The organism is Pseudomonas sp. YeP6b (genome assembly GCF_025642995.1).
GTDB lineage: Bacteria > Pseudomonadota > Gammaproteobacteria > Pseudomonadales > Pseudomonadaceae > Aquipseudomonas.
Map to the genome: position 1 here is coordinate 5,139,440 of NZ_CP080090.1, position 57,120 is coordinate 5,196,559.

At 59.2% G+C, this 57,120-nt stretch carries 54 protein-coding genes and 2 pseudogenes (2 of these 56 only partly in view); 31 read left to right on the top strand and 25 right to left on the bottom strand.

From position 1 onward, the window contains the following. Together KZH41_RS23075 and sctC are read right to left on the bottom strand one after the other, a co-directional pair. A protein-coding gene (locus tag KZH41_RS23075; RefSeq protein ID WP_094949569.1) for a winged helix-turn-helix domain-containing protein crosses the window boundary here: on the bottom strand, window positions 1-194 show its start. Its footprint begins 208 nt before the window's first position; 194 of the gene's 402 nt are visible here — the first part of the coding sequence; its start codon is at window positions 192-194; its stop codon lies beyond the left edge, outside the window. Window positions 195-408: 214 nt separating this feature from the next. Continuing rightward, complete coding sequence (sctC, locus tag KZH41_RS23080) at window positions 409-1,887, bottom strand: type III secretion system outer membrane ring subunit SctC (RefSeq protein ID WP_263273792.1); 1,479 nt, start codon at window positions 1,885-1,887, stop codon at window positions 409-411. A 261-nt stretch (window positions 1,888-2,148) separates the two neighbouring features. Between sctC and KZH41_RS23085 the strand changes: the two are divergent. The 3 genes and pseudogenes from KZH41_RS23085 to KZH41_RS23100 all read left to right on the top strand — a co-directional run bounded on the left by KZH41_RS23085 (window position 2,149) and on the right by KZH41_RS23100 (window position 4,937). Beyond that, window positions 2,149-3,371 (top strand): annotated as a pseudogene (locus tag KZH41_RS23085) (CmpA/NrtA family ABC transporter substrate-binding protein). A gap of 13 nt (window positions 3,372-3,384) precedes the next feature. Beyond that, window positions 3,385-3,960, top strand: a complete 576-nt coding sequence (locus tag KZH41_RS23090; protein WP_263273793.1) for an ANTAR domain-containing response regulator — start codon at window positions 3,385-3,387, stop codon at window positions 3,958-3,960. 284 nt (window positions 3,961-4,244) lie between these two features. Continuing rightward, window positions 4,245-4,937 carry an SAM-dependent methyltransferase gene (locus tag KZH41_RS23100; RefSeq protein WP_412548782.1) on the top strand — a complete coding sequence of 231 codons (693 nt, stop codon included), beginning with the start codon at window positions 4,245-4,247 and terminating at the stop codon, window positions 4,935-4,937. A gap of 60 nt (window positions 4,938-4,997) precedes the next feature. On the opposite strand, the gene KZH41_RS23105 is transcribed toward KZH41_RS23100, so the two are convergent. The 8 genes from KZH41_RS23105 to ppsA form a co-directional block, all read right to left on the bottom strand. Then, a complete protein-coding gene (locus KZH41_RS23105) occupies window positions 4,998-5,978 on the bottom strand; it encodes an OmpA family protein (protein WP_263273794.1) in 981 nt (326 codons plus the stop codon). Between the two features lie 107 nt (window positions 5,979-6,085). Continuing rightward, complete coding sequence (gene sigX, locus KZH41_RS23110; RefSeq protein WP_083357325.1) at window positions 6,086-6,676, bottom strand: RNA polymerase sigma factor SigX; 591 nt, start codon at window positions 6,674-6,676, stop codon at window positions 6,086-6,088. A gap of 87 nt (window positions 6,677-6,763) precedes the next feature. Continuing rightward, a complete protein-coding gene (locus KZH41_RS23115) occupies window positions 6,764-7,588 on the bottom strand; it encodes a mechanosensitive ion channel family protein (protein ID WP_003175519.1) in 825 nt (274 codons plus the stop codon). A gap of 2 nt (window positions 7,589-7,590) precedes the next feature. Continuing rightward, window positions 7,591-7,836 (bottom strand): hypothetical protein, encoded by a 246-nt coding sequence (locus KZH41_RS23120; protein ID WP_005790375.1) that lies wholly within the window; start codon window positions 7,834-7,836, stop codon window positions 7,591-7,593. Between the two features lie 86 nt (window positions 7,837-7,922). Next, complete coding sequence (locus tag KZH41_RS23125) at window positions 7,923-8,918, bottom strand: zinc transporter ZntB (protein ID WP_263273795.1); 996 nt, start codon at window positions 8,916-8,918, stop codon at window positions 7,923-7,925. A 25-nt stretch (window positions 8,919-8,943) separates the two neighbouring features. Continuing rightward, entirely contained in the window at window positions 8,944-9,435 is a 492-nt protein-coding gene (gene rraA / locus KZH41_RS23130; protein ID WP_263273796.1) for a ribonuclease E activity regulator RraA, read from the bottom strand. Window positions 9,436-9,665: 230 nt separating this feature from the next. Then, window positions 9,666-10,655 (bottom strand): lysophospholipase, encoded by a 990-nt coding sequence (locus KZH41_RS23135; protein WP_263273797.1) that lies wholly within the window; start codon window positions 10,653-10,655, stop codon window positions 9,666-9,668. A gap of 106 nt (window positions 10,656-10,761) precedes the next feature. Then, window positions 10,762-13,137 carry a phosphoenolpyruvate synthase gene (gene ppsA / locus KZH41_RS23140; RefSeq protein WP_094949562.1) on the bottom strand — a complete coding sequence of 792 codons (2,376 nt, stop codon included), beginning with the start codon at window positions 13,135-13,137 and terminating at the stop codon, window positions 10,762-10,764. 178 nt (window positions 13,138-13,315) lie between these two features. On the opposite strand from ppsA, the gene KZH41_RS23145 reads away from it, so the two are divergent. Beyond that, window positions 13,316-14,134, top strand: coding sequence for a pyruvate, water dikinase regulatory protein (locus tag KZH41_RS23145; protein WP_094949561.1), 819 nt, complete (start codon window positions 13,316-13,318; stop codon window positions 14,132-14,134). Window positions 14,135-14,233: 99 nt separating this feature from the next. On the opposite strand, the gene KZH41_RS23150 is transcribed toward KZH41_RS23145, so the two are convergent. Beyond that, entirely contained in the window at window positions 14,234-15,658 is a 1,425-nt protein-coding gene (locus KZH41_RS23150) for a PLP-dependent aminotransferase family protein (protein ID WP_094949634.1), read from the bottom strand. A gap of 160 nt (window positions 15,659-15,818) precedes the next feature. Here KZH41_RS23150 and KZH41_RS23155 point away from each other — a divergent pair, with 160 nt between their 5' ends. From KZH41_RS23155 to KZH41_RS23175, 5 genes are read left to right on the top strand one after another with little or no spacing between them, the layout of a single operon-like run. Next, window positions 15,819-16,712 (top strand): DMT family transporter, encoded by an 894-nt coding sequence (locus KZH41_RS23155; protein WP_176462902.1) that lies wholly within the window; start codon window positions 15,819-15,821, stop codon window positions 16,710-16,712. Between the two features lie 35 nt (window positions 16,713-16,747). Then, entirely contained in the window at window positions 16,748-18,646 is a 1,899-nt protein-coding gene (moeB, locus tag KZH41_RS23160; RefSeq protein ID WP_094949559.1) for a molybdopterin-synthase adenylyltransferase MoeB, read from the top strand. Window positions 18,647-18,661: 15 nt separating this feature from the next. After that, entirely contained in the window at window positions 18,662-19,576 is a 915-nt protein-coding gene (locus KZH41_RS23165; RefSeq protein ID WP_094949558.1) for a PLP-dependent cysteine synthase family protein, read from the top strand. A gap of 37 nt (window positions 19,577-19,613) precedes the next feature. Further along, on the top strand, window positions 19,614-20,606 hold the full coding sequence (locus KZH41_RS23170; RefSeq protein WP_263273798.1) for a serine O-acetyltransferase: 993 nt from the start codon (window positions 19,614-19,616) through the stop codon (window positions 20,604-20,606). 2 nt (window positions 20,607-20,608) lie between these two features. After that, window positions 20,609-21,337 carry an alanyl-tRNA editing protein gene (locus KZH41_RS23175; RefSeq protein WP_094949556.1) on the top strand — a complete coding sequence of 243 codons (729 nt, stop codon included), beginning with the start codon at window positions 20,609-20,611 and terminating at the stop codon, window positions 21,335-21,337. Between the two features lie 69 nt (window positions 21,338-21,406). On the opposite strand, the gene KZH41_RS23180 is transcribed toward KZH41_RS23175, so the two are convergent. Beyond that, the gene (locus KZH41_RS23180; protein WP_263273799.1) at window positions 21,407-22,381 is read right to left on the bottom strand and encodes a hypothetical protein; all 975 of its coding nucleotides are present in this window, start codon (window positions 22,379-22,381) and stop codon (window positions 21,407-21,409) included. A 405-nt stretch (window positions 22,382-22,786) separates the two neighbouring features. Here KZH41_RS23180 and KZH41_RS23185 point away from each other — a divergent pair, with 405 nt between their 5' ends. Both KZH41_RS23185 and KZH41_RS23190 read left to right on the top strand, forming a co-directional pair. After that, on the top strand, window positions 22,787-24,532 hold the full coding sequence (locus KZH41_RS23185) for an ABC transporter permease (RefSeq protein WP_094949554.1): 1,746 nt from the start codon (window positions 22,787-22,789) through the stop codon (window positions 24,530-24,532). 14 nt (window positions 24,533-24,546) lie between these two features. Then, entirely contained in the window at window positions 24,547-25,866 is a 1,320-nt protein-coding gene (locus KZH41_RS23190; protein ID WP_094949553.1) for an AAA-associated domain-containing protein, read from the top strand. 149 nt (window positions 25,867-26,015) lie between these two features. Here the strand turns inward: KZH41_RS23190 and prpD are convergent, their stop codons facing one another. From prpD to KZH41_RS23220, 6 genes are all read right to left on the bottom strand, one after another. Then, complete coding sequence (gene prpD, locus KZH41_RS23195) at window positions 26,016-27,500, bottom strand: 2-methylcitrate dehydratase (RefSeq protein WP_263273800.1); 1,485 nt, start codon at window positions 27,498-27,500, stop codon at window positions 26,016-26,018. Between the two features lie 213 nt (window positions 27,501-27,713). Next, the gene (gene prpF, locus KZH41_RS23200) at window positions 27,714-28,904 is read right to left on the bottom strand and encodes a 2-methylaconitate cis-trans isomerase PrpF (protein ID WP_094950303.1); all 1,191 of its coding nucleotides are present in this window, start codon (window positions 28,902-28,904) and stop codon (window positions 27,714-27,716) included. A 10-nt stretch (window positions 28,905-28,914) separates the two neighbouring features. Next, entirely contained in the window at window positions 28,915-31,509 is a 2,595-nt protein-coding gene (gene acnD / locus KZH41_RS23205; protein ID WP_263273801.1) for a Fe/S-dependent 2-methylisocitrate dehydratase AcnD, read from the bottom strand. A 183-nt stretch (window positions 31,510-31,692) separates the two neighbouring features. Continuing rightward, complete coding sequence (gene prpC, locus KZH41_RS23210; protein ID WP_094950305.1) at window positions 31,693-32,820, bottom strand: 2-methylcitrate synthase; 1,128 nt, start codon at window positions 32,818-32,820, stop codon at window positions 31,693-31,695. 41 nt (window positions 32,821-32,861) lie between these two features. Beyond that, window positions 32,862-33,755 carry a methylisocitrate lyase gene (gene prpB, locus KZH41_RS23215; RefSeq protein WP_021491517.1) on the bottom strand — a complete coding sequence of 298 codons (894 nt, stop codon included), beginning with the start codon at window positions 33,753-33,755 and terminating at the stop codon, window positions 32,862-32,864. Next, window positions 33,752-34,474 carry a GntR family transcriptional regulator gene (locus tag KZH41_RS23220; RefSeq protein ID WP_064453641.1) on the bottom strand — a complete coding sequence of 241 codons (723 nt, stop codon included), beginning with the start codon at window positions 34,472-34,474 and terminating at the stop codon, window positions 33,752-33,754. Before KZH41_RS23220 ends, prpB begins: the two co-directional genes overlap by 4 nt. A 271-nt stretch (window positions 34,475-34,745) precedes the next feature. Here KZH41_RS23220 and KZH41_RS23225 point away from each other — a divergent pair, with 271 nt between their 5' ends. From KZH41_RS23225 to KZH41_RS23250, 6 genes are all read left to right on the top strand, one after another. After that, a complete protein-coding gene (locus tag KZH41_RS23225; RefSeq protein WP_094950306.1) occupies window positions 34,746-35,282 on the top strand; it encodes an ATP-dependent zinc protease in 537 nt (178 codons plus the stop codon). Window positions 35,283-35,287: 5 nt separating this feature from the next. Beyond that, entirely contained in the window at window positions 35,288-36,820 is a 1,533-nt protein-coding gene (locus KZH41_RS23230; protein ID WP_263273802.1) for an inactive transglutaminase family protein, read from the top strand. Further along, window positions 36,820-37,806, top strand: a complete 987-nt coding sequence (locus KZH41_RS23235) for an alpha-L-glutamate ligase-like protein (RefSeq protein ID WP_094950308.1) — start codon at window positions 36,820-36,822, stop codon at window positions 37,804-37,806. The genes KZH41_RS23230 and KZH41_RS23235 overlap by 1 nt, the downstream gene beginning before the upstream one ends. A 201-nt stretch (window positions 37,807-38,007) precedes the next feature. Next, complete coding sequence (pabB, locus tag KZH41_RS23240; protein WP_242151889.1) at window positions 38,008-39,351, top strand: aminodeoxychorismate synthase component I; 1,344 nt, start codon at window positions 38,008-38,010, stop codon at window positions 39,349-39,351. A 226-nt stretch (window positions 39,352-39,577) separates the two neighbouring features. After that, entirely contained in the window at window positions 39,578-39,880 is a 303-nt protein-coding gene (locus KZH41_RS23245; protein WP_094950310.1) for a type II toxin-antitoxin system HigB family toxin, read from the top strand. Further along, entirely contained in the window at window positions 39,880-40,236 is a 357-nt protein-coding gene (locus KZH41_RS23250; RefSeq protein ID WP_094950311.1) for a helix-turn-helix domain-containing protein, read from the top strand. Before KZH41_RS23245 ends, KZH41_RS23250 begins: the two co-directional genes overlap by 1 nt. 119 nt (window positions 40,237-40,355) lie before the next feature. On the opposite strand, the gene thrH is transcribed toward KZH41_RS23250, so the two are convergent. Further along, a complete protein-coding gene (gene thrH, locus KZH41_RS23255) occupies window positions 40,356-40,973 on the bottom strand; it encodes a bifunctional phosphoserine phosphatase/homoserine phosphotransferase ThrH (RefSeq protein ID WP_094950312.1) in 618 nt (205 codons plus the stop codon). Between the two features lie 151 nt (window positions 40,974-41,124). On the opposite strand from thrH, the gene KZH41_RS23260 reads away from it, so the two are divergent. The 3 genes from KZH41_RS23260 (at window position 41,125) to KZH41_RS23270 (ending at window position 44,599) form a co-directional block, all read left to right on the top strand. After that, entirely contained in the window at window positions 41,125-41,859 is a 735-nt protein-coding gene (locus KZH41_RS23260) for a phosphoadenylyl-sulfate reductase (RefSeq protein WP_003214958.1), read from the top strand. A 468-nt stretch (window positions 41,860-42,327) separates the two neighbouring features. Next, the gene (locus KZH41_RS23265; protein ID WP_094950313.1) at window positions 42,328-43,857 is read left to right on the top strand and encodes an NCS1 family nucleobase:cation symporter-1; all 1,530 of its coding nucleotides are present in this window, start codon (window positions 42,328-42,330) and stop codon (window positions 43,855-43,857) included. Between the two features lie 13 nt (window positions 43,858-43,870). Then, the gene (locus KZH41_RS23270) at window positions 43,871-44,599 is read left to right on the top strand and encodes an aspartate/glutamate racemase family protein (protein WP_094950314.1); all 729 of its coding nucleotides are present in this window, start codon (window positions 43,871-43,873) and stop codon (window positions 44,597-44,599) included. 323 nt (window positions 44,600-44,922) lie between these two features. Here KZH41_RS23270 and KZH41_RS23275 read toward each other — a convergent pair whose 3' ends face one another. Beyond that, a complete protein-coding gene (locus KZH41_RS23275; RefSeq protein WP_094950315.1) occupies window positions 44,923-45,846 on the bottom strand; it encodes a LysR family transcriptional regulator in 924 nt (307 codons plus the stop codon). Window positions 45,847-45,952: 106 nt separating this feature from the next. On the opposite strand from KZH41_RS23275, the gene KZH41_RS23280 reads away from it, so the two are divergent. Next, on the top strand, window positions 45,953-46,699 hold the full coding sequence (locus tag KZH41_RS23280) for a 3-oxoacyl-ACP reductase family protein (protein ID WP_094950316.1): 747 nt from the start codon (window positions 45,953-45,955) through the stop codon (window positions 46,697-46,699). 75 nt (window positions 46,700-46,774) lie between these two features. Here the strand turns inward: KZH41_RS23280 and KZH41_RS23285 are convergent, their stop codons facing one another. Further along, window positions 46,775-47,464, bottom strand: a complete 690-nt coding sequence (locus KZH41_RS23285; protein WP_263273803.1) for an HAD-IA family hydrolase — start codon at window positions 47,462-47,464, stop codon at window positions 46,775-46,777. 325 nt (window positions 47,465-47,789) lie between these two features. Here KZH41_RS23285 and KZH41_RS23290 point away from each other — a divergent pair, with 325 nt between their 5' ends. Together KZH41_RS23290 and KZH41_RS23295 are read left to right on the top strand one after the other, a co-directional pair. Continuing rightward, on the top strand, window positions 47,790-48,116 hold the full coding sequence (locus KZH41_RS23290; RefSeq protein ID WP_094950318.1) for a helix-turn-helix domain-containing protein: 327 nt from the start codon (window positions 47,790-47,792) through the stop codon (window positions 48,114-48,116). A gap of 105 nt (window positions 48,117-48,221) precedes the next feature. Continuing rightward, window positions 48,222-48,578, top strand: a complete 357-nt coding sequence (locus tag KZH41_RS23295; RefSeq protein WP_094950319.1) for a DUF2784 domain-containing protein — start codon at window positions 48,222-48,224, stop codon at window positions 48,576-48,578. Here KZH41_RS23295 and KZH41_RS23300 read toward each other — a convergent pair. Further along, window positions 48,565-49,533 carry an NAD(P)H-binding protein gene (locus tag KZH41_RS23300; protein WP_094950320.1) on the bottom strand — a complete coding sequence of 323 codons (969 nt, stop codon included), beginning with the start codon at window positions 49,531-49,533 and terminating at the stop codon, window positions 48,565-48,567. The two genes, KZH41_RS23295 and KZH41_RS23300, sit on opposite strands and share 14 nt — an antisense overlap. Window positions 49,534-49,625: 92 nt before the next feature. Between KZH41_RS23300 and KZH41_RS23305 the strand changes: the two genes are divergently transcribed. The 5 genes from KZH41_RS23305 to KZH41_RS23325 all read left to right on the top strand — a co-directional run bounded on the left by KZH41_RS23305 (window position 49,626) and on the right by KZH41_RS23325 (window position 53,215). Then, window positions 49,626-50,510, top strand: coding sequence for a LysR family transcriptional regulator (locus KZH41_RS23305; RefSeq protein ID WP_094950321.1), 885 nt, complete (start codon window positions 49,626-49,628; stop codon window positions 50,508-50,510). 54 nt (window positions 50,511-50,564) lie between these two features. Next, window positions 50,565-51,143: a DUF4337 domain-containing protein gene (locus tag KZH41_RS23310; protein WP_094950322.1), complete on the top strand. Its 579-nt coding sequence runs from the start codon at window positions 50,565-50,567 to the stop codon at window positions 51,141-51,143. Between the two features lie 172 nt (window positions 51,144-51,315). Beyond that, window positions 51,316-51,669: a gamma-glutamylcyclotransferase family protein gene (locus KZH41_RS23315; protein ID WP_094950323.1), complete on the top strand. Its 354-nt coding sequence runs from the start codon at window positions 51,316-51,318 to the stop codon at window positions 51,667-51,669. Between the two features lie 101 nt (window positions 51,670-51,770). Continuing rightward, entirely contained in the window at window positions 51,771-52,106 is a 336-nt protein-coding gene (locus KZH41_RS23320; protein ID WP_263273804.1) for a hypothetical protein, read from the top strand. Window positions 52,107-52,174: 68 nt separating this feature from the next. After that, complete coding sequence (locus KZH41_RS23325) at window positions 52,175-53,215, top strand: DMT family transporter (protein WP_263273805.1); 1,041 nt, start codon at window positions 52,175-52,177, stop codon at window positions 53,213-53,215. 36 nt (window positions 53,216-53,251) lie between these two features. Here KZH41_RS23325 and KZH41_RS23330 read toward each other — a convergent pair whose 3' ends face one another. Both KZH41_RS23330 and KZH41_RS23335 read right to left on the bottom strand, forming a co-directional pair. After that, entirely contained in the window at window positions 53,252-53,611 is a 360-nt protein-coding gene (locus KZH41_RS23330; protein ID WP_263273806.1) for a hypothetical protein, read from the bottom strand. Next, complete coding sequence (locus tag KZH41_RS23335; protein ID WP_263273807.1) at window positions 53,612-54,586, bottom strand: hypothetical protein; 975 nt, start codon at window positions 54,584-54,586, stop codon at window positions 53,612-53,614. It abuts the gene before it with no gap. 195 nt (window positions 54,587-54,781) lie between these two features. Between KZH41_RS23335 and KZH41_RS23340 the strand changes: the two are divergent. Continuing rightward, window positions 54,782-54,943: pseudogene (locus KZH41_RS23340) on the top strand (short-chain dehydrogenase); the annotation flags it as partial. A gap of 199 nt (window positions 54,944-55,142) precedes the next feature. After that, window positions 55,143-55,520 (top strand): c-type cytochrome, encoded by a 378-nt coding sequence (locus tag KZH41_RS23345; protein ID WP_094950328.1) that lies wholly within the window; start codon window positions 55,143-55,145, stop codon window positions 55,518-55,520. A 151-nt stretch (window positions 55,521-55,671) separates the two neighbouring features. Here KZH41_RS23345 and KZH41_RS23350 read toward each other — a convergent pair whose 3' ends face one another. Beyond that, the gene (locus tag KZH41_RS23350) at window positions 55,672-56,451 is read right to left on the bottom strand and encodes a hypothetical protein (protein WP_263273808.1); all 780 of its coding nucleotides are present in this window, start codon (window positions 56,449-56,451) and stop codon (window positions 55,672-55,674) included. Window positions 56,452-56,945: 494 nt separating this feature from the next. Between KZH41_RS23350 and tnpB the strand changes: the two genes are divergently transcribed. Further along, window positions 56,946-57,120, top strand: partial view of an IS66 family insertion sequence element accessory protein TnpB gene (tnpB, locus tag KZH41_RS23355; RefSeq protein WP_242151908.1) — the start only. It continues 185 nt past the right edge of the window; 175 of the gene's 360 nt are visible here — the first part of the coding sequence; it begins with the start codon at window positions 56,946-56,948; its stop codon lies off the right edge, out of view.

Below are 57,120 nucleotides of genomic sequence, written 5' to 3' on the forward strand. Positions count from 1 at the left end.
CGAGGCCAGCCCAACTCAAGCAAACGATCCTTGGTCATCAGTACGCCATCGGACGCCAACAGCAGCCGCAACACATGCCACTCCTTGGGCGGCAACTGAGTATCCACGCCTTCACCGGTCAACCGGCCATCGCCATACAAGGTCCATCCGGCAAAAACCCGCGAGGCCGTCGGCCCATCATTCACGAGGGTCATACACACCTCTGCATCCGACTACTGACATTGAATTCCCTGTTTCCAGAAACGGCCGATACGGCAACCTCACGACTATAAAAACCAGAGCCGCAAACGGCGGTAGGAAAAGGCCGATGTAATCGAGGCTTTCGGCACGCACCGCGTAGGATTTTTCATCACCAGAAACAACAAAGGCTCAGGAAATCGTTCAGAAGCGAGCTCAAAAAGGGCTAGTTCACTCAGGCTCCTCACGGTTTTCACGCACAAACGCACGTTGCACACGCTCGTACTGGCTCTGCGTCAATGGCGGCGGCCCGACGGCGCCGGCGAGCATCTTCAATTCGCTCCCAATCGCCCGTGCCTGGATCACAAACAGCCGCACCTCAGCGCGTCGACTGCCGCTGGCCACCTCGTCCCCTCGTCGAAAACCACCCAGCCAAAGACGCCTGCCCGGAGGCACACGAACCACCGTGCTGATTCCCACTCGCCCCACCGCCCCTGCTGAGCCGGGCTTGAGCTTGCGGTCCAACTGACGGTCATCCTTGATGGTCAGCTGCATTTCGATCTGATTCGCTTCGGCAAAACGCGGTAGCACACTGGCTTCGGTGCCATAACGTAAAGGCTGCCATTCAGCGCTTTTTTCTCCAGGCCCAGGCAGGTAAAACGTATGGTTATCCTGGAAAACCGCCGGGACATTCTCTTGGGTAAGGGTCACGGGAAACGCCGTAACCCTGGCTTTGCGCCGGCGCTCCAGCACACCGAGCTGTGCCATCAAGCGGTTATCGTCCAACGGTTCCATAACGCGCGTTACCGAAGCACCGGTGTTGGTTTCCTGAGCCCAGGCCGCGCCCATCTTCTCGAATTCGCTACGGTCAACATCGACCTGCCATAACGACACCTCAATCGGGCGCTTCGGCTTGTCGAGCTCCGCCACCAGCTCCTCAATGACCTTCACCTGGTCAGGTTTTCCCTTGATCAACAGGCTGTTTGAGTCTGGGTAAGCCATCACCACCAAGCTTTTGTCGGCCAGCAGGCTTGGCGGGCGTTGTTTGTCATTTTTCTGCTCACTGGCTAACACGGTTTCGATCATCGAGGCCATGCCCGGTACATTGACCTTGTCGCCGCCCATGGCGTACTGACGATCTGCCACATGGGTGTTGAATACCTGCACCACGCCGAAGGTTTGTTTGCCGACGCGCATCTGCGCGCGCTGCTTGTCCATCAGTTGAGCCAGGTGCAGTACTTGGTCCACATAGTTCGGTGGCCCGGACACATAGAACGTCCGCGCCCCGCTCTCCCTGAGCGGGTAGCGTGATTCATCAAGGCCCGAACGGCGCATGAACCCACGCAACCTGTCGACCGAGATATGCCGCAGCGCCACCGCCGTGCTTTTTGCCTCGCCGGCGCCATAGAGGTAAAGCACCTGCCCGTCGCTGTACCAAATCAGGCCTTGCTGCTCGGCGACCGCCTCCAGGGTCTGCTGCGCCGCCCCCAGGTCGAATGACCCGGAGAGGGTTCTACGCGCCACCTCGCGACTGACCACGATGGGTACGCCCAAAGGCACCGACAGCGCAGTGAAAAAGGTGTGCAAGCTCTCATCCCGCGCCTGGTAGTTCTCCCCCAACGCGGGCGTGATTGCCAACAACAGTGCCAAACACAGCAACCAGCGATGCAACCCGTGGTAGCTGATCATGGCTGTAGAATCGATAGACACCGCGGGTGTTCCTGACAGTCTGGCGCAAATAGGCGGCCATACTGGGAGGCAGCCGAGTTTCAATCTTGATGGAAAGTTGACGGCAGCCCGCGCCAGCCTGCCCGTGGCATGTGCTTTGCTACGGACTCAGTATCAAAGCCTGCACCAACCTCGAAGCAGGCCTACAGACAAAGGCGTCGTACCCTGCAATGGCCTGCATCGCTAACCCAGCGCAGCCCATCAACGGTAACGACGCTTTTTTTTGAGAAACGGTAGGTGTTGATGAACGATTCGGTCGGCAACAGCCCGGTGAATAATCCGCTGGCCTGGGTAAACGGCAGTGACGCCCCGGAAAAGAGCAGCCTCGACCTGGGTTTCATGGCGCTGACCGACTGCGCCTCACTGGTGGTTGCCGCCACCCAAGGCTTCGCGCAACCCTACGGGCTGACACTGAACCTCAAGCGCCAATCCTCCTGGGCCAACCTGCGCGACAAACTGGTCAGCGGTGAGCTGGACGCCGCCCACAGCCTGTATGGCTTGGTTTATGCCGTGCACCTGGGCATCGGCGGCGTTGCGCCGACCGACATGGCCGTGCTGATGGGGCTCAACCAGAACGGCCAGAGCATCACCTGTCCCACGGCCTGCAGCAGCAAGGCGTGACCACTCCTGAGGCATTGGACCGCCACGCGCACCAAAGCCGAACAAAACTGACGTTCGCCCAGACATTTCCCACAGGCACCCACGCCATGTGGCTGTATTACTGGCTGGCGAGCCAAGGCATTCACCCCTTGCAGGACGTCGACAGCGTGGTGGTGCCGCCACCGCAGATGGTCGCGCACCTGTAAGCCGGACGCATCGACGGGTTTTGTGTCGGCGAGCCTTGGTGTGCCAGCGCGGTCAAGCAAAACCAAGGGTTCACGCTGGCGACCATCCAGGCGATCTGGCCGAACCATCCGGAAAAGGTTCTAGGCTGCACCCAGGCCTTCGTCGATCAATACCCAAGCACCGCGCGCGTGTTGGTAATGGCGATTCTCGAAGCCAGCCGTTTTATCGAAGAAAGCCAGGAGAACCGGCGCTCCACCGCGCAATTACTCAGCGCCCGCGACTACCTCGATGCGCCGCTCGACTGCATCGAGCCACGCCTGTTGGGCGCCTATGACGACGGCCTCGGCAACCAGTGGCAAGACCCGCACGCGCTGAGGTTTTTCGGTGATGGCGAGGTGAACCTGCCTTACCTCTGCGACGGCATGTGGTTCATGACCCAGTTTCGACGTTGGGGCTTGCTGCGCGAAGACCCGGACTACCTGGGCGTCGCGCGTCAGGTGCAGCAACTGGACCTGTATCGCCAAGCCGCCGCCGTCGGGGTTGCAGCAAACGCCCAGGACATGCGCAGCAGCCAGTTGATCGACGGCAAAATTTGGGACGGCTCCAACCCTGCCGCCTACGCCCGCAGCTTCCGCCTGCACGCCATGGCGGACCACGCCAGCCGCCAGGCGCTGCGCTGACAGGAAGAATGATATGTTGCGAATCCTGTTGATCAACGATACCCCGCGCAAAGTCGGGCGCCTCAAAGCCGCGCTGACCGAGGCCGGGTTCGAGGTCATCGATGAATCCGGCCTGACCATCGACCTGCCCGCGCGCGTCGAAACGGTGCGTCCGGACGTGATCCTGATCGATACCGAGTCACCCGGGCGCGACGTCATGGAGCAAGTGGTGCTGGTCAGCCGCGATCAACCACGGCCGATCGTGATGTTTACCGACGAGCACGACCCGAACGTAAAGCGCCGGGCGATCAAGTCCGGCGTCAGTGCCTACATCCTCGAAGGCATCCAGGCCCAGCGTCTGCAGCCGATCCTGGACGTGGCCATGCCCCGCTTTGAAAGCGATCAGGCTCTGCGCGCCCAGTTCCAGGCCCGTGATCAGCTACTCGCCGAGCGCAAACGCATCGAGCTGGCCAAAGGCATGCTGATGAAAATGAAGCACTGCAATGAAGAAGAAACCTACACGCTGATGCGCCGCCAGGCCATGAGCCGCCAACAGAAACTGATCCAGGTGGCGGAGCAGATTATCGCCATGAGTGAGTTGCTAGGCTGATCTGGCGCAGCACCAAGGATCGTTCCCACGCTCCCGCGTGGGAATGCCACCAGGGATGCTCCGCGTCCCGCCATCCGCCGTACGTTTTGCATAGGTGACGCAGAGTGTCACCGGATACGTTCCCACGTAGAGCGTGGGAATGATCAGTGCGTTTTGGCGCAGCTCTTGCTGAGCATTCACCACAGGTAACCAACGACGGTTGCCCCTTCTACGACAAAGACGTCGCCCATCCGGTTTGCCCCCGCAAACCCGGTGGCGGCGTTTTTTCGTTTTGGCCCCAGCGCATGGGGCCGGTGGGGCGGCCTGAACCGGCTGTTCCATCACCCGGCTTTCTTACAAGACTCCCAACCGTTGAGGTGCGTGATGAAATCAAGCTTCTGGGAATCCGGGCACACCCCGACCCTGTTTGCCGCGTTCCTGTATTTCGACCTGAGCTTCATGGTCTGGTACCTGTTGGGCCCACTGGCGGTGCAGATTGCCGCCGAACTGCACTTGACCACTCAGCAGCGCGGCCTGGTGGTGGCGAAGAGGCCATGTGGCTGCGCGAACGCGGTGTGTCGGTGGAGTGGGTCAACGGGATTACGGCGGGCCTGGCGGGGGCCACAAATTGCGACATTCCACTGACGTTGCGCGGTATCAGCCGAGGCGTAACGCTGGTCACGGCACATACCCAAGACGACAGCAGCCTGAACTGGCGTGCACTGGCCGAGGGCGGAACGAAGGTGGTGGTGTATATGGGCGTGGCGAAGCTTGAGGAGATTCGTCAGCAACTGCTCGATGGCGCAATGGCAGCGGATATGCCGGTGCCGATGATCGAAAATGCATCGCTGCCCCAGCAGCGCGAATACCGCAGCACACTGGCACACATGCATACGGATGCTCAGGCGTTGGCCTTGAAGAGCCCGGCTATCCTGGTGATCGGCCGTGTGGCCGCCACTGATCAGGCGGCCCGGGTTGCGGTGTCAGCCAGCGCTTGAGACAAATTGCAGACGAAAAAAAGCCCGGCCTAAGCCGGGCTTTTTTCTACCACTCAGTAATTACTGAGCTTGAGCTTCAACCGACGCTTCTACGCGACGGTTAACAGCGCGGCCAGCTTCAGTTGCGTTATCAGCAACTGGGCGGGATTCGCCGTAACCTACCGCAGTAACACGGCTAGGAGCTACGCCGTCTTTAACCAGGACTTGCTTAACAGCGTCAGCACGACGCTGGGACAGCTTCTGGTTGTAGGCGTCTGGACCGATGGAGTCAGTGTGACCAGCAACTTCTACCATGGTAGTTGGGTACTGAGCCATGAAGTCGGCCAGGTTTTTCACGTCGCCGTAGCTGTTAGGCTTAACAACCGACTTGTCGAAGTCGAACTTAACGTCCAGCTCAACACGAACAACCTGAGCAACCGGAGCTTCTGGCTCTGGAACTGGCTCTGGTGCTGGTGCTGGGGTAGGAGCTGGAGCAACTGCGCCAGCGTTACCGCCGAAGTTTACGCCCAGGCCGACCAGTGCGGAGTAATCCCACTTGCCGTTGTCCAGGTTGTAGTCAGACTCAACGCCAGCCCGTGCGAACAGGTTGTTGGTGAAGTAGTACTTCACACCAGCGCCAGCGATAGCCAGGGTCGACTGATCGCGACCGCTGTGGCCGTCGACCTTAACGTTGGTACGGCTCTGGTGACCGAAACCGCCTTCTACGTATGGACGCAGGGAGTCAACACCGGCCTGACCGAAGTGGTACTGAGCAGTCACGCTGCCAGTGTCACCTTTGATCTTCTGGTTACCAGTACCGTCGTTCGAACGGGTGTGGTTGGTGGTGTCGTAGTTCAGGTTAACCGACACGTCGTCGGTAATGAAGTAACCGATGCTGGCGCCAGGGTTGTAGCCGTCTTCGATGTGCTTGACGCTATCGTTGAACTGCTTTTTGTAGAACAGCTGGCCTTCAACTGCGCCTTGGCCTTGTGCCAGTGCGCCGAAAGAAGTAGCGGCAATAAGAGTACCAATGGCCAAGCCCAAGGTGTTTTTCAGTTTCATCCGTTAAATCCCCATCTGGTGATTGTAAAACAGTCCCACAAACCGGGGGACAACTCGGCGACAAGTCTAACAGAACTTGCCTACACGTAAGAGATATTTGCCACGCACTAAGTTTCAGTCTCGCCCGCAAATTTCTCACGTAATTTATCAAGAGCACGTTTGTAACGCATTTTTGTAGCACTCAAACCCATGTGCATGATGTCAGCAATTTCCTGAAACTCCAGCTCTGCGACGAATCGTAGCACTAGAATTTCACGGTCAATCGGATTCACATGCACCAACCAGCGATCAAGTCCGCCCTTTTCCTCGGGTGTCGGCGCCTTTTCTTCAGACGCTTCCTCAAGGGGGTCCAGACTCAAAGCGTCCATCAAGCGACGCTTTCGCCGTTCCTTACGATACTGCGTGATGCACTCGTTGTACGTGATGCTATAGAGCCATGTTTTGAACTTCGATTTGCCCTCGAAGTTCTTCAGGCCGTACAGCACCTTGAGCATCACTTCCTGACAGACATCATCCGCATCTCTATCGTTCCCTAAATACCTTGAACAAACGTTGAACAGAGTGCGTTGATATCTGCGCATCAATTCTTCGTACGCGCGTGTTACGTGAAACAGCTCCGTGTGTGCGCGCGCGACCAACTCCTCATCAGAGAGCTCACGGGGGTCATAGCGCGTGGACAGCGTTTGGGCTTTATTCAAAACAAGTCGTGCCGACAGTCAGGTCAATGTCCGCTACAGCCCGGTCACCCGGGTTTGCGGCGGCGTACATTAGCAGGATTTTCCGGGTTAGCGGCTACTGACCTGCTGCTCGAGGAGAATCCGGTTGGACAGTGACACCAGGTCACCGTCATCGGTCAGCACCGTTGTCTTCACGGTACCGATCTCTTCGATTTGCCCTTCGACCTCGCCCACACGCACCTGTTGCCCAACCTGATACAGCTCACGCACATAGATTCCCGCAAGAATCTGACCGGCAATTTCCCGGCTTCCCAACCCCATGGCCAACGCAACGGCCAGACCAACGGTAATCAAAACAATCACAATCACGTGGTTGAGCAGGTCAGTTTTGACCTCCAACTGGCTGATCGCGACGGAAATACTGATGATGATCACCAGCCCCTGGGCGATTCGCCCCAGGCCCGCAGCATAGTCCAGACCCACGCCTTCAGCCGCCCCGCGCACCAGCCCATTGGCTAATTGCGCCAGTAAAACGCCTACCAGCAACACCAGCGCGCCGCCGAACACTTTCGGCAAATACAGCGCCAGCATATCGAGCGTAGCTGAAACTCGCTCAAGTCCAAGGGACTGAGCCGCAGAAACCAGAAAAATAAGTAGAACGAACCAGTAGACGATCTTCCCGATCAGGGTCGAGATCGGCACTTGCAACCCGGCACGGCCCAACAACTTGGTAAGGCCGGTGCCTGCCATCAAGCGGTCCAGACCGAGTTTGGCGAGTAATTTGGACAGCAGGGTGTCGAGCAACTTGGCCACGACAAAGCCCAGCAATACCAAGACTAGAGCACCAAACAGGTTTGGAATGAAATTCGCCACCTTGGTCCACAATGCGGTCATCGCAGTGACCAGGCTCTGGGTCCAGAGATCAAGTTCCATATTCAATCAGCCTTATCAGCAGTGCGAGCAAGAGGTTTACGACGGGAAACCGGCGAGACGTGGGCCGAACCATTGTTCAGGGCCATCATCAACGCCGGCAACCAACGACCGAGCAGACCGAACAGGTCTCCCGCCCCTACCTGACGGTTGGCGGTTTTCAACACGCGGCCCAGGCAGGCATCGTCGTCCCGGTTGGACGGCGAAGCATTCAGCATGTCACGCAAAGACTGTTCGAACGGATCGTGCATAAAGACCTCTCGCAAGTGATTTAAAAGACGAGGGTTAAATTCTTGGGGTCACATGGGCCCCTTGGTACGTTCAGCTCACATTCAGGTCAAAACCAGCGCAATCGTCGAAATAACCACCACTGCCCCAACGCAACGGCCACCATCATCAGGCACGCAATCACGAAGCCATACGGGCTGGCGGAGAACGGAATACCGCCCACATTTATACCCAGCAAACCGGTGAGAAAACTCATCGGCAGGAAGATCCCAGTGATGATCCCGAAGCGGTACATGGTGCGATTCATGCGCACGCTCAAGCGCCGGTCTTCGGCCTCAAGTACAAGCCCCACGCGCTCCCGAGCCAATTCGAGCTCTTCCAGGTAGCGGGTCAGGCTGTTGTGTAATTCATTCCAATAGTCGGCATCGTCGTCACAGAACCACGGCAATTTGATCCGCGTCAGTTGGGCAAAAATATCCCGCTGTGGGGCCAGGAAACGCTTGAGGCCCGCCGCTCGCCGACGGATCTGCAAAACGCTGCCATGCTCCGGAGTATACCGTTCGTCGGTATCAATTTTTTCTTCCTCAAAATCGACGATTTCGGATAAATCAGTGACCAGATCCTGCACTTTGTTGGTCAGGTACTGCGCCATATAAAGGATGAGTTCCGACGCGGTTTTTGGCCCCTTGCCGTCTGCCAGTTGCACCAGCAGCTCATCAGTGGCGCGCAGCGGGCGCAAGCGCAGAGAAATCACGCGACTGGCCGCAGCAAAGATACGCACCGAAACCATGTCTTCGGGCTCGGCGCCCGGGTTGAGGTTGACCCCACGCAAAAACAGCAGCAATTGCGCATCCGGCAGCGGCAACAGGCGCGGGCGGGTGTTTTCCTCCAGCAGCAAGTCGCAAGCGAATTCACTCAAGCCACTGGATTTGCGCAGCCAGGTCTGGGTCTGAGGATGGCTGCGATCCCAATGCAGCCACAGGCTTTCCTGGGGCTGCAGTTGCAAGTCGTCGAGCTCAGTCCGGGCAATCGAACGCGCACCGCCTTTACCGTCCAGCACCAGGGCATGCACCAGCCCCCATTGCGCGTTTTCTTCCTCGAACATCCTCACCCCTATCGGTTACTGCGGTTTATTCAGGCATTTTCAGCGGGCTTGGCGAGACGATCACGCCATTATTGTCGGCGTAGATGTACTCACCCGGGCGGAAAGTCACGCCGGCAAAGGTCACTACCACGTTCAAATCACCAATACCGCGCTTGTCGGTTTTCATCGGGTGCGTCGCCAGCGCTTGCACACCCAGGTCGGTCTGGGCAATGACATCGACATCACGGATGCAACCGTAGATCACCAGCCCTTCCCAACCGTTTTTGGCGGCTTTCTCGGCGATCATGTCGCCCAGCAACGCGCGACGCAGGGAACCATCGCCATCGACCACCAGCACCTTGCCGGCGCCCGGCTGGTCGGCCTGCTCCTTGACCAGGGAGTTGTCCTCGAAGCATTTGATGGTGACGATTTCGCCGCCAAAGGAGTCTCGGCCGCCGAAATTACTGAACATCGGCTCAAGCACCTGCACCAGATCGGGGTAGGCGTCGCACAAGTCGGGCGTCACGTAATGGTTCATCGAGAAACTCCTGTCGTCAAAAAAGAGGTCGAACATCCCACGGTGTACATCAGAAAAACGTGGCGCAACAGGCATTCTTTAAGGGTTCACCCGTTGGCGGCCGCCATGATCAGACTCACCTCGGCGCAACGCAATAGGCACTGCGCGACTGAATATGACCAGAAGCGTTTAACGCGTCATATCTTAGCCGCAACCACTCCCGAGTGAAACGCCCTTGGTAGAGCGCTTGTTCAAACCCCTGCAAGTACTTCGGCGTGTGCCCCGGTTAAAGGTGTCAGCGGATCTTTCAACCATCGCGCCACCATCGGCCACACCTCAGCTTGGGCGGCTTTGCTGACCAGCATCTCGACATGCCCGAAATCACCGCTAAAGCCCTGCTGGCGCCCCAGGCACAGGTATTGGCGATGCTCGGAACCGACCTGCTCAAACAACTTGCGGCACGCCCAATCCGGATCCTGCCGGTCGCCCGCCGCGCTCACCGCCAACAGCGGTACGTCGACGTCGGCCAGGCCTTTCCACCAATCTTGCTTTCCATCGCCAAAGCGACCGAACAGGCCATTCCAGCGCATGGCTTCAATCATCACGCCCGCCGGCTCGTCCTCGGGACCGCGCTTAAGCCGCGTGCCCGACACTTCGCCAAAGCGTTTCAAGAGCAAACGGCTGGTCCACTCCACCGGTGGAATTTTCAACGGCCAATGGGTACGGCTGACCTGGCAGCCAAACAGCGCCACCGAGGCCACTGCCGGCGCGCCAAGGTGTTGACCACCGAGGGCCGCCGCCAAGGCGGTGCCGCCGAGGGAATGCCCGATCCAATGCGGAATTTGCGCACTTTGCTCACGCACAAACGCACCAATGGCCGGTAAATCGTAACGCGCGTAGTCGGCGACACGATTTCTGGCGTAGTCCTGGTTACGCTTGGAAAGACCATGCCCGCGCATTTCCGGGATCCACACATCAAACCCCTGGCGCGCCAGGTAAGCGCCCAGGCCGATGCCTTTGGGCGAGTACCAGAAACGCCGATTGGAAAAACTGCCATGCAACAAAATGACCGGCGTGCCCCGGTTTTCCGGGACATCGGCCAGGCCCAAACGGGTCACGGCCAACTCGACGGTGCCGTCTGGGCTGTTACCGGGTTTGAGGCGGTACACATCTTCACTCAGGTCGCCGCGACGTTCAGCACTGATCAGGGCGACGGGAAACAGGTTGCTGCTGCTTTGCATAATGCTCTTGCACAAAAAAGGGCGGCGTCCGTAAGGAGTTCCGCCCAGTACAGATAAGAATGCCGGTCACCCTTGGCGAGTGACCGGCACTTTTGACGCGTCGACCTTAGGCGGACGCTTGGCCTTCTGCGAGGAAGAACCAGGTTTCCAGTACGGAGTCGGGGTTCAGCGAGACGCTTTCGATGCCCTGCTCCATCAGCCATTTGGCCAGGTCAGGGTGGTCGGAAGGGCCTTGGCCGCAGATACCGATGTACTTGCCGGCCTTGTTACAGGCCTGGATGGCGTTGGCCAGCAGCTTCTTGACCGCAGGGTTACGCTCATCAAACAGGTGGGCGATGATCCCTGAGTCACGGTCCAGGCCCAGGGTCAGCTGGGTCAGATCGTTGGAGCCGATGGAGAAGCCGTCGAAGAATTCCAGGAACTCCTCGGCCAGGATGGCGTTGGACGGCAGTTCGCACATCATGATTACGCGCAGGCCGTTTTCGCCACGGCTCAGGCCGTTTTCCGCCAACAGGTCGACCACCTGGCTCGCTTCGCCCAGGGTGCGTACGAACGGCACCATGATTTCGACGTTGGTCAGGCCCATCTCATTGCGCACGCGTTTGAGGGCACGGCACTCAAGCTCGAAGCAATCGCGGAAGGCTTCGCTGATGTAACGCGAGGCGCCCCGGAAGCCCAGCATCGGGTTTTCTTCTTCCGGCTCGTAAAGCTTGCCGCCGATCAGGTTAGCGTATTCGTTGGACTTGAAGTCCGACAGGCGCACGATAACCTTTTTCGGGTAGAACGCCGCCGCCAGGGTACTGATGCCTTCCACCAGTTTCTCGACGTAGAAGCCCACCGGGTCGTTGTAACCGGCGATGCGCTTGTCGACGCTTTCCTTGATGTCCGGCGGCAGGCCGTCGTAGTTCAGCAGGGCCTTGGGGTGCACGCCGATCATGCGGTTGATGATGAACTCCAGACGGGCCAGGCCCACACCAGCGTTCGGCAACTGCGCGAAATCGAAGGCACGGTCCGGGTTACCGACGTTCATCATGATCTTGAACGGCAGGTCAGGCATGGCATCGATGGAGTTTTGCTTGATGTCGAAGCCCAGTTCACCCTCAAAGATGAAACCGGTGTCGCCTTCAGCGCAGGATACCGTCACGCCCTGGCCATCTTTCAACAGCTGGGTGGCATTGCCGCAACCGACGACCGCCGGAATGCCCAGCTCACGGGCGATGATCGCCGCGTGGCACGTACGCCCGCCACGGTTGGTGACGATGGCGCTGGCGCGTTTCATCACGGGTTCCCAGTCCGGGTCGGTCATGTCGGAGACCAGCACGTCGCCTGGCTGGACTTTGTCCATTTCGGACACGTCCTTGATGATCCGCACCTTGCCGGCGCCGATGCGCTGGCCGATAGCACGGCCTTCCACCAGCACGGTGCCGGTTTCTTTCAACAAATAACGTTCCATGACATTGGCCGAGGTGCGGCTTTTCACGGTTTCAGGCCGCGCCTGCACGATGTACAGCTTGCCGTCGTCACCGTCCTTGGCCCACTCGATGTCCATCGGGCACTTGTAGTGCTTTTCGATGATCATCGCTTGTTTGGCCAATTCGCTGACTTCAGCGTCAGTCAGGCAGAAACGCGCGCGCTCGGCCTTGTCGACTTCAACGGTTTTAACCGAGCGACCGGCCTTGGCCTCGTCGCCGTAGATCATCTTGATGGCCTTGCTGCCCAGGTTGCGGCGCAGGATGGCCGGGCGGCCAGCCTCAAGGGTGTGTTTATGAACGTAGAATTCGTCCGGGTTGACCGCGCCTTGTACGACGGTTTCGCCCAGGCCGTAGGCGCCGGTGATGAATACCACGTCACGGAAGCCCGATTCGGTGTCCAGGGTGAACATCACGCCGGCGGTGCCGGTTTCCGAACGCACCATGCGCTGCACGCCGGCAGACAAAGCCACCAGTTTGTGGTCGAAACCTTGGTGTACGCGGTAGGAAATGGCGCGGTCGTTGAACAGCGAGGCAAACACTTCCTTGGCGGCGCGGATTACGTTTTCGACGCCACGGATATTCAGGAAGGTTTCTTGCTGGCCGGCAAAAGAGGCGTCCGGCAAGTCTTCGGCTGTGGCCGAGGAGCGCACGGCGACGGCCATGTCCGGGTTACCGGCCGACAGCGTGGCGAAGGCGGTACGGATTTCTTCGTTGAGCTTCTCGGGGAACTCGGCGTCCATGATCCATTTACGGATCTGGGCACCGGTCTTGGCCAGGGCATTGACGTCATCGACGTCCAGGGCGTCCAGCGCGGCGTGAATCTGAGCATTGAGGCCGCTCAGTTCGAGGAAATCGCGGTAAGCCTGAGCCGTGGTGGCGAAACCACCGGGCACCGAGACACCAGCGCCTGCAAGATTACTGATCATCTCGCCGAGGGATGCGTTCTTGCCCCCCACATGCTCTACATCATGGACGCCGAGCTTATCGAGGGAAACTACGTACTCTACCAAGGTGATCTCTCCACTTTCTGTGTTGGAAAAGCTCAGGACGCCGGCGGCTCAGTAGGAGCAAACGCCAGCGCTTGTGGCCTGGACCTGGAAAATAAGTGAGAATGCGGCCCACTGCGGGACGGCAAAATCGCGCCTATCATATCCAAGATTCGCCATCAGCTTAAGGCCTAGGGCTCAAATGAAACGATCTGCTTTCTTTATCTCCGACGGCACCGGCATCACAGCCGAAACATTGGGTCAGAGCCTGCTCGCACAGTTCGAAAACATTACCTTCGCCAAATTCACGCGGCCCTATATCGACAACGTGGATAAAGCGCGGGCCATGGTACAACAAATCAATCTGGCGGCTGAAAAAGACGGCTTTCGGCCGATCATTTTCGACACCATCGTCAATCAAGACATCCGTGAGATCCTTGCAACCTCCAATGGTTTCATGATCGACATTTTCTCCACGTTCCTGGCGCCGCTGGAACAGGAGCTGAGTGAACACTCCTCCTATTCCGTAGGAAAGTCCCATTCCATAGGGCACAACTCCAACTATATGGAGCGTATCGAGGCGGTGAACTTCGCCCTCGACAATGATGACGGCGCCCGCACTCACTACTACGACAAAGCCGATTTGATCCTGGTGGGCGTGTCCCGCTGCGGCAAGACGCCGACGTGCCTGTACATGGCCATGCAGTTCGGCATTCGCGCGGCCAACTACCCGCTGACCGAGGACGACATGGAACACCTGACGCTGCCGGCCGCCCTGCGCGCGCACCAGCACAAGCTGTTCGGCCTGACCATCGACCCGGACCGCCTCACCGCCATCCGTAACGAGCGCAAGCCCAACAGCCGCTATTCGAGCTACGCCCAGTGCGAGTTCGAAGTACGCGAGGTGGAAAATCTGTTCCGTCGCGAGAATATTGCGCACATCAATTCCACGCATTTTTCGGTGGAAGAGATTTCGGCGAAGATTTTGGTGGAGAAAGGTGTGGAGCGGCGCTTCAAATAAGCCAACGACTATGAATTTCCTGTGGCAAGCGGGCTGAGCAACTTATTTGTGGCCCGCGGGCTTGCCACGACAAGCCCGCTCGTCACAAAGAGCCGGCGTCTACAGGTGAAACCTGTCCCCACCCTGCCCCAACGCCGTCGCCAGCGCATCAAACCCCGCCCGCAACAACTGATCATCCCCCGACGTATTACAGATACTCGCCCGAATAAATTGCGGCACTGCCGTCTGTCCTACGGCAAACGCTTCGGCGGTGGCGATCAGGTAATTATTCTGCTTGAGCTCCGCCTCGATTTCCGACGCGCGCCAAGGCTCCGGTACTTCAATCCAGAAGTGCGGGCTATTAAGGTGAGTGCGGTATTCCAGGCCCGCCAACAGGTCCTGCACCAAGATTTTACGGCGGCTGATTTCGCTGATCTGCTGGCGTAGCAGGTACTCTGCCGTGCCGTTTTCGATCCACTGGGTCGCCAGTTCCAGGGTGACCGGCGTGGCCATCCAACAGGTCGAGCGCAAGGCCGCCGAAATGCGGCTGACCAGCGCCGGTGGCGCATGCACATAGCCCACCCGCAAGCCGGCGGACACTGCCTTGCTCAGGCTGCTGATCAAAATCGTACGCTCAGGCGCGAAATGGCTGAGGGGCGGCGGCCGGTCTTCTACCAATACGCCGTGGGCTTCATCCTCAAGAATCAGCAGGTTGTGCTCGCGGCACACTTTAACCAGGGCTTCCCGGCGCGCGACCGACAATACGGCCGTGGTCGGGTTCTGGATGGTAGGCGTGCAGTACAACGCCGACACCCGGTGATTACGACAGACTTCATCGAGCGCGCCCGGCAGCACGCCTTCGTCATCCATCTCCAGGCCGATCAGCCGCACGCCGAGCATGCGCGCAGCCGTGATCAGCCCAGGATAGGTAAGCTGCTCGGTCACCACCGTATCGCCCGCCCGCAGCAACGCCATCATCGCGCAGAGCAAGCCATGCTGGCCGCCATTGACGCAGATAACCTGCTCCGGAATCGGATGAAAATCACGCTGTACCAGCCATTGCGCCCCAGCCTCACGGTAGCGCGGCAACCCGGCATCCGGGGTGTAGGCGCTGATGTCCTGGAGGAACTTGGTATTGGTCGACAAGGTTTGGAAGCTCTGGGCCAGAAACACCGTCTCCAGCCCAGGAATATGCATGTTACGGCTCATGTCGAAGTAATGGCGTGGCTCCTCGCTGACGTTGCGAAAGCCTTCATCGCGTTGGCGCTCCATCCCACGCTTGCGCACGAATGTGCCGTCACCCACCCGCGCCACCACCAACCCCAGGCGTTCCAACTCACCGTAGGCGCGGCTGATGGTGCCAATGGTCACACCCAGATTGTCGGAAAGCACCCGGTGGGGCGGCAGTTTTCGTCCGGGTTCAATCAAGCCTTCGAGGATGCCCCGCTCCATCACATCGGACAGGCGCTTGTACTTCACGCCCTGACCGCTAGACAACCCCTCACGCATAATTGACACCATGTCAATATTTGTTTTGACAGTCATCATTCGCCCTAATAGTGTGCTTTTACGGGTTCAATCACCGAATGAAACAACTTAATACACAGTCAATATAGAGTTCAATTCCGGCTCAGGGAAGCAATAAACGATGCCAATGTCCGCCGTTCTTGAAAACACAACAAAAACAAAAACTCAGAAACAGTGGTTGGCCGGCTTGGTCACCAGCATGATGTTTCTTATCGTGTGCCTGAGTTGGGGTACCACGTGGCTGGGGATCAAGATCGCCGTCGAAAGCGTGCCACCGCTGACATCGGCGGGCCTGCGTTTCTTGATCGCCTTCCCGCTATTCCTGTGTTTTGCCCTGGTGCGACGCGAGCCGATTCTGTTCCCGCGAGAAAGCCGCTGGTTTTTCGTCTTCGTGACCCTTTCCTACTTCAGCGTTCCTTATTACCTGCTCAACTACGGCGAGATGCATGTCTCGTCCGGCCTGACTGCGCTGCTGTTCAGCTGCATGCCGGTGTTCATCCTGATCTTTTCCGCGCTGTTCCTGCGTGAGCGCATCTACTTTTCCCAGGTGGTCGGCATCGGCATCGGTTTCGGCAGCCTTTACATGATCATCAAGAGCCAGGGCCTGCACCTGGACCACGCCGAGTTCTTCGGAGTACTGGCGATTCTGACCGCCGCGATCATGCATGCCTTGTGCTATGTCATCACCAAGCAAAAAGGCAGCGCCATCAGCGTGATCACCTACAACACCCTGCCCATCGGCATTGCCGGGTTGATGCTGTTCGTGGCCGGCCTGTGGTTTGAAACGCCGACCTTCGAAAACATCACCCTGCGGTCCTGGAGCGCGTTGTTCTACCTGGGGCTGGTGGCATCGGTGGGCGGCTTTATCGTGTACTTCATGCTCCTCAAGCGCTTGAGCCCGATCATTCTGTCGTTCGTATTCATCATCTTCCCGGTGTTCGCGGTGATCATCGGCGCCTGGTACGAAGGCGTGGAAATTTCCCGCGACTTGATGCTGTACTCGGCCATCCTGCTGGCCGGTTTTGCGATCACCAAGTTGCCGGTTGAAAAACTCCTGGCCAAGAAAAATTGACCCTTCCACCCCTCACCCAGCAACGCGAGAGAAACATGGACGTCCTCCGCCCCGAAGCCCTGGAACAGATCTACGCCCACGCCAGCCGCAGCTACCCCGAGGAATGCTGTGGTTTTGTATTCGCCGACGGCAGCGTGTACCTGGGCAGCAATATTCAGAACGAGCTGCACCGCAAGAACCCCGAGATGTACCCGCGCAGCGCGGCCAACGGCTACACCTTTTCCGTGGCTGACACCCTACTGATGAACAAGGCGTTTCGCAGTGAGAACCCGGTGATGGTGATCTATCACTCGCACCCGGATGTGGGCGCCTATTTCAGTGACGAAGACCAGGACAAGGCACTGTTCCTGGGTGAGCCGATCTACCCCGTCAGCTATTTGGTGGTGGACGTTCGCCAGGGCCACGCCCTGGGCTCAAAGCTGTTTGCCTGGGATGGCAAGCATTTCGCTCCTCAACCCTTCAACGACCTGCACACGGAGTTGTCCATGAACGCTGTCTCTTTCCCCGATATTCTGGTTCGCGTGGCCAAGCTGCCGGAATCGACCCTTGAGAGCACCGGATCGACATTGCGCGAAGTCATTGAAAACCTCTGCAGCAGCCACCCACAGTTACGAGCCCATCTGTTTCACGAGAAGAACAACCAGCTCAAGGAACACTTCCTGTTCACTGCCGAGGAAGAACTGATCGGCGCCGACGAGCCCTTGCCGGCAAAGGCCAAAATCGAAGTGCTGCTCGCTACCTCCGGCGGCATGGACGTCGAGGGCTTAAGCAATGAAACGGCGCTTAGCAACGAAGCCGCCCTTAGCAACGAAGAGGTACAACGCTACGTACGCCACATCACCCTGCCAGGTGTCGGCCGCGAAGGTCAGTTGAACCTGAAAAAAGCCAAGGTATTGATCATCGGCACCGGCGGCCTGGGCTCGCCCATCAGCCTGTACCTGGCGGCGGCCGGCATCGGCACCCTGGGCCTGGTGGACTTTGATGTGGTGGAAAGCAGCAACCTGCAACGCCAGATCGTCCACGGCAACAGCACCCTGGGAATGCCCAAGGTCGAGTCCGCCAAGCAGCGCCTGCAAGACCTCAACCCGCACATCCAGATCAACGCGCACAACACCGCGCTCAATGCCGACAACGCCCTGGAATTGGTCGGCGCCTACGATCTGGTGATCGACGGCACCGACAATTTCGACACCCGTTATCGGGTCAACGACGCCTGCGTACAACTCGGCAAGCCCTTGGTATACGGCGCCATCTACCGCTTCGACGGGCAGATCAGCGTGCTCAACTATAAGGGTGGGCCGTGCTACCGCTGCCTGTTCCCATCAGCGCCGCCGGCCGAACTGGCGCCCAACTGCAGCGCCGGTGGCGTGATCGGCGTATTGCCGGGCGTGGTCGGGATGATCCAGGCCACCGAAGCCATCAAGTTGCTGATCGGTATTGGCGAGCCGTTGTCCGGTCGGCTGATGCGCTTTGATGCACTGGCGATGAAGTTCAGCGAAGTGCGCTTCAAGCGCCGCGCCGACTGCCCGTGCTGCTCGGAGCTGCGCCACAGCGAAACCGTGGCGCCAGCGGTCTGCGCCGATGCCATCCCGAGCCAACCTACCCTGGCCGAAGAACGCTACATCAAGCCCCGCGTGCTCAAGCAAGTGCTCGACCACCACCGCAGCGCCGACGTGTTGCTGGATGTGCGCGATGCCAGCGAACTGGAAGTGTGCAAATTGCCGGGCGTGGTGCATATCCCCCTGGCCGAACTGGATGGGCAACTCGACAGCCTCAGCCGCGACAACACCCACTACCTGATCTGCTACGCCGGCACCCGTGCCGAGCAAGCCGCAAGTACCTTACTGGCCGCCGGTTTTGCCAACACCAAGGTCCTGCAGGGTGGCATGAAACATTGGGTTCGCGACGTCGAACCCGACATGCCGTTGTACTGAGCCGAGGGCTGACCGATGTTGCATAACTCCATTCTCGACGTCATCGGCCATACGCCGATTGTGCGTCTGGCGCAGTTTTCCGAAGACCTCGGCATCGAGGTCTACGCCAAGCTGGAATCCCTCAACCCCGGAGGCAGCCACAAGGCGCGCATCGCTCTGGGCATGATCCTCGACGCCGAGCGCCGGGGCGTGTTGATGCGTGATTCCGGGCAAACCATCATCGAACCCAGCGGTGGCAACACCGGTATCGGCCTAGTGATGGCCGGTAACGTACTGGGCTACAAAGTGGTACTGGTGATCCCCGACAACTACAGCCCCGAAAAGCAGAAACTGCTGCGCCTGTACGGCGCCAAGGTGGTGCTGTCGGACAGCCGCCTGGGGAACAACTCCCACGGCGAAAAGTGCATGGAACTGCAGCTGGAAAACCCCAGCTACGTGATGCTCAACCAGCAACGCAACCGCGCCAACCCGCAAACCCATCGCGACACCACCGCACCGGAGATCCTCAGCGCCTTCGGTGAGCGGCGCGTGGACTACTTCGTCAGCGGCATCGGCACCGGCGGCCACATCACCGGGATAGGCGAAACCCTCAAGGCCGCCTGGCCGGCCATGCGCGTCATGGGCGTGGAGCCAGAGGAGTGCGACCTGCTGAAAGACCAGCACGCGCCGCACCATATCCAGGGCCTGTCGATTGGCTTGATCCCGAGCATTCTCAACGTGAACGTGATCGACGGCATGCTCAAGGTCTCGCGCCAGGCGTGCATCGACATGATGAAACGCATCATGCGTACCGACGCCATCAGCCTGGGCTTGTCCTCGGCCGCCAACATGGTCGCCATCGCCCAACTCGCCCCCGAACTGCCGCCCGAAACGGTGGTGTTGACCATGGTCTATGACAATGCTGACAGCTACCTGCCCAGTTTCGAATAACCGGTTTCCCAACCATCCAGAATGCGGGGGTGCCTCCATGGGAGGCTTTATCGACATGCAACAGCTGCACGATGAGTTGCTCACCCACCTCATCAAGACCCTGACGCCGGCGCAGATGAAGCAGTTGGAACCGCACTTGGCGCCGCTGATCCAGAACGCCGCCCAGGCGGTGGCTGAAGACTTGATCGCCTACGCCTATCGCGACCCGGCATCACGCGGGCGCGGCGAGTTGATCCTGGAATCCTACGCCTCGTTCAAGGCGGTGCTGTTTTACCGCCTCGCGCACTTAGTGTGGAATTTTCCTGACCAGACCAACGGCATGTTTTCGCGCATCGCCCTCAAGCTCAGCAACCAGGGCAAAATCCATTCCGGCGCCGAGATTCACCCCGCAGCGCGTATCGGCCGGCGCTTTGTGCTGGACCATGGCTACGGCACGGTGATCGGCGAAACCTGCGAGATCGGCAACGACTGCTACATCCTCTGCGGCGTCACCCTCGGCGCCCGGGGCATTGCCAACAACCCGGACGGCAAACGCCACCCTCGCTTGGGCAACAATGTCGAAGTCGGCTCCGGCGCCCGGGTGCTGGGGTATGTGCTGATCGGCGACAACGTCTTTATCAGCCCCTCGTGTGTCATCACCCAGGACGTGCCGGCAGGCACCAAGGTCAAGGTGGTCAACCAGGTCCAGCTGCAGAAAAACGCCGAAACCGACCACAGCAACTACCTCGGCGCCTTCGCCCTGGATGAGCGTTTGCACGTAGTCGGCGAAGTCAGCGCCAGCCACAAGGTCACGGTGCTGGACGCCGACTTTCACCCTTTGAAGGGGCTGATGCTCGAACCCACGGTGAAAGAGCGCCACCACCTGCAATTTCGCCTGTGTCGCCTCGACATCGGCGAACAGCTGCCACGCCTGCCGCTGAACCTGAAAGTCTGCGGGCCGGAATTTGAAATCACCCTGCTCTCCCCCCCTGGCTTGAGCGCGATGGTGCGCCACCTGCTGCAAGCCAGCCCACTGACTGTCGGAGGTTGAACATGTCCGTGCACACCATGGAAACCCTGGCGCTGTTCGACAGCGCGCCCTACCAGAACGCCTTCAGCGCCCGGGTGATTGCCATCAGCGAACACGGCATCGCCCTAGAGCACACGCTGTTTTACCCCACCGGCGGCGGCCAGCCGGGAGACACCGGCTACCTCACCCTGGCCGATGGCACGCGTGTCGAGGTGGTCGGCACCGTGCGCGACCCGGTGCTGCGCTCAATCATCTGGCATCAGGTGGAACATTGCCCTGAGCAGTTGACCGCCGGGGTGCAGGTGGATGCGAGCCTGGACTGGGAGCGCCGCTACCAGCACATGAAGATGCACACCTGCCTGCACTTGCTGTGCTCGATCATTGATGCGCCCGTCACCGGCTGCAGCATCAGCGCGGACAAGGGTCGACTGGATTTCGACCTACCGGAAATGACCCTCGACAAAGACAGCATCACCCGCGACCTCAATGCATTGATCGAACAGGCCCACGCAGTAAAAACGCTGTCGATGCCGGCCTCGGAGTATTCAACCCTGTTGCAGATCACGCGCACCCAGGCAGTTGCACCGCCGGTGATCCAAGGCTCGGTACGGGTGATCGACATTACCGGGATTGATATCCAACCCTGCGGCGGCACCCATGTGATCAATACCGAGGAAATCGGCCGAGTGTTCTGCGAGAAGATCGAGAAGAAGAGCAAACACAACCGCCGGGTGATTCTGCGGTTTGAGTGAAAGCTTGATGCCAGCACGCTCAAGCATGGGGAGGGTGCCCCATGCTGGCTGATGCGATGCCAAGCCCTACTACTTCTGCTCGCTGATTTTCTTACTCAACGCCTTGATCTGCTCTTGGAGCTGCGAAACCACTGCTTTGAACTGAACGTCCATCTGATCAAGCCCGGCCTGAAGCTGTGCGTTCTCCTGCATGAGCGCTTCAATACCGCGAGGAGCAGACGCTTCTGGCTCATTGCTCGGGGCCTGCGTTTCGTCAGTCGCGGGGGCCGCTGCGTCATCAGTCGCGGGGGCCGGTACCTCATCAGTTGCGGGCGACGGTGCGTCATCAGGCGTGGCCGCCAGTGGTTGGGGTGAAGAGTCAGCCTCAACGGTATCCTGCGGCCCAGAAGGTGGCGGGGTTTGAGCAGTGCCAAGCGTATCGATGCGTTGAGTCAACGTCTGGATTTGCTCTTGCAGTTGTTGAATCGCCGTCTTGAGCTCCCCAAACAAACTTAAAATGTCCTTGCGAAACTCTTTGATCTCACGGTTCAACTCTTCAAGGCTCTGACCCTGGCCAGGCTCAGTACCTGATGCGTCTTGCGTGGACGGCAAATCGTTTGATGGCGCAACGCCCTGTTCACCTGCGGAACGGTTCTGCAGCGTGCCGCCAGGCTCATTTGAGGTGCCCTGAGTGGCTTTGTCTGGCGTATTGAGTTGCTGAGTCAGGTCGACGACTTGCTTTTGAAGGTTCTGGATCTGCGGCCTGACCTCGGCGGAAAACCCCTGGAGCTTGGCACGAAGCTCGTTATTTTTTTGAGTCAGCGCTGCTAACTGGCCTGCTGAACCTGCGCCCTGTGACTGCTGCGAGTGAACGATTCTGTTGCGACTCGAAAACGGACCACGCTGTTCGGGCGTCATTGGGGCACGGGGAGGTGCCGAATCGGCCGGGGTGCCGTACTGTCCAGATGCGTTGGCGCTGTCTTGGTAGCGGATGGGCGCCGGGTTTTTTTGCGGTTCTTCATAGCCAACGGTGTAGGGGGCTGGCCGAGTGTTTACGCTAGTCATAGTTACCTTCCCAGATTCAGGTATTGAATTCGCAATTGCCGATTACCAGAGGCCTGCAGTTGCAAGCCGTCTGCTTACCTGATTGGCATATATCTGAAAGAGGGTTCCGAGGCTGTAGGAAGTGTGAGTAGCTATTTGTTTCATAGGCAAAAAAACGGCTATGTCTGGCGGCTTGCGTAACGGGCGCGCAGCTGAAACACCCACCCCTTAGACGCAGTTCGTACAGGGAACTGACAGCAAATTTATGTGCTTGTAACATTCAGAAACGTACAATCCCGCCAGCAACGCCGCGTTGCCCCTGACTCACGAAAACAGCGCCCATCCTTCTCGGTGGGGCATTCGTGCGGCAGCTAAGCTCACTCCCCACCACGCCCCTGAACCTGAACGCTGCAGGACTGACTGCCTATGAACAGAGTGTTCCGTCACTATTTACCGGCGTCCACGCTGCGCTTGCTGCCCAACCGCTGGGACTTGGTCGCCCTGCCCCTGGTGATCGGCTTTCTACTGTTTTTTTCCATCACCGCCCGCGAGACTTGGGCGCCTATCGCCACCTTGCAAAGTGAAGTCATTTCCCTCGACCCGGCCAACCTGCCGGAGTACGCGATGCGCACCACGTTGCGCATGCTCGCGGCGATGGTCGCGGCGCTGATCTTTACGCTGTTGTACGGCACCCTGGCGGCCAAAAGCCGGCGCGCCGAGAAGCTGCTGGTGCCGGTGCTCGACATCCTGCAATCAGTGCCGGTGCTGGGTTACATCTCCTTTACTGTGACGTTTTTCCTGCTGCTGTTTCCCGGGCGTGTATTGGGCGCCGAGTTCGCGGCGATCTTTGCGATTTTTACCAGCCAGGCCTGGAACATGACGTTCAGCTTCTACCAGTCGCTGCGCATGCTGCCCCATGACCTGGTGGAAGTGTCGACCAACCTGCGCCTCTCCGGTTGGCAAAAGTTCTGGAAGCTCGACGTGCCGTTCGCCATGCCTGGGCTGGTGTGGAACATGATGATGAGCATGTCCGGCGGCTGGTTTTTTGTGGTCGCCTCCGAAGCCATCACCGTCGGCGACAAGACCATCACCTTGCCGGGCGTGGGTTCGTACCTGGCCCTGGCGATTGCCCAGAAAGACCTGCACGCCGTGGGGTATGTGATTCTGGCGATGGTGGTGGTGATCCTGCTGTACGACCAGTTCCTGTTTCGCCCCTTGGTAGCCTGGGCGGACAAATTCCGCATGGAAAACACCGCCTCCCAGGGCGCCGCGCCGCAGTCTTGGGTGCTGAACCTGATCCAACGCACGCGCGTGGTCCAGCGCATCCTGCGCCCGATCACGCGCGCCATCAGCCGCCTCGGCAACAAACGCTTCAGCCTCGCGGGCGGTGCACTCAAGGCGCTGCCGGCGCAAACACCGGCAACCTCGAAAGTGATCGATTGGGTGTGGGGCACACTGATTGCGCTGATGGCCGCCTATGCGCTGTACCACATCGTGCTGTACGTCGGCACCGAGGTGACCTTCGCCGAGGTCGGCCACGTGTTTGTACTGGGCTTGATCACGCTGCTGCGGGTCACCGGGTTGATCCTGATCGCTTCGCTGATCTGGGTGCCTTTGGGTGTAATGATCGGTTTGCGCCCAAGCCTTGCGGAAAAAATCCAGCCGCTGGCGCAGTTCCTTGCCGCGTTCCCGGCGAACCTGCTGTTCCCGGTGTTCGTCATCGTGATCCTGCACTACAAGCTCAACCCCGACATCTGGCTGAGCCCGCTGATCGTGCTGGGCACCCAGTGGTACATCCTGTTCAACGTGATCGCCGGGGCCAGCGCGTTCCCGAATGACTTCAAGGAAGCCGCCGCCAACTTCCGCATTCGCGGCTGGCTGTGGTGGCGCAAGGTGATGCTGCCGGGGATCTTCCCCTACTACGTCACCGGTGCCATTACCGCCTCGGGCGGCGCGTGGAACGCCAGTATCGTTTCCGAGTACGTGTCTTGGGGCCAGGACAACGTGGTCGCCCACGGGTTGGGTGCCTACATCGCACAGACCACCGCCGCCGGCGACTTCCCCAAGATCGCCTTGGGCGTGGTGGTGATGTCGATCTTCGTGGTGGCCTTCAACCGCGCCGTGTGGCGGCCGATGTACGCCTTGGCTGAAAACAAACTTCGTCTGAATTGATGGGATTCGCTGTGATGAATACCTCTACCGAACACGCTGCTGATACGCCGAAAATCTACTCGCTGAAAAACGTCAACCGCGTCTTCGGCAAAGGCAAAGACGAACTGCAAGTACTCAGCGGCGTGGATTTGAGCCTGCACGAAGGCGAGATCGTCGGCATGCTCGGCCGCTCCGGCTCAGGCAAGTCCACGCTGTTGCGCATCATCGCCGGGCTGATTCAGCCGTCGTCGGGCGAAGTCCTCTATAACGGCGTGCCATTGCACGGCCCGGCCGAAGGCGTGGCCATGGTGTTCCAGACCTTTGCGCTGTTCCCCTGGCTGACCGTGCTGGAAAACGTCGAGGCCGGCCTGCAAGCCTTGCAGGTCGAACGCAAGGAAAGCCGCCGCCGCGCCCTGGCCGCCATCGACCTGATCGGCCTAGACGGCTTTGAAAACGCCTACCCGCGTGAGTTGTCCGGCGGCATGCGCCAGCGCGTGGGGTTTGCCCGCGGCCTGGTGGTGAACCCGACCTTGCTGCTGATGGACGAACCCTTCTCCGCCCTGGACGTGCTCACCGCCGAAACCCTGCGTACCGACTTGCTGGATTTATGGAGCGGCAAACAGCTGCCGATCAAGTCCATCCTGATCGTGACCCACAACATCGAAGAAGCGGTGCTGATGTGCGACCGCATCCTGGTGTTGTCGTCCAACCCCGGCCGTGTGGTCGCCGAAATCAAAGTGCCGTTCGCGCACCCGCGCAACCGCCTGGACCCGACCTTCCGGCAAATGGTCGATGACATCTATGCGCTGATGACCGACCGGCGCAGCGCAGATGCCAAAGGCATACCCGAGTTGAAAATGGGCAGCCTGCTGCCGGAAGTGTCCACCAACCTGATGGCCGGCCTGATCGAAACCCTGGCCGCCGAGCCTTACAACGGCCACGCCGGTTTGCCGACGGTTGCCGAACGGCGCCTGCTGGAAGTGGACGACCTGTTCCCAGTGGCGGAGATGCTTGAGCATTTGGGGTTTGCCGAACTCAAGGGCGCCGACATCACCCTCACCGACGCCGGCAAGCTGTTCGCCGACTACGGCACCCAGGAACGCAAAACCCTGTTTGCCGAGCACTTGATCCGGCACGTGCCGTTGGCCGCGCGCATTCATCACGTGCTGCTGGAACGCAGCGGGCATCGGGCGCCACGGGTACGCTTCGAGCAGGAATTGGAAGACTCGATGACCGAAGCTTTTGTGGAAAAAACCCTGGAAAGCGTGGTGGCGTGGGGGCGGTATGCGGAGATTTTTTCGTATGACGACCACACCGAGACATTTAGCCTGGATGATGTGGAAGGCAGTATGTAATTACCTGAGGCCACCACCCATCCAAAGGTGGGAACAGGCTTGTGTGGGAGCGGGCTTGCTCGCGAATGCCGTGTGTCAGTGACAGATGAATTGCCTGACACTCCGCTTTCGCGAGCAAGCCCGCTCCCACATTAGTTTTGTAGTGCCGTCTAAATAACGAACAGATCTACAAACCGGTTAACCGGCGTGGCCTCAAGCCGCGCCTGATCCTTGCACAACGCAAAAATCTCCCCACTGCGCTGCGCGGTAAACCGCGTGGCCAGGTTGGCCTTGAACTTGTCTTCCAGCAACGGAATGCCGTCCACCCGACGCCGACGATGCCCAATCGGGTACTCCACCGCGACCTGCTCGGTGTGAGTGCCATCCTTGAAAAACACCTGCACCGCGTTGGCGATAGAGCGCTTGTCCGCCTCCAGATATTCGCGGCTGTAGCGCGGGTCTTCGACGATGACCATCTTGTCGCGCAACTCATCAATGATCGGATACGCGGCGTGGAATTCATCCTCGTACTGCTCGGCCACCAGATTGCCAAAGGCCAGCGGTACGGCGGTCATGTATTGCAGGCAGTGGTCGCGGTCGGCGGCGTTGGCCAGTGGCCCGACCTTGGAAATGATGCGAATCGCCGACTCGTGGGTGGTGATCTCGATGCGATCGATGTCAGCCAGGCGATCTTTGACCTGTGGGTGCAACGTCACCGCCGCTTCGCAGGCGGTTTGTGCATGGAACTCGGCGGGAAAGCTGATCTTGAACAGCACGTTTTCCATCACGTAGGTGCCGTAGGGCTGGGACAGGCTGAACGCGCGTTTGTCTTCAGGCTTGAGCGCCAGGTCCTTGTTGGTGTGGCTGAACAGCACGTCGTAGAAAGCCCACTGCGGCGCGCTCAACACACCAGGAATGCCCATCTCGCCGCGCAGGGCGATATCCGCGAGGCGCACGCCACGGCTGGATGCATCGCCTGCCGCCCAGGATTTGCGCGAGCCGGCGTTCGGCGCATGCCGATAAGTACGCAGTGCCTGGCCATCGACGAACGCGTGGGACAACGCAGCCAGCAACTGCTCGCGGTTGGCGCCCATCAGCTTGGCCGTGACCGCCGTGGAGGCGACTTTCACCAGCAGCACATGGTCAAGGCCGACGCGATTGAAGGCGTTTTCCAGGGCAATCACACCTTGGATTTCGTGGGCCATGATCATCGCTTCCAGCACCGCGCGCACGGTCAGCGGCGCGTCGCCATTGGCCACGCGCTTTTGCGAAAGATGATCAGCCACGGCGAGGATGCCACCGAGGTTATCCGAAGGGTGACCCCATTCGGCGGCGAGCCAGGTGTCGTTGTAGTCGAGCCAACGCACAATGCAGCCGATGTCCCACGCGGCTTTGACCGGGTCCAGGCGGAACGAGGTACCGGGCACGCGCGCGCCGAACGGGACGACGGTGCCCTCGACGATCGGCCCCAGGTGCTTGGTGCACTCCGGGAAACGCAGGGCCAGCAGGCCACAGCCGAGGGTGTCCATCAGGCAGTTGCGGGCAGTGTCCAAGGCGTCCCGGGACTCGATGCGGTAATTGAGGACGTAATCGGCGATGTCCTGCAGGACCTGGTCGTAGTCGGGGCGGTTGTTCTGGTCGACGTTGGCGCTCATGGCAGTTCTCCAAACAGTTAGGGGTTGTTCCATCCTCAGGGTCAGGGTTGATCGTGGTGTGGCAGGTCTGATTGCCTGCCTTGGTCGTGCAGATACCACCATTGCGAGTGGGAGCAGGCTTGCCCGCGATGGCGGTCTGTCAGTCGCACATAAGGTGACTGGTCCACCGCATTCGCGGGCAAGCCCGCTCCCACATGGGGTCGGTGCAAGCTGTTAGAAGGCGTCGCCTGGGACGCGGACGAAGCCTTCCATAAGGACTCGCGCGCTGCGGCTCATGATGGCTTTTTTAACGACCCATTCACCGTTCACTTGAGTCGCTTCAGCACCGACACGCAAGGTGCCCGACGGATGCCCGAAGCGCACCGCATTGCGCTCAACACCGCCGGCGGCGAGGTTCACCAAGGTGCCGGATATCGCCGCCGCCGTGCCAATCGCCACCGCCGCCGTGCCCATCATGGCGTGGTGCAACTTGCCCATGGACAGCGCGCGCACCAGCAAATCCACATCACCGGCCTTGATCGCCTTGCCACTGGACGCCACGTAATCGGCAGGTTTGGCCACAAACGCGACCTTCGGCGTGTGCTGACGCTGGGCGGCTTCGTCGAGGTGCTTGATCAGGCCCATGCGCAATGCGCCATAGGCCCGCACAGTCTCGAACATCGCCAGGGCTTTGGGGTCGCTGTTGATTGCGCCTTGCAGCTCGGTGCCGGTGTAGCCGAGGTCTTCAGCGTTGATGAAAATCGTCGGAATGCCGGCGTTGATCAGCGTCGCCTTGAAGGTGCCGACACCGGGCACTTCAAGGTCATCGACCAGGTTGCCAGTGGGAAACATCGAGCCACCGCCGCCCTCTTCTTCCGCCGCCGGGTCCATAAACTCCAGCTGCACTTCGGCGGCGGGAAAGGTCACGCCGTCGAGTTCGAAGTCGCCGGTTTCCTGCACCGTGCCGTCGGTGATCGGCACGTGAGCAATGATGGTCTTGCCGATATTCGCCTGCCAGACCCGCACCACGGCCACGCCGTTGCGGGGCACTCGGGCCGGGTCGACCAGGCCGGCGCTGATGGCGAACGACCCCACCGCTGCCGACAGGTTGCCGCAGTTGCCGCTCCAGTCGACAAAAGGCTTGTCGATCGAGACCTGGCCAAACAGGTAGTCCACGTCATGATCGGCGCGGGTGCTCTTGGCCAGGATCACGGTTTTGCTGGTGCTCGAAGTGGCGCCGCCCATGCCGTCGATTTGCTTGTCGTAGGGGTCGGGGCTGCCGATCACCCGCAACAGCAAGGCATCGCGCGCGGCACCCGGCACCTGCGCGGCGGCGGGCAGGTCCTTGAGGCTGAAAAACACGCCCTTGCTGGTGCCGCCACGCATGTAGGTGGCGGGGATCTTAATTTGCGCTGCGTGTGCCATGGTTAACCTCTCAGGCGGTCGCCGCCGATTCCAGGAAGTCCTGGGCAAAACGTTGCAACACGCCGCCCGCCTCGTAGATCGACACTTCTTCGGCGGTGTCCAGGCGGCACGTCACCGGCACCTCGACACGTTCGCCATTCTTGCGGTTGATCACCAAGGTCAGCTGCGCACGCGGGGTGCGTTGGCCGACCACGTCATAGGTTTCGCTGCCATCGATGTTCAGTGTGTGACGGTCAGTACCCGGCAGGAACTCCAGCGGCAACACGCCCATGCCCACCAGGTTGGTGCGGTGAATACGCTCAAAACCTTCGGCGGCAATCGCTTCCACACCGGCCAGGCGTACGCCCTTGGCCGCCCAGTCGCGGGACGAACCCTGGCCGTAGTCGGCGCCGGCAATGATGATCAGCGGCTGCTTGCGCTCCATGTAGGTTTCGATGGCTTCCCACATGCGCGTGACCTGGCCTTCCGGCTCGATACGCGCCAGGGAACCCTGCTTGACCTTGCCGTTTTCCTGGACCATTTCGTTGAACAGTTTCGGGTTGGCAAAGGTCGCGCGCTGCGCGGTCAAGTGGTCGCCACGGTGGGTCGCATAGGAGTTGAAGTCGACCTCCGGCAGGCCCATTTTCGCCAGGTATTCACCGGCGGCGCTGCCCGGCATGATCGCGTTGGACGGCGACAGGTGGTCGGTGGTGATGTTGTCCGGCAGCACCGCCAGCGGGCGCATGCCCTTGAGCGGGCGCGCACCGGCTAACGCGCCTTCCCAGTACGGCGGGCGGCGGATGTAGGTGCTTTGCGGGCGCCAGTCGTACAGCGGCGCGACTTTGGGGCCGGTGTCTTCGTGGATCGCGAACATCGGGATGTAGACCGCGCGGAACTGCTCCGGCTTGACCGAGGCCTTGACCACCGCGTCGATCTCTTCGTCGCTCGGCCAGATGTCTTGTAGGCGGATTTCTTTGCCGTTGGCGTCGAGGCCAAGCACGTCTTTTTCGATGTCGAAACGGATGGTGCCGGCAATCGCGTAGGCCACCACCAATGGCGGCGAAGCGAGGAACGCTTGCTTGGCGTACGGGTGAATGCGCCCGTCGAAGTTGCGGTTACCCGACAACACGGCGGTGGCGTACAGGTCGCGGTCGATGATTTCTTGTTGGATCACCGGGTCGAGTGCGCCGGACATGCCGTTGCAGGTGGTGCAGGCGAATGCCACGACACCAAAACCCAGCTGCTCCAACTCGTGGGTCAAGCCCGCTTCGTCGAGGTACATCGCCACGGTTTTCGAACCCGGCGCCAGCGAGGATTTGACCCACGGCTTGCGCGTCAGCCCAAGCTTGTTGGCGTTACGCGCCAGCAGGCCGGCAGCGATCACGTTGCGCGGGTTACTGGTGTTGGTGCAGCTGGTGATGGCGGCAATGATCACCGCGCCGTCGGGCATTTGCCCCGGCACTTCGTCCCACTGGCCGCTGATGCCCTTGGCCGCCAGGTCGCTGGTGGCGACGCGGGCGTGCGGGTTGCTCGGCCCCGCCATGTTGCGCACGACGCTGGACAGGTCGAAGGTCAGGCCACGCTCGTACTGCGCGCCCTTGAGGTCATCCGCCCACAGGCCGGTGTGACGCGCGTATTGCTCCACCAGGGTGACTTGTTCGTCTTCGCGGCCAGTGAGTTTCAGGTAGGCGATAGTCTGCGGGTCGATGTAGAACATCGCCGCCGTGGCGCCGTATTCCGGGGCCATGTTGGAGATAGTCGCGCGGTCGCCCAGGGTCAGTTTGGAGGCGCCTTCGCCGAAGAACTCCAGCCACGCGCCGACCACTTTTTGTTTACGCAGGAACTCGGTCAGCGCCAGCACCATGTCGGTGGCGGTGATGCCGGGCAACAGCTTGCCGGTGAGCTCCACGCCGATGATTTCCGGCAGGCGCATCCACGAGGCACGGCCGAGCATCACGCTCTCAGCTTCGAGGCCGCCGACGCCGATGGCGATCACGCCCAGGGCGTCTACGTGCGGCGTGTGGCTGTCGGTGCCGACGCAAGTATCAGGGAAGGCCACGCCATCGCGCACCTGGATCACCGGGGACATTTTCTCCAGGTTGATCTGATGCATGATGCCGTTGCCCGGTGGGATCACGTCGACGTTCTTGAAGGCCTTTTTGGTCCACTCGATAAAGTGGAAACGGTCTTCGTTGCGACGGTCTTCGATGGCGCGGTTTTTCTCGAACGCGTCGGGGTCAAAACCACCGGCTTCGACGGCCAGGGAGTGGTCGACGATCAGTTGGGTCGGCACCACCGGGTTGACCTGGGCCGGGTCACCGCCTTGCAGGGCGATGGCATCACGCAGGCCGGCGAGGTCGACCAATGCGGTCTGGCCGAGGATATCGTGGCACACCACGCGCGCCGGAAACCATGGGAAGTCGAGGTCGCGCTTGCGGTCGATCAGTTGGCTCAGGGACGCATTGAGCGTGGCCGGGTCGCAGCGGCGCACCAGGTTCTCCGCGAGTACGCGTGAGGTGTAAGGCAAGGTGGCGTAGGCGCCAGGGGTGATTGCATCGACGGCCGCACGGGCGTCGAAGAAATCCAGGCGGCTGCCGGGGAGCGATTTGCGAAATTCAGTGTTCATCGTCAGGACTCGGTCACGGTAGGTTCACAGGGTGGACTGTCGACACTGGCCTGGCTTTCTGTGGGAGCTGGCTTGCCTGCGATGGCATCACTGCGGTGTGACAGGTACACCTGGGTGATTCGATCGCAGGCAAGCCAGCTCCCACAGAACAGCACATTTGCCAAAGTGCTCAGCTCATCCCATTCAGCGACGTTCGATTGGCACGAACTTGCGCTGCTCTACGCCGATGTACTCGGCGCTTGGACGGATGATGCGGTTGTTGGCGCGCTGTTCGAACACATGCGCGGCCCAGCCAGTGAGGCGCGAACACACGAAGATCGGTGTGAACAGCTTGGTCGGGATGCCCATGAAGTGGTACGCCGAGGCATGGTAGAAGTCAGCGTTGGGGAACAGTTTCTTCTGCTCCCACAGGGTCTTGTCGATGGCTTCCGAGACCGGGAACAGCACCGTGTCGCCCACTTCGTCAGCGAGCTTTTTCGACCAGCCCTTGATCACTTCATTACGCGGGTCGTTGTCTTTGTAGATCGCATGGCCGAAGCCCATGATCTTGTCTTTGCGCGCCAGCATGCCGAGGGTGCCTTCGACGGCTTCTTCAGCCGAGCCGAAACGCTCGATCATTTCCATCGCCGCCTCGTTGGCGCCGCCGTGCAGCGGGCCGCGCAGCGAGCCGATGGCGGCGGTGACGCAGGAATACAGGTCGGACAGGGTCGAGGCACACACGCGAGCGGTAAAGGTCGATGCGTTGAATTCGTGCTCGGCATAGAGAATCAGCGACACGTTCATGACCTTCTCGTGCAGCTCGCTCGGCTTCTTGCCATGCAGTAGGTGCAGGAAGTGGCCGCCGATGCTCGGCTCGTCGGTCACGCAGTCGATGCGCTGGCCGTCGTGGCTGAAGCGGTACCAGTAGCACATGATCGCCGGGAAGGCGGCGAGCAGGCGGTCGGTGACATCACGTTGCACGCTGAAGTCTTTCTCGGGCTCGATATTGCCCAGGAACGAACAACCGGTGCGCATTACGTCCATCGGGTGGGCGTCGGCAGGGATGCGCTCCAGCACTTCTTTCAGCGCCTGGGGCAGGTCGCGCAGTTTGCTCAGCTTGTTGCTGTAGGCGGCCAGTTCGGCTTTGGTCGGCAGCTCGCCGTAGAGCAGCAGGTAGGCGACTTCTTCAAATTGCGCATCGGCGGCGAGTTCGCGCACATCATAACCACGATAGGTCAGGCCGGCACCGGCCTGGCCCACGGTCGACAGTGCGGTCTGCCCGGCCACCTGGCCACGCAGGCCGGCACCACTCAATACTTTTGCTTCAGCCATGGTTCTTCTCCAATTTTGTAGTTATTCAGGGAAGCCGTTCTTTACTTTTTCGCGGCGAACAGCGCGTCGAGCTTCTGCTCGAAGGTGTGGTAGTCGATGCGATCGTAAAGCTCCATGCGGGTTTGCATGGTGTCGATCACGTTCTGCTGGGTGCCGTCGCGACGGATCGCGGTGTAGACGTTCTCGGCGGCCTTGTTCATGGCGCGAAAGGCCGAGAGCGGGTACAGCACGATGGAAACATCGGCAGATTTCAACTGTTCGGTGGTGTACAGCGGGGTCGCGCCGAATTCGGTGATGTTGGCCAGGATCGGCGCTTTCACGCGGGAGGCGAAGAGTTTGTACATCTCCAGCTCAGTGATGGCTTCCGGAAAGACCATGTCGGCGCCGGCTTCGATGCAGGCGGCAGCGCGTTCCAGGGCGGACTCCAGGCCTTCGACGGCGAGGGCGTCGGTGCGAGCCATGATCACGAAGCTGTCATCGGTGCGCGCATCCACGGCGGCCTTGATGCGGTCGACCATTTCTTGCTGGGACACGATTTCTTTGTTCGGGCGATGACCGCAGCGCTTGGCGCCGACCTGGTCTTCGATATGAATGGCGGCGGCGCCGAACTTGATCATCGACTTGACCGTGCGCGCCACGTTGAAGGCCGAGGAGCCGAAGCCGGTGTCCACGTCCACCAGCAGCGGCAGGTCGCACACGTCGGTGATGCGGCGCACGTCGGTGAGTACGTCATCCAGGCCGGTAATCCCCAAGTCCGGCACGCCGAGGGAACCCGCGGCTACACCGCCACCCGACAGATAAATCGCCTTGAAACCGGCGCGTTTGGCCAGCAGCGCGTGGTTGGCGTTGATCGCGCCCACCACTTGCAATGGGTGTTCGCTGGCGACTGCATCACGGAAACGCTGGCCTGGAGTGGTTTTATTGTTGGAACTCATGACTCACCTCGCTGAGTGGCTGTCTGGGGGGCACCGTCCGGGAAGTGACGGGCGATATTGCGTTTGGAGGCGCCGATATGGCGGCGCATCAACAGTTCGGCCAGTTCACCGTCGCGATCGGCGATCGCGTCAAGAATGCGGTGATGCTCGGCAAAGGCCTGGCGTGGACGATTAGGGGTGGCGGAGAACTGGATGCGGTACATGCGCACCAATTGGTACAGCTCACCGCAAAGCATTTGGGTCAGGGTGCGATTACCGGCGCCTTGAATTATCCGGTAATGAAAATCGAAGTCGCCTTCCTGCTGGTAGTAGCCCAGGCCGGCTTGGAACGCTTCGTCACGTTCGTGGGTGTGCAACACCTGGCGCAGCTCTTCGATTTCCGCGTCGGTCATGCGCTCGGCGGCCAAACGGCAGGCCATGCCTTCCAGGGATTCGCGGATTTCATAGAGCTCGATCAGCTCGGCGTGGCTCAAGGACACCACTCGCGCGCCAACGTGAGGCACGCGCACCAGCAGGCGCTGGCCTTCCAGGCGGTGGATCGCTTCGCGCAACGGCCCGCGGCTGATGCCGTAGGTGCGCGCCAGCTCCGGCTCGGAGATCTTGCTACCGGGGGCGATCTCGCCCTTGACGATCGCGGCCTGGATACGCCGGAAGACGTTCTCGGACATGGTCTGGGAATCGTCTTGCGCCACCACTGGGGTTTCCAGCTGATCCAGCATATTGTCGACACCTTTAAAAGCAATGTGGCAAAAACTAGCCAATCAGCCCCTATTAGTCAAAGAATAAATACACATTGTCGACAATCGTCTAATAATCCCGTCTGCACCTCATCGGGGCATGGCCGCCTGCCAGCGCTGGCGCCAAAAAAGCATCATGTTAGAATGCCCGCCGCTTTTGCCTGACATCACTTGATGAAACGGCGCACGAGGGAGTTTGCGCAGCAATGCCAGTCGCCTTGAATAAACATCGCACTGCACCGCCTCAGGATCTATGAGACTCAAGCCCTTCCTTCTAGTGTTTTGCCTAGTGTGCCTACCGAGCCTTGGCGTTGCCGCCGAGAAGACCGTGTATGGCCTGAATGAATACGCGAAACTGGCGGGCATTGACCTGGAAGTCGCGGCCAAACTCGACACCGGCGCCAAGACCGCCTCGCTGAGCGCCCGCGATATCAAGCGTTTCAAGCGCAACGGTGAATCCTGGGTACGCTTCTACCTGGCCATCGACACCGCCCATTCCCACCCCATCGAACGCCCCCTGGCCCGCGTCAGCAAGATCAAGCGCCGCGCCGGTGACTACGACCCCGATGAGGACAAGAACTACACCGCCCGCCCAGTGATCGCCCTGGACATCTGCATGGGCACTGCTTTACGCAGCATCGAAGTGAACTTGACTGACCGCAGCGCATTCCAATACCCGCTGCTGATCGGCTCCGAAGCCTTGAAACGCTTTGATGCGCTGGTCGACCCCAGTCTTAAATACGCAGCGGGCAAACCTGCCTGCGCCGCCGACGCTCATACCGCCGAGTAAACCGAATGCGCTCTCTGACCCTGCACCTGAAAATCCTGATCACCATCCTGGTGGTGTTGGGTATTTCGGTCACCGCCTACCAGATTTTCGTGCTGGGGATTCCCGTCACCGAGGACGCCACCGACGACCTGTGGAACATCGACGCCAAAGTCGAGTTCGTCGCCAACCCCAAAGACCCGGTGAAGGTCTCGATGTTCGTGCCGCCCCTGAGCCGCGACTTCGTCAGCCTCAACGAGAGTTTCATCTCCAATAACTACGGCGTGAGCGTCAACCGCACCGACGGCAACCGCAAGGTCACCTGGTCGGCCCGCCGCGCCAAGGGCAACCAGACGCTGTATTACCGCCTGGTGCTGACCAAGCGTTACAGCGGCGAAAAGGTCAAAGTCAAAGGCCCGACCTTCCGCGACAGCATCGCCGTGGAAGGCCCGGAAAAGATCGCCGCCGAAGCCCTGCTGGCGCCGATCCGCCAGCACTCGGCTGACGTCGAGACGTTTATTACCGAAGCGATCAAGCGCACCAACAACCTCAACGACGACAATGTGAAAATGCTGCTGGCGGGCGACCCGTCGACGCCACACAAAGCCAAAATCGTCGAGTTGCTGCTGTCCATCGCGCACGTGCCGGTGGAAAAAGTCCACACCATCCGCCTCGTCGCCGACCAGCCGCAAACCCCAGAACTGTGGCTGCGCAGCTTCAACGGCAATGACTGGCTGTACTTCAACCCGGAAACCGGTGAGCAAGGCCTGCCCGCCGACCGCCTGCTATGGTGGACCGGCGATGAAAACCTGATCACGGTCGATGGCGGTAAGAAAGCCATGGTGACGTTCAGCCTGAACAACAGCGAAATGAACGCCATTCGTCTGGCCAAGCTGACCGACGAAAATACCGACGCCAATTTCCTCGAATACTCGCTGTACGGCCTGCCGCTGCAAACCCAGCAGACCTTCATGATCATGGTGATGATCCCGATTGGCGTGCTGGTGATCCTGATTCTGCGCAACCTGATCGGCCTGCAGACCCTCGGCACCTTTACCCCGGTGCTGATCGCCCTGGCGTTCCGAGAGACGCAGTTGGGCTTCGGGATTGTGCTGTTCACCATTATTACGGCGCTGGGGCTGTCCCTCAGGTCATACCTGGAACACTTGAAGCTGCAGATGCTGCCCAGGCTTTCGGTGGTGCTGACCTTCGTGGTGGTGCTGATTGCCGCCATCAGCCTGTTCAGCCACAAGCTGGGCCTGGAGCGTGGGCTGTCGGTGGCACTGTTCCCAATGGTGATTTTGACCATGACCATCGAACGCCTGTCGATCACTTGGGAAGAACGCGGCGCCAACCATGCGCTGAAAGTGGCGATTGGTACGCTGTTCGCCGCGTCGCTGGCGCACATCATTATGAGCGTGCCGGAACTGATCTACTTTGTGTTCACCTTCCCGGCGATCCTGTTGATCCTGGTGGGTTTCATGCTGGCCATGGGGCGTTATCGCGGCTACCGCCTGACCGAGTTGGTGCGTTTCAAGGCCTTCCTCAAGGCTGACTCGTAATGTTCGGCTTCTGGAAGACCTGGAAGGCTCTCGAAGCGCGGGGGATCATGGGCATCAACCGGCGTAACGCCGACTACGTGCTCAAGTACAACAAGCGCAGCCTGTATCCGATTGTGGATGACAAGATCATCACCAAGGAACGTGCCATGGCGGCTGGCATCCATGTGCCGGAGATGTACGGGATCATTTCCACTGAGAAGGAAATCGACAAGCTCGACGAGATCATCGGTGGGCGCAGCGACTTCGTGATCAAGCCGGCCCAAGGCGCCGGCGGCGATGGCATCCTGGTGGTGGCCGACCGTTTTGAAGGGCGCTATCGCACGGTGTCCGGCAAGATCATCAGCCATGAAGAAATCGAACATCAGATCTCCAGCATCCTCACCGGCCTGTATTCTTTGGGCGGCCACCGCGATCGTGCGCTGATCGAATACCGCGTGGTGCCCGACCAGATCTTCAAGAGCATCAGCTACGAAGGCGTGCCGGACATCCGCATCATTGTACTGATGGGCTACCCGGTGATGGCCATGCTGCGCTTGCCGACGCGCCAGTCCGGCGGCAAGGCCAACCTGCACCAGGGCGCGATTGGCGTGGGTGTCGACCTGGCCACCGGCCTGACGTTGCGCGGCACCTGGCTGAACAACATCATCACCAAACACCCCGACACCACCAACGCCGTGGATGGCGTGCAACTGCCCAACTGGGACGGTTTCATGAAGCTGGCGGCCAGTTGCTATGAACTGTGCGGGCTGGGTTATATCGGCGTAGACATGGTGCTGGACCAGGAAAAAGGCCCGCTGATCCTCGAACTGAATGCGCGGCCGGGGCTGAATATCCAGATTGCCAACGACTGCGGCCTGACGTTGCGTACCCATGCGGTGGAAGCGCGGTTGGAAGAATTGAAGGCTGCGGGCGTGACAGAAACGCCGGAAGAACGGGTTAAATTCGTGCAGGCGATGTTTGGGCATATCCCGGCCGTGGAAGGCTGAAGGCCTCATCGCAGGCAAGCCAGCGCCCACATTGGAATACGATCAACCTGTGGGAGTTGGCTTGCCTGCGATAGCGTTGTAACAAGCAACCGATCCCTCACGACAGGCCCTCAATCTGCCTATCGTCGACATCCCCTCTAGGACCAAGGCCTACGGGGGACTACAATCGCCTCCCTCGTGCCAACGGCTGATCCACCCCGCATGTCGACCTGTTCTGTACACCCGCTGCCCTACCGGGCCAACCCCGCCGAGTATTTTACGGCGATTCGCCACGCCCCCGGCGCGGTGCTGCTCGACAGCGGCCGCCCGACTGCCGAGCGCGGTCGTTATGACCTGCTCAGCGCCTGGCCGGTGGAAACGCTAACGGTTCGGTCTGACGAAAACGGCAGTGATTTCCTGCAACGCCTACGCGAAAACCTCACGCAGTTGGGTGAAGCGGGTTTGCCTGCTGGTTATGAGTTGCCGTTCGCTGGCGGCTTGATCGGTTACCTGAGCTACGACTTCGGCCGCCACCTGGAACACATGCCGCACTTGGCGGTGGATGACCTGCACCTGCCGGATGCACGCTTTGGGCTGTATGCCTGGGCGCTGATCAGCGATCACCAGGCGCAAACCAGCCAGTTGGTGTTTCACCCCTCGCTTGCTGACAGCGAGCGACAACGCCTGATTGCGCTGTTCAACGCTGAAACTGCCAACCTCCCGGCGAGTTTCAAACTGAACGGCCCCATGGCCCCAGACCTGAGCGCCGAAGCTTACCGGCAAGCCATCGTGCGCATTCAGGATTACATCCAGGCCGGCGACTGCTACCAGGTCAACTTTGCCCAGCGCTTTCGTGCGCCGTGCGTCGGCGATCCGTGGGCGGCTTACTGCGCCTTGCGTGAGGCCTGCCCTACGCCGTTTTCCGGGTTCCAGAGCCTGCCGGACGACGGTGCAGTGCTGAGCCTGTCGCCGGAGCGCTTTGTACACATCAGCCAGCGCCGCGTCGAAACCCGCCCCATCAAAGGCACCCGCCCGCGCGGTTTGACGCCCGAAGAAGACGCAGCCAACGCCGCCGAACTGCTGTCCAGCCCCAAAGACCGCGCCGAGAACCTGATGATCGTCGACCTGCTGCGCAACGACCTCGGCCGCACCTGCCGCACCGGCTCGGTAAAAGTGCCGGAGTTGTTCAGCCTGGAAAGCTACCCCAACGTGCACCACTTGGTGAGCAGCGTCACCGGCACCTTGGCCGACGACAAAGACGCCCTCGACCTGATCGCCGGCAGCTTCCCCGGCGGCTCCATCACTGGCGCGCCGAAGATCCGTGCCATGCAGATCATCGACGAGCTGGAGCCGACTCGACGCGGCTTGTACTGCGGCTCGTTGGTGTACCTGGACGTGCGCGGCGAGATGGACAGCTCCATCGCGATTCGCAGCCTGCTGGTCAAGGATGGCCAGGTGTGCTGCTGGGGCGGCGGCGGGATCGTGGCGGATTCGCAGTGGGAGGCGGAGTATCAGGAATCGCTGACGAAGGTGCGGGTGTTGTTACAAACTTTGGAAGGCTTGTAGCACCCAGCCCTTCCTGACTTTCAGACGCAGAACCGAGCAGCCGAAAAAACCTGAATCAGAACGGTCGTGGACGACGCGTGGGCTGCAGGATAGCGTCCAGCCCCTACCGCCCCCCGCCGTTTGTGAAGGATCACATGAAGCGACTGCCTACTCGTCAGAAATTATTTCCGCGATTGCATATCCACCCAACCGCACCTATGATCTCCCAAAATGGGAGATTAAAGCGATGCGCATAATCGCTCTCTCTACCTTACGAATATTCTGGGAAAGCCACCCAGCTTATGGCGATGCCAAAACGCCGATGGTCGAGCTGTATCGTCATATGGAGAAAACCACTTACCAAACACCACAAGCCCTCAAGGCAGAGCTCAGAACCGCGAGTATTCTCAAAGGTGGCAGGGTGGTGTTCAACGTGGGTGGCAACAAGTATCGAGTGGTCATGGCAATCGATTATCAGCGACAGCTGGGGTTCATACGTTTTGCGGGAACCCATGTGCAATACGACCAGATCAACGCGGAGACCGTGTGATGAACATCAAACCTATTCATACCCAGGAAGACCTGACTGCGGCGCTCGCACGCGTCGAGCAGCTATGGGGCGCGCAAATCGGCTCGCCTGAGGGTGACGAGCTGGAAATACTCGCTGTCCTGATTGAGAAGTACGAGGCCGAGCACTATCCAATGCCGGCTTCGGACCCGGTGGAAGCGATTAAATTTCGCATGGAGCAATTAGGTATGACCGCCCGTGACCTTGAGCCCTTTATAGGTACAAGCGGGCGAGTGTCCGAAGTGCTGAATCACAAGCGCAAGTTGAGCTTGGCGATGATCAAGCGCCTGCATGAAGGTTTAAGTATTCCTTATGATCGGTTGCTGGCAGGGGTTTAGGCGGCGCCTGAGCTGGCCCCATCGCAGGCAAGCCAGCTCCCACATTTTGAACTGTGTGAACACGATCCCAAGGTGAGAGCTGGCTTGCCTGCGATAGGGCCATCAGTAGCACTGATGCTCTAAAGGCTCAACGCCCGATTCGACGCCTTGATGAACTCTTTCTTCAAGTCCTCAAACGTATGCACTGCCGGGAATTGTGGGAACTCGCGAATCACATTCTGCGGCGCATGGAACAAGATCCCACGGTCAGCTTCGCCGAGCATGGTGGTGTCGTTGTAGGAGTCGCCAGCGGCGATCACGCGGTAGTAGAGGGTCTTGAACGCCAGCACCGATTGGCGCTTCGGGTCTTTCTGGCGCAGTTGGTAGCTCACCACCCGATCGTTTTCATCGGTGATCAGGCGGTGACAGAGCAAGGTCGGAAAGCCCAGCTGGCGCATCAACGGTTGGGAGAACTCGTAGAAGGTGTCTGACAGGATCACCACCTGGAAGCGCTCGCGCAGCCAGTTGACGAACTCGATGGCGCCGTCCAGCGGCTTGAGGGTGGCGATCACTTCCTGAATGTCAGCGAGCTTCAGCCCGTGCTCATCGAGGATGCGCAGGCGCTGCTGCATCAGCACGTCGTAGTCGGGAATGTCGCGGGTGGTGGCCCGCAGGGATTCAATACCGGTTTTTTCGGCGAAGGCGATCCAGATTTCCGGAACCAGCACCCCTTCCAGGTCGAGACAGGCAATTTCCACAAGACACTCCCATTAGATGTTGTTAGTTGAGCGAGCAAAAGGACTGCCGAACTCTAGCGATTCAAGCTGGCCGCCGCAACGCAGGGCGGATTTTGATACCATCGCTCCCCTATAGAGCGCTCAGCGCCACTGACCTGTAGGAACCGTCCTGATGAACCAAGCCTTCGACGTCGCTGAACTCGCCGCGACTTATGCCAACAAATCCGCCCAGGACATTCTCAAGCTGGCGTTCAGCCAGTTCGGCGATGACCTGTGGATTTCCTTCAGCGGTGCCGAGGACGTGGTGCTGGTAGACATGGCTTGGAAGCTGAACAAGAACGTCAAGGTGTTCAGCCTCGACACGGGCCGCCTGCACCCGGAAACCTACCGGTTCATCGAGCAGGTGCGCGAGTTTTACAAGATCGACATCGAGCTGATTTCGCCGGACCAGAGCAAGCTGGAACCTTTCGTCAAGGAAAAGGGCCTGTTCAGTTTCTACAAGGACGGCCATGGCGAATGCTGTGGCGTGCGCAAGATCGAACCGCTGCGACGCAAACTGTCCGGCGTGAGCGCCTGGGCCACCGGCCAACGCCGTGACCAGAGCCCCGGCACCCGCAGCCAGGTGGCGGCATTGGAAATTGATACGGCGTTCTCCACGCCCGAGCGCACCCTGTACAAATTCAACCCGCTGGCGCAGATGACCAGCGAGGAAGTCTGGGGTTACATCCGCATGCTCGAGTTGCCGTACAACAGCTTGCATGAACGCGGGTTTATCAGCATCGGCTGCGAGCCCTGCACCCGCCCGGTATTGCCGAACCAGCACGAGCGTGAGGGCCGCTGGTGGTGGGAAGAAGCTACGCAGAAGGAATGCGGGTTGCACGCTGGGAATATCATCAGCAAGGCCTGAGATTGAGTGCAGTAAAAATGTGGGAGCGGGCTTGCCCGCGATGAGGGGGTGTCAGTCAATGAGGAGTTGGCTGATACACCGCTATCGCGGGCAAGCCCGCTCCCACATTTGCTTTGTGGTGGATGTAAATCTTGTACACATCAATGTAACCATCGGTGCCATTTATGTGTGCAATCCATGTTCTTTCGCACCAAAACGTAACACCCATCCCCGCATGCTTTTTGCCTTTTGAATAGAGCGCTTTTCCAGCGAAAAATAAATACCTGTTCAAACGGTCAATTTATATCGCTTTTAATTCAGTCAGTTATTTGAACAGCTAACAAAAAGGAAATTACTCACGGTTTTGATAGACCGAAAACTGGCACGCATGTGGCTTAAGGTGAAGCGCGTCTTGTATACAATAAATACAAAATATACATACACTTTGCCATCTGAGGCGCTGCCGAAGATGCGCCGGAGCCTGCCGGAATGCGTACACGCCTCTCGAATAACATCGCACTGGATCTGCCCTCCTCCGCCCTGAACCCCGAGCCGGCAAGCCCCGGCCCGCTGGTGCTCAGCCCGCGCCTGCACAACAAGGACCTGGCGCCCACCAAGACCGAAGGCCGACGTTGGGGGCGCTACAGCATCTTTGCGTTGTGGACCAACGACGTGCACAACATCGCCAACTATTCATTTGCCATCGGCCTGTATGCATTGGGGCTTGGCGGCTGGCAAATTCTGTTATCGCTGGGGATTGGCGCGGCGCTGGTGTACTTCTTCATGAACTTGTCGGGGTTTATGGGCCAGAAGACCGGGGTGCCATTCCCGGTGATCAGCCGCATCAGTTTCGGCATCCACGGCGCGCAGATTCCGGCGTTGATTCGCGCGGTGATTGCGATTGCCTGGTTTGGTATCCAGACCTACTTGGCCTCGGTGGTTTTTCGCGTGTTGTTGTCGGCGATTCATCCGGGGTTTGCCGAGTATGACCACAACTCGATCCTGGGTTTATCCACCTTGGGCTGGGCGTGTTTCGTGGCGATCTGGTTGGTGCAGTTGGCGATCCTGGCTTACGGCATGGAAATGGTGCGCCGCTATGAAGCGTTCGCCGGGCCGGTGATTCTAGTAACCGTCGCGTCGCTGGCCGGCTGGATGTACTTGCAGGTCGACGGCAACATTGCCTGGTCAATACGCGAGCCGCTGAGCGGCGGCGAGATGTGGCGCAATATCTTTGCCGGTGGCGCGTTGTGGCTGACCATCTACGGCACGCTGATCCTCAACTTTTGCGACTTCGCCCGCTCCTCGCCCTGCCGCAAGACCATCCTGGTCGGCAATTTCTGGGGCTTGCCGGTGAATATCCTGGTGTTTGCCGCAATTACCGTGCTGCTGTGCGGCGGGCAGTTCCAGCTCAATGGCCGGGTCATCGAAAGCCCGACCGAAATCATCGCGGCCATCCCCAACACCTTCTTCCTGGTGCTGGGCTGCCTGGCGTTCCTGATCGTCACCGTGGCGGTGAACATCATGGCCAACTTCGTTGCCCCGGCGTTTGTGCTGAGCAACCTGGCGCCCAAGTACCTGAACTTCCGTCGCGCCGGGTTGATCAGCGCCACCTTGGCGGTGCTGATCCTGCCGTGGAACCTCTACAACAGCCCGCTGGTGATCGTGTATTTCCTCTCCGGCCTGGGCGCACTGCTGGGGCCGTTGTACGGGGTGATCATGGTCGATTACTGGCTGATCCGTAAAAATCAGGTGGACGTGCTGCAGTTGTATAGCGAAGACCCGAAGGGAGTTTATTACTACAGCCGCGGCGTCAATTTACGCGCGGTGGCGGCGTTTGTGCCTGCGGCAGTGATCGCGATTCTGTTGGCGCTGCTGCCCGGCTTTGCCAGTGTGGCACCGTTTTCCTGGTTGTTTGGCGCCGGTATTGCTGGGCTGTTGTACCGGCTGATTGCCAAGCGCCAAGCGTTCTACGCCGATGTCAGCGGCGAAAGCATTGCAGTCGATAACGTCAGTCATTAATCAAGGACATTCCATGCGCATCCTCGTGGTCAACGTCAACACCACCGAATCCATCACCGAAACCATCGCCCAGCAGGCACGGGCCGTGGCCTCGCCGGGCACTGAGATCGTCGGGCTTACCCCGTACTTTGGCGCCGAGTCGGTGGAGGGCAATTTTGAAAGCTACCTGGCCGCTATCGCCGTGATGGATCGGGTGATGGCCTACGATCAGCCGTTTGATGCAGTGATCCAGGCCGGCTATGGCGAACATGGCCGTGAAGGTTTGCAGGAGTTATTGAGCGTGCCGGTGGTGGACATCACCGAAGCGGCGGCCAGCACCGCGATGTTTTTGGGCCATGCCTATTCGGTGGTGACCACGCTGGACCGCACCGTGCCGTTGATCGAAGACCGGCTGAAACTTGCCGGCCTGTATGAGCGCTGCGCCTCGGTGCGCGCCAGCGGCATGGCGGTGCTGGAGCTGGAAGAAGACCCGCTGGCGGCCATGGAAGCCATCGTGCGCCAGGCGCAATTGGCTATCCGTGAGGACAAGGCCGAGGTGATCTGCCTGGGCTGCGGCGGCATGGCCGGGCTGGATGAGCAGATTCGCCAGCGCACCGGCGTGCCGGTGGTGGATGGGGTGACGGCGGCGGTGACGATTGCTGAATCGCTGGTGCGGCTGGGGTTGTCGACGTCGAAGATCAGGACGTATGCGGCGCCGAGGCCGAAGAAGGTCATTGGTTGGCCCGGTATGTTCGGCAGGTAGACCGAGGCGTCTGCATCGCGGGCAAGCCCGGCTCCCACATGGGAACGCGGTCGGATGTGGGAGCCCGGCTCCCACATGGAATGCGGTCGGATGTGGGAGCCGGGTTCCCACATGGAAGTCGGTCGGATGTGGGAGCCGGGTTCCCACATGGAAGGCGGTCGGATGTGGGAGCCGGGTTCCCACATGGAAGTCGGTCGGATGTGGGAGCCCGGCTCCCACATGGGAAGGCGGTCGGATGTGGGAGCCGGGTTCCCACATGGAATGCGGTCGGATGTGGGAGCCGGGCTTGCCCGCGATGGCCGCGATTCGGTAGGCAGCCGTGATCAAATCGCGCTGAACCGTTGCCCCAGTTTCTGCTCGACAAACTGCTCGATGATGAACTCCACGAACGCGCGGGTCTTGCCGGGCAGCAGTTTGTGTTCGGCGTAGTAGAGAGAGATGCTGCCGTCGTCGACGTACCAGTCGGGCAACACCCGTACCAATGCGCCGCTGTCGAAGAACGGCATGGCCATCGGCATGCTCACCAGCGCGATACCCAGGCCTTGGGCGCTGGCGCAGCAGGCGGCTTCGGAATCGCTCATGGTCATGCGCGGCTTGAGCACCAGCGGGCGTTGTTCACGTTCCGGGCCGGTGAGCTGCCAGGTACGCACGCGGCCGGTTTGCGGAGAGCGGATCAGGATGCCCAGGCACCGCGATAAATCTTCGGGCGCGTGCACCGGCAGGCGTCGCGCCAAGTAATCCGGGGACGCCACCAACACCCGATGCGCGGGGGACAGCTTGCGCGCCACCACGCCTTGGGGCAGTTCAAAACCACCGCCGATGGCGGCATCGAAGCCTTGGCCGATCAGGTCGACCTGGCGATTATCGAAATGCCAGTCGGGGCTGATATCCGGAAAGCGCCGCATGAACTCCGCCAGCAACGGCACCACATAACGATTGCCGAACACCGTGCCCATGCTGACCTTGAGCGTGCCCACCGGCCGCCCTTCGGCGCTGGCAAGGTTAGCTACGGCATTCTGAATGGTGGTGAGGCTGGCGCTGACTTCTTCGAGGAACAGCTTGCCGGCTTCGGTCAGGGTCAGGCGTCGGGTGCTGCGTTGGAACAGGCGCACACCCAGGCGCGCTTCCAGCTTGGCGACGCTTTTACCCACCGCCGCCGGGGTCAGGCTAAGGTGCCGGGCGGCTTCGGCAAAGCTGCCGCCTTCGGCGCTGCGCACGAAACATTCGATACTGCCAAAGCTTTCCATATCAGCTCATTCTAAACTTTTGGTTTACACAGACTATAGCAATCACGGTCTACCGGGTTGGGTGGGTGAAGTCGATACTCGACCCATCAACTACTTGGAGATCGACATGACCACACACAACCTCACTGGCAAAGTCGCCTTGATCCAAGGCGGTTCCCGCGGCATTGGCGCTGCCATCGTCAAGCGCCTGGCCGCGCAAGGCGCAGCCGTCGCATTCACCTACGTCAGCTCGGCCGCAAAAGCCGAAGAGCTGCAGAACAGCGTGATCAGCGCCGGCGGCAAGGCCTTGGCGATCCAGGCCGACAGCGCGGATGCCACGGCGATCCGCAATGCGGTCAACGCCACCGTCGAAGCGTTTGGGCGCCTGGATATCCTGGTGAACAACGCCGGTGTGCTGGCCATCGCGCCACTGGAAGATTTCAAGCTGGAAGACTTCGACCAGACTCTGGCGATCAATGTGCGCAGTGTATTTATCGCCACTCAGGAAGCGGCCAAGCATATGGGTGAAGGTGGCCGAGTGATCAACATCGGCAGCACCAATGCCGAGCGCATGCCGTTTGGCGGGGGCGGGCCGTATGCGATGAGCAAGGCGGCGCTGGTGGGGTTGACCAAGGGCCTGGCACGGGACTTGGGGCCGCGCGGCATCACCATTAACAATGTGCAGCCTGGGCCGGTGGACACGGACATGAACCCGGCGAGCGGTGAGTTTGCCGAGACGTTGATCGGGTTGATGGCGGTGGGGCGTTATGGGCAGGTGGAGGAGATTGCGAGTTTTGTGGCTTATCTGGTAGGACCTGAGGCGGGGTATATCACTGGGGCCAGCTTGACCATTGATGGTGGCTTCAGCGCATAACCCAATGTGGGAGCTGGCTTGCCTGCGATGGCGCGCTTGAGGACGCTATCGCAGGCAAGCCAGCTCCCACATTTGTCAGGCCATGGGTGGCAAGCCATACGCGGCCAGGTCGAAGTCTGCGAGTTTGCGGATGATCTGGTCGGCGTGGTGGTATTTGCTGTCGGCCATGGCTTCATCGGGCACGGCGATGGCGGTCATGTTGGCGGCTTTTGCGGCGGTGATACCGAACGGCGAATCTTCGAACACCAGGCAGTCTTCTGGCGCAACGCCCAGGCGGCGTGCGGCGGTCAGGAAGATGTCCGGCGCAGGCTTGGCGGCACCGACTTCCGGGTCGTCAGCGGTGACGATGGTACCGAACAGGCCAAACCATTCGCGGTGCAATGTGGTCTTGTGGCCAAACGAGTTGCGCGACGAACTGGTGCCCACCGCAATCGGAATGTTATGCGCCTTCAAGTGCCGCACCAGCGCTTCGGCGCCGGGCATGCCCAGGGCCTTGGGGAAACGCTCGCTCATCAGCGGTTCGCGGATTTCCAGAAACTCAGCCGGCGTAATCGGCAGGTCCAGCGCCTTGACCACGTAGTCGGCCAAGTCCTGGGCCCCACGCCCGATGATGTGCTGCTTGATGCCCCAGTCATAGGTGCGGCCGTAGCGTTCGGCGATGATCTGCGTGACTTCGGTGTAGATGCCTTCGGTATCCAGCAACAACCCGTCCATATCAAAAATCACGGCCTTGATTGGACCGACTGCGGTACGCGGTGCATTCATCACAACAGAACCTTGGGGAAGGACTAAAAGGTTTCAGCACAATAACGGCCCAGGTTACCTGCAAGCAACCTTTGCGGCTCGGTATTGATAACCACACTGATCAACTACGCCAAAGCAGCGGTGGGCAAACGCGCGCGACAAAGGCGAGCGCCGAAGACGTTTACGAAGTAAAGCTTACATGCAGCAACAGCTTCGATCAGTGGGCCTCGGGAGACAGGCTAACGTTGGGAAGCACCTTACTGCGTGTATTTGCAAAAAAGCCCAAAAACACTTGTTAAAGCCTTATAAAAAAATAAGCCTTTCATGAGGCTTAAGCAGGAAAAACATGATCAGTGCGTCCCCCCACATACAGGTCATCAACGATCTGGAAGGCAAGCCTGCGTTTGTAGTTATTCCTTATGGGCAATATCTCGCACAGCAGGGCCGAAACCACCTTATTCCCTATCAAGTCGTCAGCCTGATTATCGATGGATTTACCCCCATCCGCGCCTGGCGCGAACACCTGAACTTGACCCAGGAAGACGTCGCCACACGCCTGGGCATTTCTCAATCCGCTTTCGCCCAACAAGAGGCAGTGAACAAACCTCGCCGGGCAACGCGGGAAAAGATAGCCAAAGCGTTTGGCATCAACGCCACTCAACTGGAGCTATAGCGTTACTCAAGCCAATCGGCGCCCTCATTATCGCTGCCCACGCGTTAAAATCAGCGGGAACCACTTGGCGCCTGACGCCTGCCAACCTTAAAAGCGAACCCACACATGCTCTATCGCGTAGCCGCCGACAGCCTGGTGCTGTTTCACCTGTGTTTCATCCTGTTCGTGCTGTTCGGCGGATTGCTGGCGCTCAAATGGCGGCCGGTCATGTGGCTGCACGTGCCCGCTGCAGCCTGGGGTGTGGCCGTGGAAGTGTTCCACCTGCCCTGCCCGCTGACCCGCTGGGAAAACCTGCTGCGTCACCTCGCAGGGCAAGACGGTTATGGCGGCGGGTTTATCGAGCATTACATCCTCACGCTGATCTACCCGGCTGGGCTGACCCCGAACATTCAATTGGCACTTGGGGCGCTGGTGTTGCTGATCAACATCGCGGTGTATGTGCGCTTGATCAGGCGGGCGTAGGCAGGCAGCCCAGGTCGGCCAATGTAGCTTCTACCGCCTGATCCAGTGGTGTGTGGGGCTCACGGCCCAAGGTGTCCACCAGGCGCTGGTTATCCAGGCGCAACGGGGTTTGCCACAGGTAGCGCATTTCCTGCATCTCGTGGACGGTCACGACAAAGGGCGCTATCAATTTCATCAGCCACCACGGGAAACGACCTACGCGGGGCTGATGGCCAGACCTACGCAACACCACCCGCTGGATCGCCTGAACCATCTGCGCGCCATCCACGTCCTCATGCCCCGCCATATGAAAGCGCGCAAACGCCTCAAGGGTCGCCCGGCGCTCAATCAACTCGACCATCGTGCGCGCCACATCCGGCAGGTACGCCCATTGATGCAACACACCGGGCGCGCCTGGGTAGCTGATGGCGTGCACGGGTTTGCCGGGTTTGACCAAACCTTGGGCGAACCAGTTGTTGGCCACCCTGGCGCCAAAAAAGTCCCCCGCCCGCACGATCAACACCCGCGCGCCCTGCCGAGAAGCCTGCTCTAAACGCTGCTCCAGTTGCACACGGATCGCGCCCTTGCGGGTCTGAGGGTGTTGCGGCGAGCCCTCGTGCAACACAGGAAATGCATCCGGCCCGAAGTTGTAGACCGTGCCGGGCAACAGGATGGTTGCGCCTTCGGCGATGGCCGCCGCAATCGTGTTGTCGATCATCGGCATCACCAGTTCGGCCCAATTGCGATAGCCCGGCGGGTTGACGGCATGCACGATCACCTCACAGCCACGGGCGGCGGCGAGCACTTCCTGACGATTGAGCGCATCGCCCTTGAGCCAGGACAACGCCGCATTCTCACGGCGAGCCTTGTCCACATTCCGGGTCAGTGCACACACCTCCCAGCCTGCCGCGCTCAACTGCCGGGCCACTTCGCCGCCAATCCCGCCGGTTGCACCCAATACCAGAACCTTGCTCATGACCTTCTCCCACGTTGTTGGTGAGGCCATTTTGTGTGCGGCACTGCTATAGATAAATTACCGAAGAGCATCCAGCCGCTATACATTTATGCATGGCAACGAATATTGGTTGGGAGCTTTACCGGTCGTTCCTCGGCGTACTCAAGGAAGGATCGTTGTCGGGGGCCGCACGCCAGCTCGGCATCACACAGCCTACGGTCGGTCGGCATATTGCTGCGCTGGAAACGTCGCTGGGCGTGGTGCTGTTCACCCGTTCGCCGCAAGGCTTGCTGCCCACCGCCGTCGCCCACACTTTGCGCGCCCATGCCGAAACCATGGAGCGCACCGCCGCCGCCCTGGAACGCGCGGCTTCCGCCCAAGGCGATGAAGTGCGCGGTGTAGTGCGGGTCTCCGCCAGTGAAGTCGTCGGTGTGGAAGTGCTGCCGCCGATCATCACCGCACTGCGCCGCCAACACCCGCACCTGCGGGTTGAACTGATCCTGACCAACCGCCTGATCGACCTGCTGCAACTGGAAGCCGACATCGCCGTGCGCATGGTCCGGCCCAGCCAGGAGCAACTGCTGGCGCGGCGTGTCGGCTTGATTGAAGTGGGCCTGCATGCCCGCGATGATTACCTGCAACAGCATGGCATGCCGCTTCAGATGCAGGACCTGGTTAACCATTCGGTGATCGGCTTCGACCAGGAAAGCGCTTTCATCCGCAGCCTGGCCATCAAGGGCTTTGAACGCAGCGCCTTCGCCATCAGCAGCGACAGCGACCTGGCGCAACTGGCGCTGATCCGCGCCGGTGCCGGTATCGGCGGCTGCCAGGTGCAACTGGCTAAGCAGAACCCGCGCCTGCACCGGGTATTGCCGGACGGTTTTGCGTTCAAGATGGACACCTGGGTCACCATGCACGAAGACCTGCGCAACAGCCCGCGCTGCCGCGTGACCTTTGATGCGCTGGTGGCAGGTTTGCAGCGTTACGTACAGGCTTGAGACAGCTTCGCTGGTGAAGAATCAGACTCCCTCAGCCCCTTCATAGACGCCCCCATGTCCGAAGCCTTCGAAGTCCCCAGCCCCCACGAAAAACACATCGAACACACCACCGAACATGCGCACGGGCGCGGTGACAATTTCGCCAGTCGTATCGCCGTGATGACCGCCCTGATGGCCACCCTTGGCGCCATGCTCAGCTACCAGGCCGGCTCCACCGAAAGCGAAGCGGCGATGGACAAGAACAACGCCGCCATCAGCAAGACCGAAGCCGCCAACCAGTGGAATTACTACCAGGCCAAATCCAGCCGACAAAACCTGGCTGAACTGGCCACCCACATTCCCGGCGTGGATGCCGCGCATTACAAGGATGAGATCGAGCGTTACAAGGGCCAGAAGGAAGAAGTGCGCAAACAGGCCGAGAGGCTTGAGGCCACCTCCAAGGAGTGGGATCAGAAATCCGAGGAAGCCCTGCACCAGCACCACCGCTGGGCCCAGGCGATGACCGCGATTCAGATCGCGATTTCGTTGGCCGCAATTACGTTACTCACGCGCAAGGAATGGCTCAAACGCATGTCCTACACCGCCGGCACCGTCGCAGTGGCCCTAGGCAGCCTAGCCTGGCTGCACCTCTAACTGACCGAACGCGGTCAAAAATGTGTGAGCAGGCCTGTTGTGGCGAGCGGGCTTGCCACAACAAGCCAGCTCCCACATGTGCTCTTCGGTGTTTTCAACGTTGGGCTCTGCCATCACATCGCTATATAGTAAAACGCCTAACGTCCAGCACAGCCCCTCTCAAGGAATACCCATGGAACACTCCACCCAATTCCCCGTGCTGTTATTTTCCTACGGCACCCTGCAGGACAAAGCCGTGCAACTCGCCAACTTCGGCCGCGAATTAGTCGGCCAGCACGACGCGATGCTCGGCTACTCGCAAAGCTGGGTAGAAATCACCGACCCCGAAGTGCTGGCCACCAGCGGCAAGACCCACCACCCGATTGTCGCGCCGACTGAGGAAAAAGCCGCCAGTGTTGAAGGCATGGTCTTTCAGATCAACGAGCAGGAACTGGCGGCGGCGGATGCGTATGAAGTGTCGGACTACAAGCGCGTGTCAGTGGCGTTGGCTTCGGGCCTGACGGCTTGGGTGTACGTGCAGGCTTGAAGATGAAACTTGCAGGTAATTTATTTCAATCTGCCAGTACGGCGATTAGAGTGGCGCCCCTTCGAGAATTGGATCTCGATTTTTGCCCATGGAGTTACCCAGTGAAGTACGTCAGTAAAGTGGTTGCAGCAGCTGTTCTCGGTTTAGCGCTCGCAGGCTGCACCGGCACCGCCATCAAATCCCCGCAGTACGACAGCAGCCAATACACCGTTTTGGGTCACAGTGAAGGCAGCGCCACCGGCGTTATGTTGCTCGGCATCATCCCGATCGGTCAGAACAGCCGCTTCGTGCGCGCCCAGGATGCGGCCATCAAGGCCAAAGGCGGCGACGCGCTGATCAACACCCAAGTGCAGGAAAAATGGTTCTGGGCCTGGGTACTGAATGGTTACACCACCAAGATCTCGGGTGATGTGATCAAGCTGAAAAACGCGCAGTAAGTAGGAAGTTGTCAGGGCGCTGACCCTGGCAAGCGACGTATCATGGGCCTGACTTCCGAGGACGGCCCATGAACCTCAGCATTGTTTACGCACTCGCCGCAGCCGCCCTTTTCGGCGCCAGCACCCCGCTCGCCAAAAGCCTCGGCCTGGGCCTCTCGCCCGTGTTGCTCGCCGGCCTGCTCTACCTCGGTAGCGGCATCGGCCTTGCCACTGTGCGCCTTATTCGTGATCGCGGCTGGAAACCCACCGGGCTGACGCAATCTGAATGGCCGTGGCTGATCGGCGCCATCGCGTTCGGCGGCATCCTCGGGCCGGTTGCATTGATGTTCGGCCTGACCCGCACCGCAGGCGCGACCGCCTCCCTGATGCTCAACCTTGAATCGGTGCTGACCGCCGTTATCGCCTGGCTGGTGTTCAGAGAAAACGCCGACCGGCGCATCGTCCTTGGGATGATCTCGATAGTAGTGGGCGGCGTGGTGCTGTCATGGTCCGACGGCGGCGGCGTAAGCCACGACTGGATCGGCCCGGTTGCCGTGGCAGTGGCCTGTTTGTGCTGGGGGATTGATAACAACCTGACGCGCAAAGTGTCTGCGTCGGACGCGCTGTTTATCGCTGGCGCCAAAGGGTTGATTGCCGGGGCGGTGAATTGCAGTTTGGCGCTGTACCTCGGGGCGCAGATGCCGGGCGCGGCGCAGCTCGCGCCTATCTTGCTGGTGGGTTTTTTGGGGTATGGCATCAGCCTGGTCATGTTTGTGCTGGCGCTGCGTGGGCTGGGCAGTGCGCGCACCGGGGCGTACTTCTCGACGGCGCCGTTCCTCGGCGCTGCGGTGGCCTTGCTGGCCTTCGGGGAGTCAGTGACGCTGGCGTTCTGGATTGCATCGGCGTTAATGGCCGTGGGCGTGTGGCTGCACCTGACGGAGCGGCATGCCCATGAGCATCTGCATGAGGCGACGGAACACGGGCACCGGCATGTGCATGATGAGCATCATCAGCATGAGCATGGGTTTGAGTGGGACCCGGCGCAGCCGCATAGTCATGTGCATGTTCATAGTGTGATGCGGCATAGCCATGCGCATTTTCCAGATGTGCATCATCGGCATAGGCATTGAGGGCGACAGAGCGTCGCTCGTATTACACAGTTCGGATTATTTCCCTATAAAAAGCCAGCTGATACACATCACGGTAAGGGATATGAAACTAATCAGTGTCGGTATGACCATCCAGTACTTGAGATGTCGTGGGATTTTTTCAACGTCCTCAACCCGTACTAAACGCCTCCATTGAAATATTTTTGGAATAAGAATGATGATACCCATAGCAACCAGCCGCTGAGGCCTTCCATCAAAGGGAGCATGACGAATAATATCCCTGTGCACAGCGATGTAAGCGCTGCCCTCCACATAGCGCTCTGCTGCGTCGAGCTTTTTGAACATGGCACAAAAAAAGAGCGGGAAGCTTAATATCATGACGACCCCAGCGCACATGCCGATATATTCAAAGACCATTTAAGCCCTCACAGCCCTATAGAGAAATTTCCCTGTGCCTTCTCCCAAGGCGCTTCCGATCTTACCTCCAGCAAGTCCGCCTGCGGCACCGCCGACAATGGCACATGCCAACGCTCCGGCACCTGCTGTGGGTACGCCAAAAACAATCATGCAGGCGGCGACACCGATAGGAGCACCAAACACCCCGCCCGCGGATGCACCACCAACCCCCAGCACCAATTTACCCCCTTCAACATACTTCGCCTGCATACACTCTTGCTCACGCCCAGTGGAACACGCCTCCGATAACTCCAACGCCGTCGCCCCAACATCCAGCGCTATACCAATGTAAGTCCCCGTCTTCAACACCTGCGAAGCCTTGGCTAATCGCTTGACCCGCTCCTCATACCCCCGAATTTCTCCATGCTGCCAGTAGCTTTTACTGGAAATCCCCAGCATCTTTTTAATCGAACCTTGGTTTCTCAACCCCGTACCAAAGCGCGCCATCCCCGAGAGTTGGCTATCCAACCTCGCAAACAGCGCTCTACGCTTAACCAGAAACTCCTCCCGCGCCCCCGTGGTGCCCTTTCTCAAGTACTGCTGATGAAAATCCTCGATTTCCATAAGGGTCTTCTCCACTTGCGCCAAGTGCTTGCTCCAAGCACTGCTGGCACTGCCGATACCAACGGACGAATAGGACAAGATGGCCTGCAACTGATCATAGTTTTTGATCAGGAACTGGTCGGTTGCGGAGTATGCCAACAGGGCGAGTTTTATATTCAGCGCCGAACGCATCAGCTGCGCCTCTTCAGCGGTGCAAGCGGCAGTTCGGCTATCCCCGATGATCACCAACTGCCCAGGCAACACCAGCGTGTTACGGATGTGCTGGTTGAGGGTGTCGAATTTGGTCTGTGTATGCGGATCAAGCGCCAGGCTTAGTTTGAGCAGCGGATAAGGCTGCGGTCGTTCATTGATAAATGCGTAGGGTCCCTGCATGCGTGCACCTCCAAGTGACTGAGGCGCACGACTATAAGAAGGCGCCATAGCGGAGGTAAGACGCGTACAGGGGTGGTTTTGACGTTTCAGAAAGAGACTACTTCAATCGAGGCGCATGCCTACGATTTCAGGTTCCGGCTGACCACCTCCCCCCCATCATTCAAGGGAATTGCGTGGATCTGAGCGAGATTGTTCAAATCTGTTACTCAAGTTATGGAGAATCTTGCACTACGTAGTGAAATAAGTAGTGATGTGGTTGTGCTCAGTGACTTTGCCCTGCTGTGTTCAATTCCCCTGCGAGACGGTTGCGACTTGCTGGATGTCATAGCGCGGCGGATGGATATGCCGCGCGCATGATCTAAGAACACCACGTTTTCAAACCAAAGAAATCACAAAACCCCTGGCCTCTCCCGAAACCAGGGGTTTTGTTTGTCTCGCATTTGATGCCACAGCACCCGCTTTAGAATTCAACGGCTCGTCTATACACTAGCCTGCGTACACCTGCTAGGGCCTGCCCTCGATTCAGACCTGACTCATACAACAAGACCCTATAAAAATGAAAGCAGTGTTCATCGCCACGCTGGGAATGTTATCGCTAATCCATACACCCCTGTCCTTCGCGGACAGTGCCAATGGGAAAAACCTGTTCTTACACCGGTGTGCCATGTGCCACGGGGCAGATCTCAAGGGAACAGGACCACTCGCGAATAAGAGCAACCCTCCTACACCTAACCTGACAACACCTGTTTTCAAGAAACGACTCAATGATTATCCGGGCGTTATTGTATCGTCGGTAATACTCCGCCCCAATGGAGACTTGATTCCAAGAACGTTGCGAGAGAACGGCGTGAAGGTACCGCCGCACGCTTGGACGATTAACGATCTGCGCGATTTAAATCAATACATGATGGGTGTAATTTCGAAAAGTCGATGATATTAAAATAAGAGAGGGGACAGCAATCTCAACACCAACAATTTCACTGTGAGTGACAGGTCCTTTAGAGGTTAAATAAATCTGCCCCCATTCTTTCCATACCAATACTAAAAATAGTGAGGGAGCATAACCCCCTCACTCACCAAGAAACTTATACAGCAGCGTCAACCAACTCCGTAACGAAATCGAACACAAAATCCAAACCAATATCCGCCCAATCTACACCCCACCCCTGACCTGGCTCAAGTGCCCATTTCGCAACGATTGGAAAGGTCGGATCAAGATTATACTCCGATAAAGTTTTACCCGCGCTGGTGAGTGCCATTTTTTGTGCCGCAGGTATTTTAGCCACGGTATTTTCGGCAACCGCCGCCCACAGTAAGTTCTTAAAGTGACGCGAGTCCATATCGCCTTTTCGGATCGTCCGATCAATATACTCAACCGCTGAAAAATTGGTATACGTTAATCTCGTAATACTTCTAAACAAACGATTGGGTGAGTCAGGACCCCCCCCTTGGAATCCGACCCCGAGATTGAACCCCCCTTTATAATAAGACAACAACATTCTCGCAACATCATCTACACCATGACTATTAACATCAACATTCACATAACACGTTCGATAATTATCCATACCAAAAAAATTGTAAACTTTAAATTTTACATTATTTTTACTTTGTGGCAAAACTGAAAACCCATCACGTTTAATACGCCCCAAAAATAAAGGATTAAAATAACTGTCCTCCCCCATAAGAATCCATCCCGCCCCCACATCGTGGGGACACTCAGCCCAGCCTTCTCGAAAACTATACTCGTCATAAGATATTCTGGTATCCGGAGGTTTCGCATCCGACTGCATTACCTTTAACACTGTGAACACCGGTTCACCCCGAACACTTTCAGAAAAAACTGAATACGCCCAATTCTTCATAACGCCTCCACGAAAAAATCAAAAACAGAGACAACAACGTACACACCTAAAAAAAAACATATACCTGTCAAAATTAACAGTAGGCAATACGTATTCGGAATAAGCTTTATTCCAATTCAAAAACCATGAGCGGGTGAATAGTGTAAAGCTATCGCTGCACGCCTGAACAATGGACCCGAAAAGGCAGAAAAGGCAGAAAAGGCAGAAAAGGCGACAGATACATTTAATTCGCCAAAAATACGAAGATTAAGTCAATCCGCCCCCGTTCTCCTTGTATCGACACATTTCTGTCTTTCCAGAATGGCAGTTAATGGCCAAAAACTGAGTGTCGGAAGCGCTTAGAAAATCCGGGACTATTCAGTGAGTAGCACGCCGATGATCTGAGGAAAGCTGTGCTGTTGATTTAAAAGTAAGGGATCCATGATCCCCACATTCAAAGATCAGAGTTGATCGCCGATGCTGTCCTCCCGATTCTTTTCAGGAGCCAGCATCCTATGATGCGTCCCGACGCCAAAGTCGAAAAAGTCTACCTCTACCCCAAGCCCGTAGACTTCCGAAAATCCATTGACGGCCTCGCCGCTCTCGTCGAACTGGATATTAAAGTGGCGGTATTCGACCCCGTTCTTTTTGTTTTTCTGAATCGCCACCGCACCCGAGTGAAAATCCTTT

Coding starts and splice junctions, on each gene's coding strand:
- KZH41_RS23090 (WP_263273793.1), top strand. CDS start 3,385: ATGTTGCGAATCCTGTTGATCAACGATACCCCGCGCAAAGTCGGGCGC.
- KZH41_RS23100 (WP_412548782.1), top strand. CDS start 4,245: ATGGGGCCGGTGGGGCGGCCTGAACCGGCTGTTCCATCACCCGGCTTT.
- KZH41_RS23105 (WP_263273794.1), bottom strand. CDS start 5,978: ATGAAACTGAAAAACACCTTGGGCTTGGCCATTGGTACTCTTATTGCC.
- KZH41_RS23115 (WP_003175519.1), bottom strand. CDS start 7,588: ATGGAACTTGATCTCTGGACCCAGAGCCTGGTCACTGCGATGACCGCA.
- KZH41_RS23120 (WP_005790375.1), bottom strand. CDS start 7,836: ATGCACGATCCGTTCGAACAGTCTTTGCGTGACATGCTGAATGCTTCG.
- KZH41_RS23125 (WP_263273795.1), bottom strand. CDS start 8,918: ATGTTCGAGGAAGAAAACGCGCAATGGGGGCTGGTGCATGCCCTGGTG.
- rraA (WP_263273796.1), bottom strand. CDS start 9,435: ATGAACCATTACGTGACGCCCGACTTGTGCGACGCCTACCCCGATCTG.
- KZH41_RS23135 (WP_263273797.1), bottom strand. CDS start 10,655: ATGCAAAGCAGCAGCAACCTGTTTCCCGTCGCCCTGATCAGTGCTGAA.
- KZH41_RS23145 (WP_094949561.1), top strand. CDS start 13,316: ATGAAACGATCTGCTTTCTTTATCTCCGACGGCACCGGCATCACAGCC.
- KZH41_RS23150 (WP_094949634.1), bottom strand. CDS start 15,658: ATGACTGTCAAAACAAATATTGACATGGTGTCAATTATGCGTGAGGGG.
- moeB (WP_094949559.1), top strand. CDS start 16,748: ATGGACGTCCTCCGCCCCGAAGCCCTGGAACAGATCTACGCCCACGCC.
- KZH41_RS23165 (WP_094949558.1), top strand. CDS start 18,662: ATGTTGCATAACTCCATTCTCGACGTCATCGGCCATACGCCGATTGTG.
- KZH41_RS23170 (WP_263273798.1), top strand. CDS start 19,614: ATGGGAGGCTTTATCGACATGCAACAGCTGCACGATGAGTTGCTCACC.
- KZH41_RS23175 (WP_094949556.1), top strand. CDS start 20,609: ATGTCCGTGCACACCATGGAAACCCTGGCGCTGTTCGACAGCGCGCCC.
- KZH41_RS23180 (WP_263273799.1), bottom strand. CDS start 22,381: ATGACTAGCGTAAACACTCGGCCAGCCCCCTACACCGTTGGCTATGAA.
- KZH41_RS23185 (WP_094949554.1), top strand. CDS start 22,787: ATGAACAGAGTGTTCCGTCACTATTTACCGGCGTCCACGCTGCGCTTG.
- KZH41_RS23190 (WP_094949553.1), top strand. CDS start 24,547: ATGAATACCTCTACCGAACACGCTGCTGATACGCCGAAAATCTACTCG.
- prpD (WP_263273800.1), bottom strand. CDS start 27,500: ATGAGCGCCAACGTCGACCAGAACAACCGCCCCGACTACGACCAGGTC.
- prpF (WP_094950303.1), bottom strand. CDS start 28,904: ATGGCACACGCAGCGCAAATTAAGATCCCCGCCACCTACATGCGTGGC.
- acnD (WP_263273801.1), bottom strand. CDS start 31,509: ATGAACACTGAATTTCGCAAATCGCTCCCCGGCAGCCGCCTGGATTTC.
- prpC (WP_094950305.1), bottom strand. CDS start 32,820: ATGGCTGAAGCAAAAGTATTGAGTGGTGCCGGCCTGCGTGGCCAGGTG.
- prpB (WP_021491517.1), bottom strand. CDS start 33,755: ATGAGTTCCAACAATAAAACCACTCCAGGCCAGCGTTTCCGTGATGCA.
- KZH41_RS23220 (WP_064453641.1), bottom strand. CDS start 34,474: ATGCTGGATCAGCTGGAAACCCCAGTGGTGGCGCAAGACGATTCCCAG.
- KZH41_RS23225 (WP_094950306.1), top strand. CDS start 34,746: ATGAGACTCAAGCCCTTCCTTCTAGTGTTTTGCCTAGTGTGCCTACCG.
- KZH41_RS23230 (WP_263273802.1), top strand. CDS start 35,288: ATGCGCTCTCTGACCCTGCACCTGAAAATCCTGATCACCATCCTGGTG.
- KZH41_RS23235 (WP_094950308.1), top strand. CDS start 36,820: ATGTTCGGCTTCTGGAAGACCTGGAAGGCTCTCGAAGCGCGGGGGATC.
- pabB (WP_242151889.1), top strand. CDS start 38,008: ATGTCGACCTGTTCTGTACACCCGCTGCCCTACCGGGCCAACCCCGCC.
- KZH41_RS23245 (WP_094950310.1), top strand. CDS start 39,578: ATGCGCATAATCGCTCTCTCTACCTTACGAATATTCTGGGAAAGCCAC.
- KZH41_RS23250 (WP_094950311.1), top strand. CDS start 39,880: ATGAACATCAAACCTATTCATACCCAGGAAGACCTGACTGCGGCGCTC.
- KZH41_RS23260 (WP_003214958.1), top strand. CDS start 41,125: ATGAACCAAGCCTTCGACGTCGCTGAACTCGCCGCGACTTATGCCAAC.
- KZH41_RS23265 (WP_094950313.1), top strand. CDS start 42,328: ATGCGTACACGCCTCTCGAATAACATCGCACTGGATCTGCCCTCCTCC.
- KZH41_RS23270 (WP_094950314.1), top strand. CDS start 43,871: ATGCGCATCCTCGTGGTCAACGTCAACACCACCGAATCCATCACCGAA.
- KZH41_RS23275 (WP_094950315.1), bottom strand. CDS start 45,846: ATGGAAAGCTTTGGCAGTATCGAATGTTTCGTGCGCAGCGCCGAAGGC.
- KZH41_RS23280 (WP_094950316.1), top strand. CDS start 45,953: ATGACCACACACAACCTCACTGGCAAAGTCGCCTTGATCCAAGGCGGT.
- KZH41_RS23285 (WP_263273803.1), bottom strand. CDS start 47,464: ATGAATGCACCGCGTACCGCAGTCGGTCCAATCAAGGCCGTGATTTTT.
- KZH41_RS23290 (WP_094950318.1), top strand. CDS start 47,790: ATGATCAGTGCGTCCCCCCACATACAGGTCATCAACGATCTGGAAGGC.
- KZH41_RS23295 (WP_094950319.1), top strand. CDS start 48,222: ATGCTCTATCGCGTAGCCGCCGACAGCCTGGTGCTGTTTCACCTGTGT.
- KZH41_RS23300 (WP_094950320.1), bottom strand. CDS start 49,533: ATGAGCAAGGTTCTGGTATTGGGTGCAACCGGCGGGATTGGCGGCGAA.
- KZH41_RS23305 (WP_094950321.1), top strand. CDS start 49,626: ATGGCAACGAATATTGGTTGGGAGCTTTACCGGTCGTTCCTCGGCGTA.
- KZH41_RS23310 (WP_094950322.1), top strand. CDS start 50,565: ATGTCCGAAGCCTTCGAAGTCCCCAGCCCCCACGAAAAACACATCGAA.
- KZH41_RS23315 (WP_094950323.1), top strand. CDS start 51,316: ATGGAACACTCCACCCAATTCCCCGTGCTGTTATTTTCCTACGGCACC.
- KZH41_RS23325 (WP_263273805.1), top strand. CDS start 52,175: ATGAACCTCAGCATTGTTTACGCACTCGCCGCAGCCGCCCTTTTCGGC.
- KZH41_RS23330 (WP_263273806.1), bottom strand. CDS start 53,611: ATGGTCTTTGAATATATCGGCATGTGCGCTGGGGTCGTCATGATATTA.
- KZH41_RS23335 (WP_263273807.1), bottom strand. CDS start 54,586: ATGCAGGGACCCTACGCATTTATCAATGAACGACCGCAGCCTTATCCG.
- KZH41_RS23345 (WP_094950328.1), top strand. CDS start 55,143: ATGAAAGCAGTGTTCATCGCCACGCTGGGAATGTTATCGCTAATCCAT.
- KZH41_RS23350 (WP_263273808.1), bottom strand. CDS start 56,451: ATGAAGAATTGGGCGTATTCAGTTTTTTCTGAAAGTGTTCGGGGTGAA.